Raw genomic sequence first — 57,671 nt, forward strand, 5'->3', positions numbered from 1 at the left:
CCTGCTGCCCTCCATAGGATTTCTCCCAAAGGATATCCTGGCAATAACTAAAAAATGGCAGTAAAATAAAAAGTAATATGTAAAGTTTTTTCATTAGCCTATTGGGAATTTACTATTTTGATGGATTTTTAGATTTGCTCGCAAATCTATGCTTCTAATCTGTTAAAACTTTACGGCTTTCCTCATTTTGGAATTTATTTTGTAAATTATTTTTATCATATATTAGCTATGCATTTTATTAACTGATCTAAAACCACTTACATATCAAAATCCCTAATCCATGTCCAAAAAAACTATAATCTTAATCGGATTTATTATTTTAAAATTTGTTTTACAATATATTTTATTAAGTCCCGAATACGATTTACAGCGCGATGAATACTTGCATCTCGATCAGGCGCATCATTTGGCTTGGGGTTATTTATCAGTTCCGCCTGTTACTTCCTGGTTTTCATTTCTGATATTTTTGCTTGGGAATTCTGTTTTTTGGGTTAAGTTTTTTCCAGCGCTTTTTGGTGCTTTAACATTGGTAATTGTTTGGAAAACTGTTGAAACACTCCAGGGAAATTTGTACGCATTAATTTTAGCCGCAACGTGCATTGTTTTTTCCTCATTGTTACGAATCAATATGCTCTATCAGCCTAATTCGCTGGATGTTTTATGTTGGACAGCTTTTTATTATATAATTATCCAATACATTAAAACCGAAGAAAAGAAATGGTTTTATATAGGCGCTATTATTTTTGCTTTTGGTTTTCTGAACAAATACAACATTCTTTTTCTGCTTATTGGCCTCTTGCCTGCTCTTTTGCTTTCTGATCAAAGGAAAATTTTAGCTGAAAAAAAACTTTATTTTGCCTTGGTTTTAGGGTTACTATTGATTCTTCCGAATCTGTTTTGGCAATTCAATAATCAATTTCCAATTGTTCATCATATGAAAGAATTGGCAGAAACACAATTGGTTAATGTAGATCGAATCGGGTTTTTAAAAGAACAATTATTCTTTTTTATTGGCTCCATTTTCGTTATTCTTGCCGCTTTATATGCTCTATTGTTTTACAAACCTTTCGGGAAATATAAATTTTTCTTTGCCACGCTAATTTTTACGCTGATTGTATTTTTATATTTTAAAGCAAAAGCTTATTACGCTATAGGACTATATCCTGTTTATATTGCATTCGGAGCTGTTTTTCTTGCGGAAATTTTTAAAGTAGGTTGGAAACGTTATTTACAACCTGTATTTATTATAATTCCATTATTGTTTTTTATTCCGATGTACAATCTGGCTTTCCCAAATAAAAGTCCACAATATATTGTAAACCATCCCGAAAAATATAAAAAACTCGGAATGCTTCGTTGGGAAGATGGAAAAGATCATCATTTACCACAAGATTTTGCAGACATGTTGGGATGGAAAGAACTTGCACGAAAAACAGATTCTATTTATGCACTAATTCCAAATAAGAAGGAAACGATTGTTTTATGTGATAATTACGGGCAAGCCGGAGCGATTAATTATTATACTAAAAAAAGAATCAAAGCCGTTTCTTTTAATGCTGATTATGTGAATTGGTTTAATCTGAATGCCCTCTATAAAAACCTGATCCGAATTAAAACATTTGAGGAAAATAGTAATGAGTTTAAAGAAACAAGTCCTTATTTTAAATCTTCGGGTATTGCTGGAGAAATAACCAATAAATATGCTCGTGAGTACAAAACGACTATTTTTGTTTTTACCGAAGCAAAAATGAATATTAATAAAAGAATAGAACAAGAGATTAAACAAGAAAAGAACTACAGCAAATAATGACTGATTTCAACAATATCGAATATTTAAAAAACGGAAACAAAAGACAAATTCATGCTTTTGAAGTCCTGACTCAAAATAAAATCTTATTGAATTTATCCGAATTTGAACCCATTTTAGTCGGCACGATTCCCATAAATATTGATATTGAAAACAGTGATCTTGATATTATTTGTTATTGGAAAGACAAAACCAATTTCATAGAAAAACTTAAAGCTATTTTTGAAAACCAAAGTGATTTTAGAATTAGAGAAACATTAATTGAAAATGAAGAAACAATTGTGGCAAACTTTAAAATTGATGATTTTGAAATTGAAGTGTTTGGACAAAATATTCCAACCAGAAATCAAAATGGTTACAAACATATGATTATCGAGCATCAAATTCTAAAAATAAAAGGCGAAAACTTCCGACTAGAAATCATCAAACTCAAACAAAAAGGTTACAAAACTGAGCCTGCTTTTGCTTTTTTATTGGGTTTAAAAGGGAATCCATATGTAGAATTATTAAATTATGATTGTAGTATTTAATCTTTTAAAAATCAAAACACTGAATATCTGTACTTTATAATCCAAAACAAAGCTTTCAAAAAAAATCAGTAATTTCTTTGCATAACCGTATTTACTCCGTATCTTTGCACCCGAAACATCGCGGGATAGAGCAGTAGGCAGCTCGTCGGGCTCATAACCCGAAGGTCACAGGTTCGAGTCCTGTTCCCGCTACTAGACCGGACAAATGAGAAGATGACTCATTTGTTCGGTTTTTTTTATGCAATAAAGCATTATTAATCAACAAAATACACCTTGCAATAACGTTCACTCTAGGGGTTCGATATGTGCTTCCATCAAAATACAGTTTTTCAGGGTATATCGAACTTATTACATATCTCTTGGTCTCTATATCGCCTTCTTTATAAACGGTTGATAGCCTTGAAAGGGTATTTAATGCATCATCAAGATTTTTCTTAATATTGTGGTTTTTTTGTTCAGACAGGTATGCAGAAAGTTCTTCCTCTAAGTTATCAATGTTTCTTTTACACTCTTCTTTGATTTCCCTGTAATCATCTGCATCCAATTTTTCAGCCAAAAGTAACTCTCTTGCCTTTGAAAGTTTTGTATTAAATTTCCCGATTTCCAACGCGATGGCCCTGCGTCTATTCTCAAACACAGATGTAAAACTTTTATAATTGGTCATCATTATATCATGTAAGAGCCCTTGAATGACAACCGGAAATTCATATTTTTCCAAATTATTCTGGAATATCTCATTTGCTTTGACTGCACTTTTTCTAAAACCGCATTTTGGAATACAATGATAGTAGTAGTAATACCCTCCCTTAGAACCCTTGGAAGCACTGCCGGTCAGATTCCTTTCGCAATCTGGACAAACTAAAAAACCTCTCAAAGGCAAGTTATCATCTGAACGAAGCTTTAACTGAGGTCGTACTTGGTGTTTGTTTCCATCAATTATATCCTGAACCTTATAAAACAAAGCTTCAGAAATTAAGGCATCATGCTGGCCTTGTACAGAATGTGCCTCCTCATCTTTATATTTTTGAATGAAGACCTTCCCACAATATACAACATTCCGCAAAGCCACATGAAAAGCACTTCTGCTGATATTCTTACCTCTTTTAACCATTGCCTGACGCACTTGATCTACCGCCAGCACACCTTTACCAACTTCATTAAATGCCCATTGTATATTACTTCCTTCCGGTTCTTTTATGGCAATATACTTTTGACCATCCTCTTTTGTTCGATTGATGTAACCATATGGAGCCATACCTAAAACCCTCCCTTCTTTTTTAGCACGACGCATACCGTAAAATGTATTTAAGGCACGCCTGTCATTTTCAACTTCAGGAGCAGCCAAATATATTGCGAGCATCATTTTATTTTCAGGAACAGAGAGGTCAAGTGGTTGCTCCACAGCCTGCGGTTCAATACCCAAACCATTAAGTATATTAATCATTTGGTAAGCGTCTCCGGCATTCCTGCTAAAGCGGTCCCACTTAGTAAACAGTACAAACTCTGGTCTCGCCTTACGTTTCTTTACTGCATCAAGTAGACGTATCCATTCTGGTCGCTTAAAGGTTTTTGCAGAATGGTCTTCAAAAATAACGTTATCGACGTGAATATTGTGATTAATACAATACCTGCGCAGGCGTTCATCTTGGTCACGTTGTGAATATCCTTTATCTGCCTGCTCATCTGTTGACACTCTGATATATAAAATTGCACTTTTCATAATATGATAGATTTTGTTAACACATTGAAGATATTGGGTTTAAGTATCACAAAATTAAACAAACTACGGAAGTTTAAAGTGTTTTCTAATAACAAGATATGTTAAATTATGCAAGAAATCCATTATTAAAACCGCATCTTCATACGGCACTTCCATTCCCGCATCTTTCATTCGTTGAAATGCTACTTCTATAGCTATCTTTTTTAATTCAAAATCATTCATCACTTCGCATAATTAATAGTCCAACATTGCGCAACTAAATTACTGCAATGCCATAGAAGCACTATTTGTACGGCATTCAAAGGATTTTTTTGGCAAAGGTTTGCCGTTTAGAGAATGTCGTATAATTACGAAAAAAAACTGGCTACAATTTGAACATATTGGAGTGCAATTAAAAAACTAATCAAACGATTTAACAAGCCTTGACTTCCTCTCTAAGGTTTTTGCGCGGGCTGGCAGCATTCGAATCTTTTGTCTTCCCAATTTTATTTTGGGACTCAATAACTTTATGCTGAAATATTATAGTAAAGAAAATCTTTGTTCAAGTATAAAGCAAAAAAAAAGTCTTCTCAAAAAAATGAAAAGACTTACGTCGTGGTGGCAGGATTACCTACCTATTCCTTAATTTGTTGATTTTATTGGTGTTTCAAGGTGTTCACTCCAAAAGGGGTAGGCAAATAGGTCTCATATTTAATGAATTACCTTGTAGCCACTTGTGTCCTCGATCAATTTAATCGCGTCAATGTACTATAATAAGCGTAAAGATATTAAAAATGCCAGTATAATACAACATTTAATAATCGTCCTCTAATTAAGGCTGTATATAATTATCATGGTCGTCCATGGCGGCGAAGAATATTTTTTATGGAAACGACTTGGCTAAGAAATTTTTTTACAAACATCTAATTAATATTAAACAATATAATGATTGACAATTTGAAAGCATTTTAAATGTAAAACAGTAAAAAAAAATTAACTTTACCAACAATTACATATGATTTATATTAGAGTTTAAATGGCAAAAAAAGAAGTATTAACAGATTTGTGGGTTTATGAATTGCTCAAAGAGGCAAATATTGACTTACATCCACAAGGAAGTAACATACGTGATATTGACAACGCTTTAAAATCAGCATCAAAAGCTGGAACCGGAAAAGTTGGCTTTCCGGAATATTGCGGAATAGTTAAAGATTTCGTTTTAATTATTGAAAATAAAGCGGATGTTTCACTACACCTAAAGCGAAATGAAAAAGAGGTGATTTGTAATGATATTGCTAGTGTAAAAAATTACGCAGTAAATGGTGCGTTATTTTATGGAAAGCACTTGGCTCAAAATACGCTATATAAAAAATTTATTGTATTTGGCGTTTCAGGGAACGAGAAAAGGCATAAAATAACGCCCATTTTTATTGATGAGCGCGGAGGTTATAAAGAACTTGACGATGTAGAAACATTTACACTCTTCAATGATAAAAATATTGAAGAATACTACACAAAAAACATACTCAAGGAGCAAACGCCTGAAGACAAAACAACTGAGGAAATTTTAAGGGATGCCAAAAATCTACATGAGGATTTAAGAAATTACGGTAGTATTCAGGACAAAGATAAGCCTCTAATAGTTTCAGGTATTCTTTTGGCGTTAAGAGAAATGGAGCACAAAGGATTCAGTATTGATAGCCTAATAGGTGACGAAACAACTACCGACGGCGAAAAAATTTATGAAGCCATAGAAAAAAACTTGAAAAGAGCAAACGTCTCTCCTCAAGTTAAGAAGGATAAATTACTTAGTCAGTTCTTGGTGATTAAAGACACTAAAGCTATTAATGAAGAAAACAGTTATTTAAAGAAAACGCCTCTAAAGCATTTTACCGAATTTTTATACGAGAACATATATAAAAATATAAAGTATATACAATCTGCCGAGGACTATTTGGGTAGATTTTATGGTGAATTTATGTCATACTCCGGTGGTGACGGCCAATCTCTTGGTATTGTACTGACACCAAAGCATGTTACAGAGTTATTCTGTGACTTAGTAGAACTAAAACCGACAGATTCAGTTCTAGATCCTTGCTGTGGAACAGCGGGTTTTTTAATATCCGCTATGCATAGTATGCTTCAAAAAACTGATAATCCTGAACAGCAACGGAATATCAGAAAAAATCAATTACATGGCTTAGAGCTGCAGCCTTATATGTTTACAATTGCTACCACAAATATGATTTTGCGAGGCGATGGGAAAAGTAACCTTGAACAAGAAGATTTTTTAAAATATAATCCTTCTGTATTGCAAGAGAAAGGGTGCACGGTCGGAATGATGAACCCTCCCTATTCAATGGGTAGTAAAAATAATACCAGTTTATATGAAATTAATTTCACAGAACATTTACTCAACTCTGTAGTACAAGATGGTAAAGTAATTGTTATTGTGCCACAATCATCAATGACAGGTAAAACAAAAGAGGAACAATCTATCAAAACCAATATTTTAAAATCCCACACCTTAGAAGGTGTTATTTCTTTAAACAAAAATTCATTTTATGGAGTAGGAACAAATCCATGCATTGCAATATTTACAGTGGGTGTTCCACATTACAAAGACAAAAAAGTAAAGTTTATCAATTTTGAAAAAGATGGATTTGAAGTCCAAAAGCATAAAGGACTGGTTGAAACAATCGAAGCAAAGGATAAAAAACAACACTTGCTTGACGTGTGGTTCGACCGTATAGAATCTGAAACAAAATTCTGTGTAAAAACAACTATCGAAGCAGAAGATGAATGGCTGCATTCTTTTTATTATTTTAATGATGAAATCCCGATTGGAGAAGATTTTCAAAAAACCATTGCCGATTATCTTACTTTCGAATTTAGTATGATCATGCAAGGCAAGGAAAACTTATTTGAGGATCAATAACCTTATAAATATGGATTTAAACAGTATTCAATGGCGCGAGTTTGACCTAAATGAAATTTTTCCAAATATTCAAAGGGGAAAACGATTAAAAAAAGATGACCACATTATTGGTGCCAAGCCATATATTTCTTCTACCGCCTTAAATAACGGAGTTGATGGATTTATAGACAATACAGAGAAAGTCAGGATTTTTAATACCTGCTTAACTATAGCAAATAGCGGTAGCGTTGGTGCAACTTTTTTTCAGCCATTTTCATTTGTTGCAAGTGACCATGTTACAAAGCTTGAAAACTCAAAGTTTAACAAATATGTCTATCTCTTCATTTCGAGCATATCTAAGCGACTTAGTGAAAAATATAGTTTCAATAGAGAAATAAATGATAAAAGAATACAGAGAGAAAAAATAATTCTTCCAACAAATTTAAAGGGTGAGCCTGATTACGCCTTTATGGAAGTGTTTGCCCGTCAAATAGAAAAAAAGAAAATAATAAGTTTTCGAAGATACATTGCCAGTAGAATTGAAGAAGTTAAAGACTTCAAAGTAGTTGAATCGGTCGACAAAAAAAATTGGAAGGAATTTAAAATAGTCGATTTATTTGATTTTGAAAAAGGAGATCAAAATAATATGGCAAACATTAAAAAAGGTTTCATCCCTCTGGTATCAGCAAAGAAGGGGGAAAATGGATACAAGGACTTTGCAGCGCAAGCAAATAAAAAACTTTACTCCAAAAATAGCTTGACTTTAAATAATGACGGTGATGGCGGAGCCGGTATTTCATTTTACCAGCCTATCGATTATTTATTAGATAGCCACGTTACAGCGTTGTTTCCGAAAAATAAACTAAGTAGGCATGTCCTACTATTTATATCAAGGTGTATAACTAACCAGAGAGATAAATTTGGACATGGTTATTCACTAACAAATAGTAGATTAAAAGCTTTACTAATAATGTTGCCAACTAATAAAAAAGGCGAACCTGACTATGAGTATATGGAAAACTATATAAAAAAATTAGAGTACGACAGACTTATAAAATACAATATGATAAAAGCTATACAGGAGATTTAGCATTGAATATTCTGACTCACTTTTAGAATTTATAGGCAAGTAAATATGTTTTATAATTTTCCTTGTTTTAATGTTTAGTATTTTTTTTACTAATATTTCAAAAGTTTTACGCATGGCCTATGAAGAACATTAATCTTCGTTTGCTAAGATATATGTTTAAAAAATAATCGTAAAATCCCTATATGGGATGTATTATATCACCGAACCATTTTTGCAAGCCCAAAATTGCATTAGCTGATAATTCTTGTGTGAATAAAAGACTTAGACGATGCTTAGGTCGCGAGCACGCAACGTAGAAAAGATTTCTATTTCTCTCATAAGCTTCACGATTGGCTACTGGTACATTACCAGTGTTGACATACTCAAGCATTTGGTTCCAGTTATAGTGATTCCAACCCCTGCCAAAAACAACTATTACGTTTTCAAATTGAGCACCTTTAACACCGTGTTTAGTGGAATAAATGGTTTTATCGTCTATATATTTTGATAAATTTCCAATTTCAGGATAAGGTATTGCTCGAACACCATCATATTTCGCTACAAATTTTTTATCCTCCTCACTACGTTCCGCTTCGGGCTGAAGTCGAACCCCCGCTAAGCGGTTTTCACGCTCATCGATTTTCTTTGGCAGCCTTGGTTTTGATGTCACTTTAAGTAAATCTATTACGCTGCCAATTGTACCATTGCTACGCGCATCATTTAGCTGTGTCATTGCTTCATGCCATACCTGCTTATCGGAATGTCTTCTAATTCGATTGGTATTTATTCTAAATGCCTCTATCATTAAGCCATAACGCTTTTCTATAAATGCCTCAGCACCGATTTCTACCGTGTCGGTCAAAAAAGAAATATATTCATTGTTCTTTTTCAGGTAATCATCTGAATCAGAAAATGCAGTGGAAAGAGTTTGATATCCTTGTTCAGAAGCAAGAACATTGTTAGTGAGCATTAATATTTTTGTTGTTTCAGGAGAGATATTCCATCCTGACACTCGCAAGTGTTCTTTGAGTGTTTCCAACCGCTCGTGAGCTACATCTTCGGGTAAATCACCATTCCAGTGTGCCCCAGTGCGTCGCATGCCTGTAAAATTATTAGTATGGTAAACACTGATTTCGCCCGCAGAATTTGGATCATGTTCGTGCTGAGGCAATTCAGGCCGCATATTGTTTAATACATCAACAATGCTTTTATCCGATCTAAAATTAGCCTGTTTTCCAATTGAAAGTAATTTATCATCTGAAGCTTGTATCAGACCGCAAGAACTTGAACCATAGATTTTTTGCCAGTGGTCTCCAAAAAAACCAATCAATGGTCCTTCTTCGGTTTCAATAAAATGGTTGACCAAAGCATTTGCTAACGACAAGTTAGTATCTTGATATTCGTCGATCAACAGCACAGGATATTTGTTTGCAAATATCTTTCTAAATTTTACGTCGCCTAATAGTGACGTAAAGAGTTTAATCACATCGTCATGATGCAAGAAAATCTCCGTTTCAGTAATTTTGGGATATCCCAAATTATAAATAACTTTTTGGTCAGTAATACCACCAACTTCTTCAATTCTTGCAACCCATTTATCTCCTAAAGCAGATATCCCATCTCGTAATGGTTTTTGAAAAACCTGCATAACTTGCCAAGCAAAAGCATGAATTGTATCGGCAATTATGACTGGATGATTATCAGTACGAGATTTAATTTCATCTTTTGCAACATTAGTATAAGTGATACAAGCAATTTTCTTATTTGCTCTTTCAAACTCTACTGAATATTTAGCTATTAAATGTTTTAGTGCTTTAATGAGGGTATAGGTTTTTCCTGCACCTGCACCTGCTTCAACAAGAAAATTTTGATGCTCATCAATCGCCTTCAGCACTTGCATTAAACATTCTTGCGATGCTTTTTCTGCCGGACTGGTTTGTTCTTCTTCTGCCATCTTTTTATTGTACAAGTTCAACAATTGCTCCTTCAACATCTTCTGCTGGCTGGTTGGGCTTGAGTGCAAGCCACTGCAGGCCTTCAACAATATACTTTGGAGCATTCCAATCCGTTTTTTCCAATCCATACTCTAGAGCAAATGCTGACTTATTCTTATTGTCCGGTGCATTATCGTCAGCAAATTTTTCAATCTCGGCGACAGAGGCGCCTGTTACAGCAAATAAGTCCCGATTGGCTAAGATCAGAGCTTCTTCAAAGCTCCTTCCGCATCCATCAAGCCCATCCTCTGGGATTTGATAAGCGATTCGTCGAGATCCTGAAACTTTTTCATTATTTGTTTTAGCTATGCAATCTACTATTGTATAATGGCCTACTGTACCTGGGGCGAACCAATTTTTTATTCCTGCATTTGAACTATGCGATCCTTCACATACCAGCGATCCTGGATATGTAGTTTTATTATCCTTTACTGTGGAAACAACCGCATCAATATCTGTGATGACCAGGCACCTAAGTTCTAAAAAGTCTAAAAATTTATAAAAATGGTGTGCATAGGCACCGCCAACTTCGATTACGCTGATGTATTGTGTACCTAATGTTGGGAAGTCTTCTGTATGGAGAGTGTCTTCAGGGATCGCAATGTCACCGCCCAGTTCTCCCGTAGAAATAGGAACCACCGGTGTTGAGCTTGACATGGGATTATCTATATTGTTTGCAGTTTCTTCCTGTGTATCTGGGGGCGGAGAATGTTCTTCTGTTAGAATCGCGACACCAAGATCCCTTTCGACAGCAACAACAGCTGTTACAGTATTTGCAGCCACTTTCGCTTGCATCGTTAAAGCGTCACTTTTGCTAATTAATAACGGCATCATTAGCCTCTCTGCTATACCTTCAATCAAAATGGCCTTATCAGCAAAGTAAAGATCACATTTTGTAAGAGTTAAATATTTATGTAAAAATTCTTTGTCGGCCTGCAACTCGTCAGCACGAAATTCTTTTCGCAGGTCTTTTATTGTTGTTTCTCTTTGTTCATTATTAGATGTTAGAAAATATCTTATAGCTTCAAATTCCGCTTCGTTTGCAATATGAGTTGAGTGTGTAGTCACAACAAATTGGACAGGCCAACGTTTCCCTTCATTTAAAACATTTGAAAATTCTTCCGCAATTTCGTAAAGTTTCTTGATAAATATCTGCTGCATCTGCGGATGTAAATGTGCTTCAGGCTCTTCAATAAAGATTATATCTAGACTATTGCTAACAGGTCTACTTTGGTATTGACGAAAAAATTCAAATAGCTGAAACAAAATATATATAAGGTTTCTAGAACCAAGACCGTTATATGTCTCTGGCAAGAATAGGTTGTCGCCCTGATTATACCTTATTTTGGTGTGGCTATCTAAGATGTTTGACACATCAAGACGAGTTTCTGTGCTTAAGTTTGGATCGGCCAAACCTGGATAGCCAAATAATGCTAACGCAGGAAGTAGTTTGTCAAGTTTACCGTTAAAATCGGTATCAACTTTTTCTTGAATTTCATCTATAATTACTTGCAGTGCTTCTGACTTTTCTTTCATGTCTTCAGGCGCCGAATCCGATTTTGATGTTTTAAAAAGTTGCGACAGAACTTTGCCAAGCACATCCTTTTCTGAATGCGTCACATCATCAAGGCCACGCTGTGCATTGATGAAACCTGCTCCAATTACGGCTTTAAATTTGGTATGATCCATCATCGCAACATTAGTTTCATCATTTGGATCTTGTGCAAATATTTTAGCTTCAAAAAGATTCGGAATTTTTTCTCGTAATGACTTAATAAATGTCGCAATGCTTTGCGCACTCTCGTCATTAGTTCCTTCAAATAAATTATCTAATTTGCCATCTTTCAAAGTGTATTGAACCAAAATAACGGCAGTATTACTTGCAACGTTGAGGTCGATAATGAAATCACTTAGAGCGCCCAAGTCTTCAGCGTCAATAGGATATTCAATGGTGATTTTAATTTCAATTGAGGGAATCTCAGCTCGAATTTCTTTATCTTTTGCGCCGCTCAGCTTTTTCTGCAATGCTGATTTAAAACCTTCAATGGAAGAAATACTGAAATCAAAAAGTGAAAAAGTTGGATGTTTGTCTCCTATCAGCCTTCGGAAGATCTCGGTTAATGAGGTTTTTCCAGAATTGTTTCTACCTACCACGACAGTAGTGTAATCTTCTAAGCTAAGAATAACCTTCTTTAATAGCCTAAAATTTCTAATTTCTATTGTTTTGATCTTCATTACGTAAACTTTCTTAAATCAGGTCCCTAATTAGTCAAAGATACCTAAAATTTCAACTAAAAGATGTGCTAAAGTAACCTTTCATGATCTCAATAAACATTAATTTTCAATATGTTACCCTACATACGCAGGCTATTAAAGACTTCAGTGGACAACCACACAACAGTATATCCGCGAAAAGCTAATTAATAAAGCCAAAGAAAAACTTTCTACAACACCAGTCCGTAAGTGAAATCCCTTATGCTGTGGGGTTTGAGCATTCTCAATCTTTCAGCGAATTATTTAAAACTAAAACTGATATCGCCTTTGGAATTCGGGAAGTCGTTTAATTCCAATATTATTTTAAGTGTTCTTAATTTCAGTTAAGTTTTATTCCTGTGAATGAATGTTTCTGAAATTATCTACAGGACCTTTCATTAAAATTTTGTAAAGTATAATAAACGTTCAATTTACCAACTGTAATTTGGCACATCTTGTATATCTTTTCTATATCAATTGTAAAAAGAAAATCAGCTCAATTTTAGTTGAATTGATTTTCATTTAGTTGAGAACAGCCCGCATATATTAATTGAGTTTAAAGCCCTGCTCATCAACTTCATTAGCTATCTCAATAACTTTATGAATTAAGAAGGCCTCAACCAAAGAAAGTGCGTAGTCCCGATCGATGGGCAACATATCTGGCCTTATAACTTCTTCAACATATTGTTCAGGGTTCCATAATTTACGTACTAATTCAGGATGTGCATGTTCAATACTTTGCAGTGTATTCTCGAATTTCCTGTTTGCTGTGTCAATGAATTCCTTGTGATCTTTTCCGGCCAATGGCAGGGTGTTAATTTTAACTGTAGATTTCTTTTCCATGTGGTTAATTTTTTGATTTTCAATTGAGGGTTTCTCTCTTTTAGCTAGACGGTAGTCGTAACCATCACTTTGGTGGCCATCTACATCAGCAAAAACTGTTTTAAAAATGTCCAGTTTGTCCTCGTCATCTAATGTTACATTATTTTCATTTTCCACATCCATGATATAATAGCCCCACTCTTCATTTCTGATTTTGTGCATATTGTCAAACCGTAGTTTGGCTAATTCTAATGCCGGCGGAGAAGCTTTCAGCATTTCTGTCCATTTTTCAAATCCCACCAATTTAGCAATGATATGCTGCGCATTCATTAGTGTGAAATGGTTTTCATGGATCTCGAAGTCTGTGACCAGAGCGTCAACATCGAAAAATTTTGGCGAATACTCGAAGAGTTTGTCGCCTAATGAAGAATCGAAATAAGGTTTTTGTGTTTTAAAATCTTTGTGAAGATTTTTTGCCTGAAGTTTGAAGTACTCAATAGTTTCCATAATACATTCCTTTAGTACCAACTTAATTATCCCGAATATTTGCGTTCGTAATCTTTATTTGGATAATAAGCAGGTAGGTTAGCATTATTAAACTATTGGCTGATGAAATCTTTGCACGAACGAGCAAGCTTGCCAACAAGCATATACAATATTAGCAATAAAAATTTAATTTACCAAACTTATTCCATTGACTTATAACCACATGACTATTAACTAAATATTTATATTTCACTATTCTATTTAGTTGGATTACACATCAACAGCATAAAAATTGAGGGATTTCGGGTTTTAAGGATAGCCAGATTAAATTCAAAGAAGGTATAAATATTATTGACGATAATAATGGTGGAACAACAATTCTCTTGAAAGTATTGTCACTGAATATTGGAAAATAAAACTTCAGAAAAAATTGAAATTGATTATTTTGATAAAAACACCCAATTTCTAATTTACGTGCACTCATGAAAGTGAAACATTTAAATCCATCGCAGACCTGCCGAAGAATATAGAAAAACCTAAATTTTTATTTATTATCTAAGCTAAATTTCTTCAGTATTTCATCAAAATCTGACAGCGCTTTATAATGTTCTCTCATTTCCGTTACAGTACTTAAAGTCTTTATGCTCGGAGCATAAATATCCTTCATTTTTATGTACAGCTCCGCTGCTGTGTGTGATTGCAGAATCTGCACATCACAACCAGTATCAACAACTATCTTTATTAGCGTGTTGTTGATGCTTCGTATTGTGAAATAACAGAGTATGAGATACATATAGCGCATTGCTAAAGATAAAAATTATTATAATATGTTGCAAACCAGATATCATAACTAATTTTTCATGTATTAATAAAGCAAATATCTTGCAGAAAATGATAATCCTTTTCAAGTCTCAAGAAGAGCATTGTTCTGATCATATTGAGCTCCTTTTCCAAATTGAATACTCCATTGCTTCCACTTCATTTTTAAATTCAATAACCAGTTTGCTTTTGTCTCATTTCAGCAGCAAAGGTATTTCCGTGTTCTTAACGCAATAGCAAGGCCAGGCCCTTCAGGTTTGATAAAAAATCTCCACCCCTCCGGGTAGTATTTTTTGTCAAAACCTTGCTATTGCTAAACACTAACCTTTTTTTGCTCCCGAAACGAAACAAAAGCATACTCCTGCTCTTTAGACGAATAAAAAAAATGTCAGCAATGAATAGTAAAATATTAAAAATGGATTTGATGAAACAAAACAGCACCTCCTCTCATTGCCGAATAAAATTTCAAAAAAAAATTAATCACTAAAAATCGTAGGAATTATGAACATCACAGGAAGACTGACAACAGATGCACAGGTACGCAACGTGTCAAACAGCAAAACAGTAGTGAACTTTTCAGTAGTCATCAACGACAGCTACAAAAACAAAGCGGGCGAACGCATAGAGCAGACAACGTACTTCGACTGCGCTTACTGGATAAGTCCCAATGTTGCGAAGATACTCAAAAAAGGTGCGGTTGTAGAACTGACAGGCAAAGTGAGCGCAAGAGCGTGGACAGGAAGTGACGGACAACCACACGCAGGACTGAACTTCAACACCTCACAAATCAAACTGCACGGGAGCGGTAAAAAAGCAGAAACGGCAAAAGCTCCAACAGGAAACAGCAACGACGACGAAAAAGACGACCTCCCATTTTAACAACGAGTATTCAAACAATTTTTAAACTTTTTAAATTATTTATCATGGCACATAATATCAATTTTAACGAGCAAACAGGAAGTTATTCATTTTTCAGCGTGAAAGAAAAAGCATGGCACGGATTGGGGCAGATTGTAGAGCAATATCCGACTAGCGAAGAAGCTATCAAATTTGCAGGATTAGACTACGAAGTCGCTAAAACACCACTATACACCAAAGGAACAGGCATCATCGAAACGGCGAACGGCATTGAGATAGGCAGTAGCGAACTACATGTTCCCAATTATTTCGCCAATATACGTACCGATAATAATGCTGTATTGGGCGTGGTTGGTAAAGACTATCATATCGTACAAAACCGTGAAGCGTTCAACTTTTTTGACGCTATTGTAGGTGGCGGTGACGGTATATTATATGAAACCGCTGGAGCTTTGGGCAAAGGGGAACGGATATTTATCACAGCGAAACTGCCCGATTATATTCGTGTAGGCAATGGTGACGATGTAACGGAGAAGTATATCTTTCTGACCACTTCGCACGATGGTAGCGGAAGTATTACAGCCGCTTTTACACCTATTCGTATCGTCTGCCAAAATACCCTGAATGCTTCACTTCGTTCAATGACCAATGTAGTGCGTATCAAACACACTTCGGGAGCAAAACAGCGTGTTGAAAATGCGCACAAAATAATGGGATTGGCGGACACTCTAAGTACACAATTAGAGGGAATTTTCAATGAATGGGCGAAAGTAAAGGTTACAGACAGAGAAATAAAAAAATTAATTCAGTTGGCACTCTGCCCAAACAAGGAAACTTTGGATTTGCTTAAAAAAGGTGCGGAAGATGAAGTTTCAACTGTATTCAAAAATATCGTTGAAGATGCCTTTGCGTATGCTATGACAAGTGACACACAACAAATGGACACCACAAAAGGCACTTTGTTCGGGGCATACAATGCTGTGACGGGCTACTACCAAAATGTACGCAATTACAAAGATAGTGAAGCCAAATTACAGAGTATTGTAATGGGCGGTACGGCACAGCTAAAATCCCAAAAGGCTTTCGAACTATGTACCTCGTTTGCAACGGACGGAGCGGAAATCCTAAATCTCAATTAAACAATCACAGGCTACCGCCATAAGCGGTGGTAGCCTTTAAAAACAACTACTATGAATATCGGAATTATAACATACAAGGAATACGAAGTAAAAAACATAGGGCTTAATTGGAATTTCAATTTATCAGATCTGCTCCGCATTATGTTGAATAACAAAGATTTTGTCCGCTTTGAAATCTTTGATCCAAATAATAACCTCCTATTGTCAACATACTATCCTAATGTAGAACAAAAGGTGGTATATATCGAAGTTGTAAAGATTAAAAAAGAAACTGAAATTACTGGAATTACCTATGATGTATTCAGAACACCGTCCACTATCCGCAGGATAAAGGTGCGTTGGAACGTAAACGGCAGAAGATTCCGAACAAAGAAAAGAGCCCTTGAGTATGTATATTGGGAAAACAGAAAGGCAACCTTGAAAATTGAGTCATTCGTTGACCGCAGATAGTCCCAAAATGAACGATTTAACAACCATTAAAATTTTACAATGATGAGCACAAATTTTTTCAATCAGATAGCACAGTTGGGAGTTGCAGGGGATTTGCACCTGACAATAGCAAAGGGAGCAGAAAACAACCTTATCGTATCGGTGATGCTTCAAAATGAACAATGCGGAGATACTGCAAAGAATATCATACCACCTCTTACTCTTAGGGGAACAGCCGAAGAACTCGACAATGGTTTTTTTGAGAATATTACCACGCCAATACAAACTGCTTCGGGCTTAATGATAGATATGGAAGCATTTATGAAACAACTTGAAGAAGCCAAAAAGAAATCCGCAATGGAGAAAGAAAAAGGCGACAAGCAGAAGATTGAAAAGGACGCCAAAGACAAAAAGTTTAAAGACGGTATGGCAAAGGCAGACGAATTGGAAAAAGAGGGCAAGTACCGTGAAGCATGGATGAAAGTACCCGAAATAACCGACTATCCCGAAAAGGCTGACGAGATACGCAAACGCAAAACCGAACTATCCGACAAGTTTTCTGCCCCAAGCCTTTTTGGAGCAGAGCAGAATGTATAACCGTAAAATTCAAAAACCATGTTATTAGCAACGCATTTGGAACGAGTATTTATACTTAAAGATAAGGGACAGGACATAAAACTGACCGACCCTGAACCACGTTGGAGCGTAGAAGCAGTACTTAATTTTTATGCCAACACCTACCCCATCCTGACCACCGCTAAAATATCTGCACCAGCTATAAAAGACGATGCAGTAGAATACCGATTTGAAAGCGTAATGGGTACTAAAGGTTAAACCAAAATTTTAAAACGATGAACCATGCACAAACATATCATATCGGGAACAATCAAATCACCCGAACAAAAAAGTCAAAGGCAGTTGCACCAACAACTGGGCGAGTTCGCCCTTTGGATGCAAAGACCCAAGGATGCAAACGAAGTTCAGAAAGACAAACGCAAATCAGTACCTGTGGAAATGTTGCCAATGGTTTTCTAAAAACATCTTTCCTGCCTAAACTACAAGAAAACAAAACGTTACAGGCTTGTCAAAAAACAGCAAAAACGGAAAAGGGTTTTTATAAATCCCTTTGTGAGCTTGCTGAACATTACAAGATAGAACCGATGCAGACCAATCAATTTGAATATCCGTATAATATGGCGTTGGCAATATGGGATATAGAAGAGAAACTAAAGCATTGTGTTTTAAATTGGCAAGAAATACGGTTGTTGCAAGACAGTAAGAAAACTTATTTTATCAGCGAGGAAAAATATAACACAGGCACAACCCTGTATTATATTCCGATTGAACCGCTTTATCAAATGTTACACGACCCTATGCGCAAAAGAAATGCGCAATTGCTAGTTTCTGTTTGCTCTTACCTGTACCATATTGCGGATATTCCTTATTTCAGACAGGAAGATACTTATCTGTATTGGATGTATGAAATGCATAAAGACTGGGTAGAACAGGACGATGAAACAGAGGAAACTGAAATGTACCAATCAGAGTTCAATAAAGTGGAACTGATTGGGGATTGTATCGAAAAAAAGCTTTTTAACCGCATCAATTTGCAGGTATTCGAAAAGCGTTTAAATTCTTTTAAAAGCTGTGACACATTCGACAACGACTGTTGGCAGATAGCCTGTAATGCCTTTGCCTTATATACCCAGTACCCACATACAAGTATTTTCCGAAATGCACCAATAAAAAATGACCCTGAAAGCGAAGCAGAAGAATATGAAGTAATTGGCATGGAAAAGTATATTTCCTTTATATCACACACAACAGGGTGGTTATATGAGAGCATTACGGACACCATTAACAATGAGTTTAACGAATATGGTTTGATGGAAGAACCGACCATTTGCAAATGCTTTGACGGTAAAAACATAACAAATACCAATCTTGATTTTGAGAATAGACTATTTCCCTTATTGGACGATATGTGTAGCCTATTATATAACTATGAAACGACACGAAAATGAAAAATATAAATGACATAACCGCAAGTTTTGGGACATTATACCATCCCAAATCTGCGTTGGTTTTCTATGAAAGCAAAACAGTGGATAAAGATGTATATGTAGAACATTTTGATATGGATAAACAAGGTAATCCTATTAATGCCCATCCGCTCACAGAGCGGGAAGCAAAATCATTGGCAACGGCGTTACAGACTGAAAAAGACAAGGATAAAGCTTTTTTAAAATCCAACGGGATTCTGCCAACAAACATTCTGCATATCAATCCGAATACCGATAAAGGTGCAGTATTATGGTACACTAAAGCAAAAAAACGGCAACTGTATTTTGTGAGCGGTTTGGACATTCCAAGCGGAATTGTGTATGTTCCCCCAATGGTTTGGTATGCCAATAAAAACAGTCTTTGGGTATTTGCACTTGCAAGCGACCGAAGACCAATAGAGAAAACACCTTTGTACTGTGCGCCTTTTTTCAATATATATGAAGATGGCAGGGTATGTATGGGTTCAGTTACCATTAATATCAAAAACTCCGCTTCAGTAGAGGAATTTGTTAGCGCTTGGGAAGACTATTTTTTCAATAGCTATTTTAGTCATTTACTCGGAAACAACAGCCCGATAAAAGGCAATTGTGTAAACCTTTGGAAAGAACTAATTCAAACAGGGAAGCCTTTTCCCAAAGAAGTATTGAAAAAGAATAATAAAACCCTTAAAAACTTACTGTGATGAATACCGAAAAACCAAAAATACATTTTACGGACAATTACTTGATAAGTCCGACTAATCCCATTACCGTAAACGTAATCGGTGCTGGCGGTACAGGCTCAAAAGTACTGACTGCCCTGATGGAAATCAACCATAGTTTAATTGAACTAGGACACGCAGGATTATCCGTTCGCCTTTGGGATGATGATATTGTAACGAGCGCCAATTTAGGAAGACAGCGTTTCGCCCAGTGTGAAGTCGGATTGTACAAATCCGTTGCACTCGTAAACCGTACAAATCGTTTTTCGGGAACGAATTGGAAAGCGGAAACTATGAAATTTGAGAAAGACCGTTTGGGAAAATTGCCCAATAATGCAGTAGCAAACATTTTTATTTCCTGTGTGGATAGTGTAAAATCCCGCTTTGATATTGCCGATATTTTGAGTGTGCAAAAGAATCGGAGACACCATAGGGACGACCCAAAATATTGGCTGGACTTTGGGAACAGCCAATATACAGGACAAGTGATATTATCCACTATCGGAGAGATAAAACAGCCCAATTCTGAAAAGTATGAAACGGTAGACAACCTGCCTTTTGTTACCGAAGAATTTGGAGAATTATTAAAACAGTCCGAAAAGCACGACGACACGCCAAGTTGCTCGTTAGCGGAAGCATTGGAGAAACAGGAATTGTTCATCAATTCGTCTTTGGTGCAAATGGGATGCTCGTTGTTATGGAGCTTGTTTCGTAATGGATTGACCCCATACAGGGGATTTTTTCATAACCTGAAAGATTTTAGCACCCATCCCTTAAAAGTTGGCTGACCCGAAAAATCGGGCGGCAAAAAGACACTCCCTTCCGCTGGTCGGGACAGTCTTTTTGCATTAAATCGGTACAACCATTTTGCCAAAATGCTTCCGCATGCTACGCCTCTCCTTACATTTTATCAAACAGGTTAATTTTTTTTAGATAGGATATGATGTATCCTAATTTTTTATTTTTGAGGACTTCTTTTCTTTCCACATAAGCGTACAAAGAAAAGAAGCAAAAGAAGTCCGCATTACTTTAATTGAATTTACTGCTATTGTTAACTAATTGGCTGTGTTTTTCCAAACAGAAAGATTATCAAAAGATGCTCGATATTTTCAAATTCAATAATTGCAGGCTTTTAATTCTTTCAATGTTATCTGGCTTAATTCCATCATTTTACCATTGTTAGAGTGTTGTATATAAAATTTCAACAAATCCATCCTGATAAATAAAATATCTAGACGATTGCATCAAAATAGTTTATATTTTTTTTATCTTTTTTTTAATAATTTGATTCAAATTTTCAATAAAAAAAATCACGAAATAGTTGCTTTTTAACAAACTAAAGCAATACATTCCTATTAATAATTTCTTAATAGTGTTTCATACATAAGAGTTGAGAAAATTTAAAAATAGGCACAAAAGATTTTCCAATTTCATAAAAGTACAAGTAGACAGTTTAGTACGATTTATGTAAAAACTGCAACTCACTATTTTAATAGTTAATGAAATATCTTCAATTTTTTAGTCTGGTTGCATGGGAAGTGTTTTAATTTTATTGATCAATTATTATTTGAAAAGTGAAGTATACATAATAAAAAATTTGTAGAAGCAAGAAATGTGATATTGAATATAAAAAAGTAGACCTTGATCGAATAAAAGACCTCTAGATATATAGGAAATAAATAAGTATTAAATTATAACTCTATTTAATCTAAATTACTTATTCATAATTTTGATAAAAAACCAGTCGCATAAAGTTATTATTCTATATTTGTAAGTAGTTATTTACTGTAACTAACTCTCTTTATCAACCATTAAATTAATACTTATTTTGGAAATCTCTGAAAAGTCATATGATGAAGTAAAGCATCTAATTCCTGACATCAATTTACTTTTAATAACAGCGAATGATATTGAAACATTTCACGTGCGACAAGCATTATTACCTTTAGAAGACAATGCAGATGTACTAAAAGTGCCACATGGACAGCATACCTATTTCATAGGCATATTTGGCGAATATCTTGCAGTACATGTGCAACTAGGAAAGATGGGTTCCATTAGCTACAATGGTGCAATATTAACGTCATACGATGCAATTGAAGCTTGGCACCCTAAAGCAGTTGTTATGGTTGGAGTTGCAATGGGAACTGACGAAAGCAAACAAAAAATTGGCGATGTATTAATTTCTGAAGCAATAATATCTTATGAAAGTCAAAGATTAGGAAGTGAGGAAATTGTACAACGTGGGCCTATAGTTGACCCTGGTGTGGTATTATTCAATAGGTTCAAAAATTCAACAGGTTGGTCATCTCCAATTGAAAATGGTTTATTCGCTAAAAAACGAATTGGACACATTTTATCAGGCGAAAAACTTATCGATAACCTAGCTGAGAGAAATATTATTCTAAGCAGATATCCTAATGCAATTGGGGCAGAAATGGAAGGGGCAGGTATTTATGCCGCTTGTAAAACAAAAAATGTTAATGAGTGGATCTTAGTTAAAGGAATTTGCGACTATGGTGATGGAAATAAAGGTGTAGATAAAGAAAAAAGGCAAAATCTAGCGTCACAATGTGCGACATCCTTAACTTTAAAAGTTTTTATGTCACGAGTTGGATTTGTTACTATCGGTTTGGAACCGGTAATTAGGAAAACCATTACAAAGGAAGATGATGTAACTTTATTAGCTGAAAAATTTGAAGGTGAGATTGTGGCAATAATTGAATTAAACAATAGAAAAGAAGATATGCATTCCGCAGTTCAAACAACAGTAGCAGCATTTCTAGACTTGAGTTCTTATCAAAAAGCTAATGTTATTGATGATATTGATCTTCCCTTATCAAATTTTATAGAATTAAGTGGTCACGAGATGGATAAAGAAATTTTTCGTTTAGTTAAGGAAAGAAATCTTTTACCAAATTTATGGGATGCTATTAATAAAATAAAACCCTTCACTAACAATAAAAATCCATTCGTATGAGCCAAAATTACACTAGTAAAGAGTACTTCCCAACATGGTATAAAGCAATTGATTTAACCGTTACGCAGGATCTTGTTGACAACAGGATCGCCGTAATAAATGACATAATTAAAGAGGAGAACATTACTCTTTGGCTTGACATAGTAAGGTTGGCTTACGATATTAAGCTTGAAAGCACAGAAAGTAAAACTCTTTTTGAGACTAAATTTCGAGAAAAAGACATTACATTTCCCATAGTTTCGAATGACAATATTATTAAAGTCTTAGCAGAAATATCTCTTTGTTTTTTATTTGAAACTAAGAACAGGTTATCACATTTAATCAGTTTAGCAGTAATTAATGCAAATTTTTTTGAAAAATATACTTCAAGTCAAGTTCCTTTTTATGAATTTGCAAATAACGTAGATGCAAATAAAGAGTCAGCGAGTGATATTGATATAGATGAGATAGAAGACAACTTACTTGAAAAAGCTAACACATTTGAAGAAGACGTAGACGATGAAGAAGCCCTAGATAGCACTGATTCTTTAAATTTGATAAAGGCGGTCACTTATTTAAGTCATGAAAATAAAAAATTAAAAGAAGAAACAAATATCCTGTGGTGGTTATTTGGTCAGCACAGCAAATCTAATAATGCTTATTTTTCAGAAATTGGTTTGTCAAAAATGGTAATTGCATCCGCACAGGAATTATTTGAATTAAGCAGTAATAGTGGATACAGATCATCGGCTAAACATATTTTATACAAAGTTTTACTACTAAGTAATGATAATAAACCTAAATTAAAGATATTATCATTATCGGACTCTATTACTGAAGCAACTGCACAATCAAAAGAAAAATTATTGCATTTCGGTAATGAGACAGAATTAACACCTTTTATATATGCACTTGATCTTGAAAAAAAGTTTATGGATATGGCTGTTTGGAAGGCTGCTTTTAATAAAACAGTTGGTGCAGGAGTTGCTGATAAAAAATATAAGCCAGAAGAACTAGCTTTCCAATTTTATAGAGAAATTATCTTTCTTCAATCCTTACAAATGTTGAAAAATGATTGAAGTAAAAGCTTGTTCACAACCTGATTGTGCAATTAGAAAAGACGGCAAGTGTTTGGAGGGTTTGGAGCACGAGGAATGCCCACACTTTTACTGGGATGATAGTAATGAAGACGAAGAATACATAGAAAATGAAACTCCGTCCATTCTCAACAAAGCATCTAACAAAATAGATGTATTTAGTGGTTCAGAATTAAAGCTAACAGAAATAACCTCAATTACTAAAAGATACGCATGTGACTTAGTGGTTATACTAGGTGATTTAGATTGTGGTAAAACAACTCTACTAGCGACAATTTTTGATCTTTTTCAAATTGGTCAATTTAAAAAGTATCTATTTGCTGGGTCTTTAACTCAAAAAGGATTTGAGATAAGAAGCCATTTGTCTCGGATGGTTTCCGGTTCTACTAGAGCAGATACTGAAAGGACTAAAGCGCTTGATTTTCGAATATTGCATATAGCAATTAAGGATATTGAAACCCCTCTAAAAAAACATTTTTTACTATCTGATATATCAGGTGAAACTATACAATTAGCCAGAAGTTCAGGATCTGCTATGAAAGAGCACCTGGGGGTGGTTAAACTAGCTAATCATGTAATATATATTATTGATGGAGAAAAGATTGCTGGATCTGAAAAAGCTGCTACTTTACTTGATGCTCAAGTATTTATTCAGTCCGCATTAGATAATAAAATATTTACTATCGATACCATACTTAATATTCTGATATCAAAATGGGATCTTTTAGAAAAGTTAAATAATTTTAATTTGGACGAAACTGTCATTAATAAAATCAATAGTCGCTTTTTAAGTAGATTGAAAGGAATAAATTATAAAAAAATTGCTTCCAGACCAGATTTAGAAACACCTACAACAATAGAACTTGGATTTGGATTAGAAGATTTAATTGAAAATTTTATGATAAATCCGGTTGCGCAAAAAAAACTACCTTTACAAGAAAAGGTTTCTGAACGATTTATTGATAATTATAGAATAAAATATAATGAGTGATAAAGGAATATTATTTTCGGGTCTTCCAGAATCAGGTAAAACTACGTTTTTAGCAGCTTTGTGGTATTTTATATTCAACAATGTTGAACAAGGCGAATACATGCATGATAGCCTTGAAGACAGCGAACTAGAATATCTAAATCTGATCAGTCGGAATTGGGCTAGTTGCCGTGATGTAATTAGAACAAATCAAAATAAAATTGAATTTGTGGATATCAAAATTATTCATAAAGATTCCGGAGAATCTATGATTTTAAACGTGCCCGATATTTCGGGGGAAACTTTTAAAACACATTTCGCGGATAGAGAATGGGATGAGGAATTCGATTATATATTAGATAACGTTGAAGGCATATTACTATTCATTGATCCAAGGGATGTGAAAAATAAACCACGTTTTATTTATCATGAAAGTCAAAATTATATTTATTTTGGTGAATCAATGATTAATACAAATTTAGAACAGAGTTGGACAGAAGAGTTAGTTCCTAGTCAAGTTAAATTAGTTGACTTCCTGCAGATGATTGATTTCAACAAACCAAATATTTTAAGAAAAGTATCTGTTATAATTTCCTGTTGGGATGTAGTAAAACAAGATCATACACCAGAAATGTGGTGTAAAAATGAACTGCCGCTTTTACATCAATATTTGACTTCAAATGAAGAAATTTTTAAAGTTAGATATTTTGGAGTAAGTTCTCAGGGAGGATCATATGAAAAAGAAACAACAAAAGAGGCTCTACTTGCAATTGACCCACTTGACCGAATTAAAGTTACCGATGGCACCTGCATTTCTAACAATATTTTAAGTCCAATACTTTGGATAACAAATGAAAATAAAGATTGATCAAACTCTACATGGTTATCAAAATGGCCATCAACTGTTAATGTCATCTTCGCAACTTTCTGGTGATGCGAAGAAAATTTTATTGGTTCAATCCGATTTGTCCGGTTCGAACATTGATGAAGGATTTAAAATTTACATAAGTGGATATCCTTTAGCAACTCATTATGCCTTTAGCAAAACATGGTACGCGGACGAAATGAAGCGACCAGGTTGTGTATGGACACACACTTTGCTTATACAGTTTTCAGATTTGGGTAAAATACCAGATCTAGATCAACTCTTACTTTATTTTAAAAGGCCAATCAAAGATAAATATGAGGACTATTCTACACCAATATCAATTGAAAAAGATGACTTATTAAATTCAGATTCAATTTTTGATGACTTTACAAAGGCTATACCAGTATTAGATGCTGTTTATAATTATCCTGAAAAAACTATTATTTATCCTGCATATACTTCTTTGGAATTTGAAAGATTAATAATTCAAGTGTGGAGCAATCAATGGCCAAGATTAAGGAGAAATTTTTCATTTTGCACAGGAGCATTAAATTTAAAAGTTGTAGATGGAGTGGAATTTGATCTCCAAATAGTACCTATCAGAACTACTGGCTCAATTGAAAAGCAAAGTTCAAACAGTTTTATAATAGGAGATCAAATTATAGAAAATGAAAATTGGATTTCTCTTTTCAATACCTCTTCAAAAAATCATTTACGTAAATTTCTTTGGTTTTATGGTTCTGATATAAAGGGAATAAGAAGAAATTATAAACCTCTAATTGAGTTGTATGAATTTTCTACTCTTAAAAGTTCATCATTCACATTAATTAACAATTTGGTATCAAATCGATTTGAAGATAATGAGGGTAAACTTATAAAAAATGAAATTTACAATGAGGGAATACTATATGAATTCAATGAAAAGGAGGTATTGGATTACTTTATTTTAAATGACAATAGTAATATTGATAAAAAATATATAAACCAAAGACTTATTAATGCTTTAAAATCAAATAAAATTAACGTTAATGAGTTCGTAGATTTTTACATAAATGCAAAACAAGATCTAATAAGCAGTGATGTTTGGGAGAATATTTCGATTTTGCCATCAGATATAATAAATTTATTTGATCGTGATTCTCGATTAATTCCCATATTTTTGAAGGAGATACCTCGAATAGCTATTTTAGTCGATACTTGGAAGTTACCTATTGAAACACAATTGAAACTTATAGAAATTTTAGAAAATTCCTTACATGTAAATTGGGAGTTAACTATTTCATCTATATTAGAATCTAAAAGTTCTGTTATATATCAATTTTTAAGAAATAATGATCAAAGAGCCTATTATATAATTAAGATATTTAATAATATTGGATTTCCCGATTCACCAAATATTGTTTCATCAATCTTTGCGAATAGAACAATTTTGAAAGATTTTATCAGGAAGAATATTTCAGTACTCAGTGTGCAATTTTGCTGTAAGATATTTCAATACCTGAATTATCCGGAGTTAAATTCTTTAGGGTTGGATTCAAGTTATTGGAAAGTTATCTATAAAAAAGTAGATGACGAACAAACAAGGATATTTGCCTCATGTGTCTTATTGTCGTTTGGTTTTAATAGAAAGGTCTCTAATCCGGCATTAATAGTGGCAGAATGTTTTCATGATGTATACTACTATGCTAAAAAATCAAAAATCCAATACAATAATTGGCAATTTATTCCAATTGATGCCACGGAACAGGATGAAGAAGATTCTCTATTTTTATTTTTTAGTTATTTATTCTCTCCAAAAAAAGCTGATGTGCCAAGTTGGGACTATTGTGAGTTACTTATTCGTACTTTAGTTAATAAATTTATTAAATTTCATTGGTCTCAGCAATATTTTTTAGATAGTCTTAAAATATTTGATACAACAAAGAGTGCTTTGAGTTATGCTATTGGTTTTAAAAAAGGCAGAAAATTTATGGATGAAATATTATTTAATATCGATAAAAGAAAAATCCAAATTAACGATCATCAGGTTCAACTTATCACTTCTTTAAGAAGAGAATTAAGGCATTAATAGTTTCTTTAATTGATAAAAAAAACCGACTTATAATGATCTAATATACAAGTCGGTTTTGTTTATTTAACCGCATCTTATTCTTTAATCGCTGCTGCTGTTAAACTCAAAACTCAGTTGCTTTTCATTACCGAAATTATCGGAAATCCATACTTCAAAGGATTGGGAAACGACGGAATGTGATGTATAATACAACCTGAATTGTTCTTCTGGCAACGAATATGAGTCATTGGGCTTATAAGGAATTTCATTTGAGTACCTCAACGTTCCCTTACCATCGAACTGAAAGTAACGAATAAAATATTGCGTGCCGGTATAGTTACCTGTCGGCTGTATTGTTCCCCTTATCTCCACTGTATCGCCATTGGAAATTTCTTTGGGTACAGGCATGACTTTTACTTCAAAAGGAAAATCATTCTGTATTTCCAGTTCGTCTTTACTGCAAGATATCAAAGTAAAAGAACTTAGAAGGACTGCCATGAGTACGGGCAGTAATCCTATTGTGAATTTATTGAAAAATGCTTTCATCGTTTTACGTTTTAAAAGTTAAACCTTATTCCCACACCTGCTGAGGGTCGGAACTGTTTCATATCGGTACCCCACAAAATTTTTGTACGCCCCTGAAGGAGCAGTACAAAATGGTCAGAGAGGTACGTTTCGAGGGACAGCCTTGCACCGGCACCATAGATGAAGTTGTCGTCACTTACTATTTTCGCCCCGTCATATAGCAGCTGTTCACCACCGTTGACACTTTCATAACCCAGTACACCAGTTATCGCTGCATTGAGTGTAATGTTCTTGTAGGCATCGCCTAAGAGAAAGAAACCGCAACCGCCTTCTGCGGTATACGTCTCCTGTGGTATACTTAGATTCTTATAATTGTGATATTGATGGGTGTATTCCAAAGCCCAAAGCTGGTAGTTACCGTTTTTTCCGTTTATAGTCATTGCTAGATTAATGTAGTAATCATTGCCAATTCTATCATTGGATAATATCCCTGCATTTACTTCCCATCCTTTTTGTTTAGGCAACATGCGCTGTCCTTGTGCCACTACGATCCCCATTAAAATGAGCATCATGGTATAGATATACTTTTTCATTTTCTATTGTTGTTTTAATGGATACTAAAATTTAAGGTGCATGTCGCTTATCAATCGGGCTTTTATCAAATTCGAATTTTCCACCTTTAGAGTTTGATGCCTCCCTCCGTTCTTCTCGAAAATCTCAATAAGCAACACCTTGTCATCGTCAATGGTAAACTGGTCTAGCAGGAATACATTCTGGTCAGTTGCATTGCCGTCAATGGCATCAAGGGGCTTATAGGTACGCAGTGGAATTATTGTTCTTTCCTGTAATACGGTTCGCCTGGCTAACTTTTTATCCACAATCTTAAAATTGATAAAATCAATCTGGAAAGGAACATTGGTGCGGTTTGCGAGTTCCGTATGGAAATAGTACTTTCCATTATGGATGTACATTCCCTTCAGGATAAACTGTATGCCGAAACTTTTAGCCCCGATATGTTTTACAAAACGTTTATCGTTTTTATAGATGGTTTCCAGTATCAAACCTGCCAGAGATGGTGAATTGTTTCCCAACTCTTCAAAAAGCACATCGTTTCCATTGTTTTTATCCACTGCTTTTTGCATTGTCAACAGGTCATAGCTCAACGTCTGTGGACTGGAATTATATTGCACATCGAAATTGTAAAAACGGCCGTCATTAGTAATCACCGAAAAGTTAGTTTCGGCTTCAAATTCTTTTGCCGAGGCTTTTACACGAAGTACATTCTCAGCATCTTCCGCTTTTTCGGCGATCAGATACGCGCTTCCAAGATCGACATATCGTATAGCAGTTGGAAAAATCAAATGCGAAGTCTTGTCGTAAGTAACTTCCATTCGGTACGGTTCTATCTTGCCCAATGCAAGCTGGGTTTTCTCGCTTTCCTGAGCAAAAGATGTTACGACACTGCCGATCAATAGGGCAAGTGCCCAAAAGGTTTTAAAATATTTTTTCATTGTTTACTTTATTAGGTTTACTATTATTTTTTTGAGACAAGCAGCAGTTGATGCCCAGCCTTTATTGTGACTTTCGGCGTCCTTACTTTTTTGGAGAAGTAACCTGAAATTCCCTGAACCACACCACGGCTTAAATCAGCTGCCATCTGCTGTCCTGCCGATTGGGTAAGCATCAGGCTTGTTCCTGAAGTCTGGCTCATATTACCTGCCATCTCGGAAAGAGCGTTCATTTCAGGAGAATACGGCACGAACAAACCTTGCTGACCATCAAGGTCATAAATGGTTATATCTACAGGAATAATATTCCCGCCAATTTCTATTAATGTAACTTTTAACTGTAAACGCCCTCCCTGAAGCTTTGCATTTGCAGTTAAGATTGTTCCCTGCGGAATGGTACGGTTAGCTGTTTGGGCGGGTTCTAATAAACGAAGACGTACTGCGCTTTCGCCGATAATCGTCTGCGTTTCCTGTACACAGGCTTTAACACTATTCTTTGGTTGTACCACCTGCTGGACTGAACCTGCTGTATAAAAACTATGTTTTTTGGTTTCGCTCCAGTCCGCTAAAAAGGTACTGTCGGCAGGCTCCCGATATAATGCTGATACCGTACTTTTCCTTTCTGGGGTGAATGCTGCGAAATATTCTTTTTGAGTCGTGACAGATGAAGCTGGAACAGCATTGTTTTTGTTTGCAGCTTCTCCGGAATTTGTTCCCGAAGGAAGATACTTTGCCGCCATTTGATACGATTTTTCCATGAGTGCCATCTGGTCATTTACCGTTACACCGGCAGGAACATCTTTTTCAGCAAGCTTTTCTTTTAACTCTTCCAATTGTCGTCGGAGTTCCTGTGTTTCGCCATTACCATCCTGATAGAAAGACCCTAATGTACTTTGTGCGTTTCGATAGCTATTGAGTGCCGGATTTCCAGATTTTCCTGACCTGCTGGTATTCTCATCGCTTTGGTCTTGTTCACCGGAAAGTAACTCTTCGCCCTCATTAGACGTCCTGTCTTCGTTCCAGTAATCGGACAGTGTGGTAAGGGCACTACGTTTTTCCTGGTCTTTCTGTTCCAGCATTTCCTGTTCATAGGCCTTGCTTTTATCAGTTGGCATTCCTGCGCCCGTCGCCTGTGGTACGGCATCGTTCAGTCCGATGTTTTCAATTTCCTTTTTGTCCTCCGACGGTTTAAATATCAGGTACATACAACCTACGAACACAATCCCCATTAAACCAAATATGAGCGGTTTTTTGAGCTTCTCGGCTTTGTTCTGAGTACCGTCTTGCAGTACATCAGAGGTCGCTGCCGGGTTTCCTTCTGTCACCCGAACAACTGACTTTTTGTTCTCATTTTCTTTCATAAATCTTATTTTTTAGAATTGTTGATAATGTGTCCTGTAAGGATGCAGGACTTTCATTCTTTTTCAGGACAGGATTTTCGATATGCCCGATAACCATACTGTCATCGTACGTTGCGATATCATAGCAAACTTTAAAAATGACTCCTGCGGTAAGCAGCAGGTAGGCCATAAAAAAGTAAAGTGTGTATTTATGCTGTTTCCGTAAAGGCAATGCCTGCCAACGTTCGTCCAGTTTGTTAAAATACCTGACCATATTTTCCCTTAATTTTTTCATATCCATACAATTTCTCTTGTTATAGCTTGAAACGCTTAGGGCTTTGACCTGCCGTTTGCTTTTGTTCATCATTGACCAAAGCAACTGCATCCACCGCTTTAGGAGCGGTTTCAGTAGACAGGTTTGTCAGTTCCACTCTTTTCAGCAGTTGCCCAAAACGGTCTTTTTTTTCAATTTCCATTCTGTTAAGTGAGAATTTGCCGTGCAGGTATTTTACCCACATACTGCATTTAACACCTGGCTTCTCTTCTCCCGACCATTGCAGGTAGCTCGTCAATAACAAATCCTTTTTAGGCAAACTATCGGTACCTTTTTGGCAGTTTTCAAGATACTCCCCAATACTTTCTTTCAACTTTCCGGCATACGCTGCCTGCGTATGGAAATAGCCGTCATATCCTTTATTGGTAAGGATTTCTGCAAACGTGCTCAAATCTGATAATACTTCCATAAGATTGTTTTTTAGCGTTCAATAACTTCTATATCCCGGTTTTCTACTACCGCAAACTTTTCAATATTAAAACCCTGCGGGTTATTGTCCGAACGGACAGAGTTCACTAGAAAACAGGATGTAACTAAATTTCGTTTTGTCACATTACTGGAGCGGATAATGAACTGTTTGGCATAGCTGCGTACTGAATAAGGATAGTTCTCGAAATTGCAGACTACACTGTCCAGTTCGATACGCTGCTGTACATTGCCCGATATGATTCGGTTGTAATACCCTTTTTCAGAGAGGTCTTTGTAATAATCAAAGGCGCTTTTATCAGCAAGATTAAATGCCCGTTTCATATTGCTTTCAATCGCGTTTTTGTCGGGAGCCAGAGTAAAGAAAAGTTCGTGAAAGCGTCTTACATGTTCTCTTGCTTCCACAGGACGGTTTATAGATGCATCCTGCGCAAGTGCTAGCATCAGCGATTTTCCATTGTCCAGTACATAGATTTTCTGTCGTTGCTGCTCCGCAAAACGGTAGGATTGCCAAATAGCATATCCTGTCACTCCTGTGCAGAGCAAGGCAAACACGATGGCATACAATCTTATCTGCTTGAAACTGTTTTCAATATTTCTTAGTGTTTTAAATTCCATTTTTTTAAAGGATTAATTGTTTACTTGTTTATTAGCCTGCCGCCGATATTTCCTACTGTTGAACCAGCTCCTGCTCCTGCAATATTTCCGGATTTCATGGCTGTCTGGTTTACATTACGGGTAAAGTTTCCTGCTCCGCCAGCCTGAATAATCCAGCCTGTTACGGTCGGAATAGTGAAGTACCCCACAATGCCGATAATCATAAATATGATGTACACGGTGTTCGAGGTATCAGGAATGAATGTCGGATCAGCAAGCATTTCAATATCCCTTTCAATAATCAGGGACTGGATCTTGGCGAGCATGGAGCTGAAAAGATCTGCTACCGGAAGCCATAAATACACACTGACATATCGGGTGAGCCACTGCGTGAGCGTCGATTGAAAGCCATCCCAAACGGAAATAGCAAAAGCTATTGGACCTAAAATAGATAGTACAATCAAAAAGAAAGTCCGAATGGTATCGATGACAAGTGCCGCCGCCTGAAAAAGTATTTCCAGCAAATTGCGGAACCATTCTTTTATCGCTTTTTCAATCTTGTATTCCTGTCTGTCCATATACATTCCTGCCATTGTTCCAATGTCGGAAGGTGACCAGCCAAGCTCGTCCAATTTCTTGTCGAACTCTTCATCAGATACCATATAAGCAGTTTCGGGATTGCGGATCATCGCCTCTCGTTCCAGCAGGTCTTTTTTAGCCTGTAGATCGTTCAGGTCAAGTACCTGATTTTCCAGAATACTATGTGTACCCTGTACAATTGGACTTAATACGGAATTCATTGTTCCGAGTACCATTGTCGGGAAAAACATGATGCACAGTCCGAGTGCAAAAGGACGCAGCAAAGGGTACACATCGATAGGTTCCGCCCGGCTCAGTGCCTGCCATACTTTCATGGCTACAAAGAAAAGTGCTCCCAATCCCGCCAGACCTTTGGATACTGCCGCCATATCTGCGGACAGCGGGAGCATTTCATCATACAGGGAGCGCAGGACTTCATGAAGATTATTAAATTCCATGTCTTACCAGTATTTTTGATTAGGAGTTCCATAGAGGTCAAGTACTCTTTTGGTGTTGTTCTGCTTCTTTGCCCTTAGAATGCTTACCGAGATATTCTTGTTGGTATAATAGCGTACCAGACTGTGGTATTCTTTCACCTCTTTATATACACGGTCAATAATATCCATTCGTTCTTTATCATTTAGTGATAATGTTGATGAGCTTACAATCTGTTTGAGTTCTTTCAGCAGTTCTGTACTCTCACTCAAGAGTGCTGAATAGCCATTTGCAATTGCTGCCAGTTCCTGCGCAGAAAAGTTGGGATCATTCATCATCCTGCCAAAATTCTGTACATACATTTGAGATACATCACCTACCAATAACACTGTTTGCTGTACCTTGCGAGCATCTTTCACCAAATTGTTAATAGCCTGTAGTTTGTCGTAATACTCCTTTCCCTGTTTGTATACCTTTTCTACTTCCTTGAAATTTTTTACAACATTCGATACAGTGTTAGAAGTCTGTACAATTTCATTGGCACTGTTGAGAATCCCTGAAGCCAGGTTTGCAGGATCGGTAACTACAAATTGGGCTTTTGCTGAAGGTGCTACGGCAAGTATCAGTGCTGTACACACCATGAATAGTGTTTTTTTCATTGTTTATAGATTTTAAGTTATTGTTGATTATTGATTTTCAATATCACGCCGCCCAATTGCGATGTGCTTAATGGCGAGTTCTACATTACCATCTAGTTCTGCGGCAAGCTGCATCACTTCCATTTTTTCGGTTTCTTCAGTGGTATACGCCAAATATTCCTCCGCCGACACTTCTGTGGCATATACCGCAGAATGGGTGCCACCGAGTCCTATCCAAACTTCTTTGTAAAGTCTTGAGGGATCGTTGTTCATGTTGATAGAAAGTACCTGCGCCTTTTCCTTGTCAGTGAGGCCGAGCATCGCCTGGATGTCGTCAAACTTGTTCATGTATTTGCGCTGGTCGAGCAGAATTTTACAGTCCGAATTGTTGATGATACTTTCCTTGACAATGGGCGACTGAATGATGTCCTCTACCTCCTGCGTTACTACGATTGCTTCACCAAAAAATTTTCTAACAGTTTTAAAAAGGTACTTCAGATATTCCGCCATTCCCTCTTTGGCAATGGCTTTCCACGCCTCTTCAATCAGGATAAGTTTACGGATACCTTTTAGCCTACGCATCTTGTTAATGAACACCTCCATAATAATGATAGTCACTATAGGAAAGAGGATTTTGTGATCTTTGATGGCATCAATTTCAAATACAATAAAGCGTTTAGAAAGCAGGTCTAACTGCTTGTCGGAATTGAGCAGATAATCATATTCACCGCCTTTGTAATAAGGCTCCAGTACATTAAGGAAATTGGCAATGTCAAAGTCTTTTTCTCTTACTTGTTTATTCTCCAATACATTACGATAATCACCCTGCACATATTCATAGAAACCATTAAAAGAGGCAAATACTTCATCCTGTTTGATACGTTCGATATATCCGCTTACGGCATTGGAAAGTGCGACTTCTTCGGATCGCGTTGGCGGCTCGTCATCACGCTTCCACAAGGTCAATATCAGGGTTTTGATGCTTTCTCTCTTTTCAATGTCGAATACTCCGTCATCTGTATAGAAAGGGTTAAAAGCAATGGGATTATCTTCGGTATAAGTAAAATACAGCCCGTCTTCTCCTTTGGTCTTGCCTTTAATAAGTTCACATAACCCCTGATAAGAGTTGCCGGTATCCACCAATAATACATGTGCTCCTTGCTCATAATATTGGCGTACCATATGATTGGTAAAAAAAGACTTACCGCTTCCCGAAGGTCCAAGTATAAACTTGTTGCGGTTGGTGATAATACCGCGCTTCATAGGAAGATCAGAAATGTCCAGATGAATGGGTTTTCCGGTGAGCCTGTCTGCCATCTTGATACCAAAGGGTGATGGCGAATTATGGTAATTCGTTTCTTCAGTGAAAAAGCATAAGGCAGGTTTAATGAATGTGTAGAAGCTTTCTTCACTTGGAAAATCACCGGCATTGCCCGGCATTCCCGCCCAATACAGGGTAGCAACATCCGTAGTGTTATGGCGGGGTTTGCATTCCATCAGCGCGAGTGCACTACCGCTATCATTCTTTAATTGCTTGAGTTCACCGGGATCTTCTGACCATGCCATGACGTTGAAGTGTGCTCTGATAGAGGACAGTCCGAAAGAATGTGCTTCATTCAGGTATTTTTCTATCCATTCTTTGTTGATCTGATTGGCACGGCTGTAACGGGCTAGTGAGTGCATGTTCCTTGCAGACTTCTCAAACTTTTGCATGTTGTTTTCGCTGTTATCCAAAAACAAATATTGATTGTAGATATGATTACAGTTCAGTAGCAATCCCACAGGTGCAGCAAACGACAAACGGCAGTCACTGCGGTCCGTTGACAATTTTTCATAACGGGTGTCCGCCGATACCGTAACGGGCAGATCGTCTGTGTCAGACAAGGTGTGCAGGCACAATCTTTTGTTACCGATCCGTACCTCTTCTCCTCCAAGTGCGATATCCTGCATTGGCGTTTCGGCTTCCCTGGAAAGCGTCAGATACTGCTCCAATAATCCCTGTTTTCCTTCTGCTCCTATGATGTCTTCTTCGCTAAGGCGTTTAACCTTAACAAATCCGCTATCATTAACAATACGTTCGAACTGTGCCACCGCTTCCATAAATCTGTGTATCGTTTCCTTATCCCTGATTTCTTTTGGTATCAGGGATCCTTTGCAAAGCGAAGAGAAATTGCTCTGCATCCGCATTCGCTCCTTGGTAGTCTTAGTAAGAAACAAGTAGCAATAATGGTTCAAAAACGGACGTTCATTAAAATGACGCTGATAGGATTTCGCTAAAAAGCTCTGGTCTTCTTTTGCCATATCAGGCGCATAGCTTTCCTTGACATACCAATCCTGTTTATGAACGACCGTAAAGTCGGGTAAGGTCTTGATAGCCTTGTGCCATGCCGAATGAATAGCTTCGTATTCAGCCGAAGCAACCGTGAAAAGTTCGGGTAATTGCACTTCAAAGCAGGCAGTAATATCTGCATCCTTTGAGAGGATGCAATTATTCTCTACTGCCAGCAGTGGAAACTTGCTTTCCAATGTTGTAGTCTTTGCTGTATTTCTCATAAAGCATCGGGTTTTACAGTAAACCTTAAGTAGCGGTGTACAGCCTTACGGCAGATAATGTAGCGGGGATGTCTTTTTTTCGCACTGACTTTCATCAATCCGTGTTCTCCATATTTCTTGTTCAGCGAGAAAGTCTGCCACACAATTAGCGAAGCTCCACCGGCTCCGAGAAAAAGACAGATATAGGAATTGACCCCAGCCATGTAAAGTATCATGACCAGGATAAGTGTCCCAAGCAGTCCACCAGCGAAGATGAACAGATACTGAGCTTTCAGCCCCTTAAATTCAACTGTTCTTCCAATTCCCTTGTTGATGTTGTAAGTATTCATAACGCTTGGAATTACAGGAAGAATGAACGTAGTATGGTAGCAGCTACTATTAGGAAAATACATGCACCAAACCAGCTTGCCGCAGTTTTACTGGTGTCGGAATCTCCACTGCTGAATTTATTGTACACCTTAACACCTCCAATCAGGCCGACCACCGCTCCTATGGCATAAATGAGTTGTGTCGCGGGATCGAAATAAGAGGTTACCATTTGGGTCGCCTCGTTGATACCCGCTGTGCCGTTTCCTTGTGCAATTAAGTTTAAGGATGACAGCAATAAGATTGCTGCCGACAGAATTTTTTTTCTTTGTTTTTCCATAATTAAAACACTTTAATTGTTACTATTTTCCCGCTTTATGCGGGCTTTAGCAACAAAGGTGTTCTGGAAACTTGCGCGTTAGAACAAAGTGGCGTTCAGTGAAGTTTCTTGGCTTTAGGTGGCATTCTCAAGGCATAAAAAACATAAAAAAAGTGCCCGGATTTTTAAGGTCTGGCACTTGAGATTGTTATTTTCTAGAGATTCTTTTTATTTACATTTTTCGCCCTTTTGGCATAATTTGCTGTGGTTGATCTGGTTGATGCTTTTCTGCAGTTTCTTTTCTGTTCTTTTCTAATCTGCGGTTGATTTTAATCAAATCAGAAAGAAATGTCTCATTCCAGGGAATATTCTTTGCTGCAAACTGTAATTTTAAATTTTGCTTTACCAGTCCATGCCTGATGTCAAATCCGTACTTTCGATTCCAGCCTATCCTATCTAATAATCTTTCAGACGGAAATTCAATAGCGATCAAATCCTTTGGAAATTCTGTTATGATATTATAATCAGGCTCCTGAAATTGGTGTGTTTTTGGATTATAGGGAATCATATAAGTTCTTTTATCATCATCATAATATGTACTCACATCCGAGAAAACAATTCCATTGGAAAGAAAATCATCTTTGGGCCTCAACTTATCCATCCGTAAATCTACATAGAAGATATGTCCAGCAATCTTTATAGTGGGCAACAGTCCTTTAGCTGTACGCAAATCAAAAGCTTTCTGATCGACCATGATTTCAAAGTCGGTCTTTTGATGGATATCATTAAGTGAGCAGTTATACTTCCTACACATACCCAATGGATCCATATCTGCAATTCGGGGTATCTTGACAGTAGTAAAGGTTTGTCTTTCCATATCAATTGCATCTATTCCATCGGCAGTCTTTGATTGGTCAGGATTTCTGGAGTACTTATCATATACAAATTCATAATGTGTACGGCAATCTTTCATATCCTCCAGCAACAATTTCCTTTCAGGTCTGTCTTTTTCGAGCAAAGCTATTTGGTCGATGTCAAACATGTATTGCTTTCCCATAATTTCAATTTCGGGCAATTCTCTTTCCATAATTCCTTCTTTTATAAAAAGACAAAGGGAAGTTTATAGAAACTCCCCAATATCAAAATCACTAAAATCATTCTTCCGCAAAATGGAAGAACCGGAATTAGTTTGAGAAGAAAGGCTCCCGTCCAATAGCTCGGCTATCTTACGGGAAGCACTTTCCATGGAATTTTCCAGTAGGCTGAATAATTCGGTTCCTTGTATTTTCTGAACGAATGCAACCGCTGTTTCCTTTTGAGATGGCTTCAATTTTTCTTTTTGCAGCAGCATCGCCACGGAGCTAAGTTCTTCGAAGGTCACCCCTTGGGCAAAACCGTCATTCGCGCTGGATATTCCATAACTGTTCCATTCTTCTTCCTCTTCCTCAAAATCAGGCATATTTCTGAAAACATCGTCCAGTTCTTCCTGCGGAATTTGTATACCGACTTCATCTTCGTCGATTTCAATATCAAAATTATCCTTTTCCTTTTCCTGCTCTTTCTTTTGGCTTTCGTTGACATTATTTGGAACTAAAAGGCTTCTTATTTGTTTGGGTTGCCCCATAATATCAGGAAGATTTGAGTTAATTTTTTCCTGTGTCGGCTTTTGCCCTTTCCTTTTATGAATAACAATTTTATCCTCTACCAGCAGAGTAATAACAATAAGTAGGCAAATCACGATTAGTATTTCCATAGTTTATAAAATGGGTTTATTGTTCCTGTTGTAATCTTCAATAATTTTTTCGGAATACAGCTCAAAGTGGTTGTGTAAGATATTGTCCAGATACGCATATAGCGGAATTTCCCCCGCAGCGATAATTTTCACTATTCGGGTAAGTTTCTCGTGATATTCGGGGCGTACATAAATGGATTTATCGCCTCTGCCTTGTAGTGTATTCCTTTTTAGGAACTTAGAAGAATAGGTCTTTCCTATCTTCGTTATACCGATTGTTTTATTATTCTTTTCCATAACTGTTATTATAAAATGGGTTTGTATTTATCATTAAAACTCTTAGTAATCTGCTCGCCAAATTCCTGAAAATGGTAATCAAGCAAATTGTCTAAATAACTGTAAATCGTTATCTTGTCTTCGCCTATCACTTGTACGATCCGTGACATTTTTTCATGGAAATCAGGTCGGATATAAACTGTCTTCCCGTCGCGTGCATTGGTATCTGGTTTTTTGAAAAAGATACTTTCGTAATCTGCTTCATTTGTCCTTTTAGGCCTACTCTTTTCCTTAACTGCAGGTTTCTGTTGTGGTAGTTTTTTAGGTTTAAGATTTTCGTTTTCGGCTACTATGGTAATAGGTTCCGGCGGAAGTTGTAAACCGTCCTTTTTCACTCCATCCACCATCAGGTTCATCATCAGCTCCTCGTTAATATCGGGCGTAGCTTTTTTTTTGTTTTCTTCTCTCTCCATAAGGCTATAATTGAATGATTTTTAAAAATTCGTTCATGAACAGGTCTAACTGGCAGGCTTTCATCAAGCGTTCGTCGGGTGGCATTAAAGTAGAACGGAAAAAGGTTTTGCTGTCCACTTCGCTTTCTTTGCGAAAACGTGTACTGTTCTTGATGTGGCTCTGCATAAGACTTAATCCCAATTGTTCAATAAGCTGCTTATAAATGTTATATAATGGTGTGCTTTCCCTGCCATCGACTTGGTTCCAGAACAGGTTAATAGTTTCTATTGAAGTTTCCCCTTTTTTCATAATCACCTCCTGCAAAAGCTGTGTAAAAATGAGCGTGCTCTCCATTACTAGTCGGTCTGCCGTAATAGGCGTAAAAATGTGGTGCATTCCTGCCAATGCTTTCAGGATGCCGGGTGTGTTGACAGTGCCGGGCAAGTCAAAGAATATGACATCAACCGGAACTATAGAAGTACTTAAAAATTCGTGAGCTGCTTCCAATACGATATCTGCTTTGTGATGTATGATCGGATACGCTTTCTTGTTGATGGTTGTAAATTGTTTGTATGCCAGCTTTTTCAAAGCCTCATTTTCCATCACCATTGCCAAATCACGGGCCTTCATTTTCATAAGGCTGTACTGCGGAAAATCCGCATCAAATACCACTACATTGTAGCCCAAACGATAGTGCATCGTACTGGCAACAAGCGTAGTAAATGTGCTTTTACCGACGCCGCCTTTTTGAGAAGAAAAGGCGATAAATACTGTTTTGTGTTTTGCATTCATATTTCAACTGTTTTTAATTACTTATATATCTATTTACTTATGTCCGTATAGTAGTAGGTATCTGCTTATGCAATACAGTAAATATGTCTATTGCTGTGTACATATTTATATTGTTAATTATGTAATCATACACCAGACTGTCTATGCACCTGAATACAGGTTTATAGCTGTATGCAAATAGATACGCTTGTTCCAATAGACCTACTTACTTATGTGTCTACCAGGCTACATAGCCAGGCATTTGAATAGTTACTTTTCTATATCTGCACAGTAATACATTACTACATAACTGATTGCGTACTTATGTTGTTACCTGCATAGCTAACTATGTCCTTATATGTGTTTGTAGGTACAAAGAAATGCAGATATATAGGTGCTTTTATCAACTTGGCACACCTTGGCACTCAAAGCCAGTGTTTGGCACTGCGTCGTATTGTAATACTCTCTTAAAGAAGATTTTACTTTGTAAAGTGATTTTTTATTAACGGACTTATGCAAAAGCAAGATGACATAACTGGTAAAAAAGGGAACAGCCCGAAGCTGTTTTTCCCTGCTACATTTAATCCGACCGCAGGGAGGATTTTTGTGTTCACCAGAACACGGCAAGTTGTGTTTTGAGGCACTCGAAACCGAGTTCGTGCCTCAAAACAACTTGCCCTGCCGGGAGCTGGAAAGCCCTTCCGAAGTCAGGGCTTTTTTGCAGTAATTAAAAATGAATATGTAATGGACAAAAGCGATAACAAAAAACGAAATAAGGGCGGTCGGACACCAAAGACTGACCCGAGCATCCACCGCCACGTTTTTCGCCTGACTGACGAAGAAAATGCTAAACTATTAACTCTTTTTGAAGCATCGGGAATGCCTAATAAGGCAAAATTTATCATTTCCGTACTCTTTGGAAAGGAGATTAAAACGATTATAATAGACAAAGCTATGTTGGATTTCTATATGAGGCTCACCTCTTTTCATAGCCAGTTCCGATCAATTGGTGTGAATTACAATCAAGTTGTGAAGTTATTATACCGCAATTTTTCGGAGAAAAAAGCAGCAGCCTACCTCTACAAATTGGAAAAACAAACGGCTGAAATGGCTGTATTATGTCAAAAAATCATACATCTAGCAGAAGAATTTCAAACAAAACATTTGAAAAAATAGTATTAAGATGATAGCTAAAATCGGAAGGGGGAGCAATTTATACGGAGCATTGGCATACAATCAGCTCAAAATAGATAAGGAAAACGGACAGATTTTGTTTACAAATAAAATAATTGAAACGCCAAACGGGCATTATTCCGTTACACAATTAGCTCAATCTTTTGAACCTTACATGATTGCCAACCGTAATTCTGAAAAGCCAGCCTTGCATATTTCACTCAATCCCGATCCGAAAGATAATGTTAGTGATGAAAAGTTCAGGGAAATGGCAGAAGAATATATGCAGGAAATGGGTTATGGAGAACAGCCTTTTATAGTATTCAAACACACGGATATTGATCGTACACATATCCATATTGTATCAGTATGTATAGATGAAGATGGCAAAAAAATCTCCGACAAGTTTGAGAAAAGACGGTCTATGAATCTCTGCAGAGAGATGGAAAGTAAGTATGGACTGATACCTGCGACGGAAAGAGAGCGTCAGCAAAATGACAAAATTTTCCGCCCGGTAGATTATCAAAAAGATGATATAAAAAGCCAGATCGCATCAGTAATCCGTCACCTGCCTAAACATTACAAATTCCAGACTTTGGGCGAATACAATGCTTTGCTTTCCCTGTTCAATATTACTACTGAAAAAGTGGAGGGCGAACTACATGGAAAAATGCATCGGGGATTATTATACATTTCTTTAAAGGAGAACGGAGAAAGGGCCGGACATCCTTTCAAGGCATCTTTATTTGGTAAAAGTGCAGGACTAGCGGATATGGATTTGCATTTTTTAAAATGTAAGGAAACCTTAAAAGATAACGCAGCAAAAGCCACTCTCAAAGCCACCATTAGTATCGCTATGCAAACAACAAATAATGAAGTGGACTTTAAAAAACAGTTAGCGGAAAACGGTATCAACACAGTAGTCCGCAGAAGTGAGACAGGGCGTGTTTATGGTATCACTTTTATTGACCATAGTTCCAAAACAGTTTGGAACGGCTCTCGTTTAGGAAAAGAATTTACCGCCAATACCTTTAATGATGACTGGAACAATAAAATGAAATTCGAAACTAAAGAACCTCTCCAGCAACAACCTATTTTACCAAAATTAAATGATATGGAAGATTTACCAAACGAAAAACCTCATCCATTATTCGACTTCGTATATAGCGATAAACAAGAGGACATAATAATTGAAGCTTTGGGAGGATTACTGCCAGAGGCACAAGGTGAAGATTACGAAGAACAGGATTTTGCCAATAAGATTAAAAAGAAAAGGAAACCTAAGAGAGATCAATAGGTTTTGTTATTTATTATGAACTCCCAATTATGAAGAAAGTCTTAACCCCCAAGTATAACTCCAATGCAAAATTTTAGGTGCAGTTGCTGAATTAAATTGGTAAATGCTATAGGTGTATAATAAACAAAATATAAATGCTCCCCAACTCAATACAATGCACAATATACCTTGCCGTTCCGTTAGGCTGAACATACTTACAACTACTGATTTTACTACAAATGCAGGCACAATACAGCATAAAAGTACGCAGATTCCCCACGGTAATATCCAAAACTTCTTATTCTTTGACCGCAATCCGATAATAATTCCTTTAATGAAATAAATAATGCAGAAAATTACATAGGTAAATAAGAGGGCCAAACCCAAACTTTTAAACTTGCTTGTTTCGTCTCCCCAAAATTTCTGAGACAGTAAAAATCCGCCATAAAAAAACATCCCGAAAATAGTACCCATTTTTAGGATGAAAATAAAAAACGCAAAGACTGCAAACAATATTCCTGTGGCAGATTGACTTTCTTGGCTTTTTCTCGCTTCATATTCATCTTCACTTTCTCCCGGGTTAGCATCAATATTATTCCAATTCATATTATACCTCCTTTCATCTTAATTATTTAAACAAACAACATAACTATCTGATTTATAGAACCATAAATTTAATAAAAAAAAGCAATATAAAATCTGTAGTTGATAAAAACCATTTAACGCCATACCCTCTTGTATACCGCCAATCTCTGCCTCCTTTTTACAGCCACACTATACAGCATTTAAATTCATACTTCAATATTAAATGTTTTATAATGCAGGGAGAAGATGATTTAAGAGGGCTTGCCAAGATTATGGCATTTATGAGAGCCGTAAGTATCCTGATAGTGCTGATGCACCTATACTGGTACTGTTACGGCTTTTTTCTTGAAAGAGGATGGACGCTGAAAGTTCTCAATACCATATTGGGTAATTTCCAACGGACGGCTGGTCTGTTTTCGCATACATTATATACTAAGGTATTTGCTACAGTGCTGCTGGCTCTAAGTTGTCTTGGAAGCAAAGGTGTGAAGAATGAAAAAATAACCTGGTCTAAAATTTACGGGGTTTTGGGAATTGGTTTCGTGTTCTTCTTTCTGAACACGCCACTTTTAAAATTATCACCTATCATTGGGACGTTCTTTTATATTCTCACACTTGCGATAGGTTTCATCGCTTTACTGTTGGCCGGCACATGGATGCAGCGTCTGTTAAATAATAATCTGATGGACGATGTTTTTAATATGGAAAACGAAAGCTTCCAGCAGGAAACACAGCTTATGCACAATGAATATTCGGTTAATTTGCCAACCAAATTTTATTACAAAGGAAAATGGAACGACGGCTGGATCAATGTAGTCAATCCCTTCAGAGCGACAATTGTGTTAGGTACACCCGGATCAGGTAAAAGCTATGCCATTGTAAACAACTACATCAAGCAACATATTGAAAAAGGTTTCTCAATGTATATATATGATTTCAAGTTTGATGACCTTTCCACAATCGCCTACAACCATTTATTACAGCATGCAGGCAAATATAAAGTAGAGCCTAAATTCTATGTCATCAATTTTGACGACCCAAGAAAGAGCCACCGCTGCAATCCTCTCAATCCCGATTTCATGAGCGACATCTCGGATGCTTACGAAGCAGCTTATACCATTATGCTGAACCTGAACCGAAGCTGGATTCAAAAGCAGGGAGATTTTTTTGTAGAAAGCCCAATTATACTTTTAGCAGCTATTATATGGTTTCTCAAAATCTATGACAACGGTAAGTATTGCACATTTCCACACGCCATTGAACTATTGAATAAAAAATATTCGGACGTATTTACCATCCTTACATCTTATCCTGAATTGGAAAATTATTTATCTCCGTTTATGGATGCGTGGCAAGGCGGTGCACAGGACCAATTACAAGGTCAGATAGCATCAGCCAAAATACCATTGTCCCGTATGATTTCTCCTCAACTTTATTGGGTAATGACGGGTGATGATTTTTCATTGGATATCAATAATCCAAAAGAACCTAAAATACTATGTGTAGGTAATAATCCTGACCGTCAGAATATCTATTCCGCTGCCTTGGGATTATACAATTCTCGTATCGTAAAATTGATTAATAAAAAAGGACAACTGAAAAGTTCCGTTATTATAGATGAGTTGCCCACAATCTATTTTAGAGGACTGGACAATCTCATTGCTACTGCCAGAAGCAATAAGGTAGCAGTATGTTTGGGCTTTCAGGATTACTCACAGTTAACACGAGATTACGGAGATAAAGAGAGCAAAGTAATTCAGAATACAGTGGGTAATATTTTCAGCGGACAAGTTGTCGGCGAAACTGCAAAAAGCCTTTCAGAGCGCTTCGGCAAAGTATTACAGAAAAGACAAAGTATGAGCATCAACCGCAACGATACCTCTACCTCAATTTCTACTCAATTAGACAGTCTGATACCTGCTTCAAAGATTTCTACCTTAACACAGGGTCTGTTTGTGGGAGCAGTATCAGACAATTTTGATGAACGAATAGAGCAGAAGATTTTCCACGCCGAAATTGTTGTCGATAATAAAAAAGTAGCTGCTGAAACTAAAACCTATCATAAGCTGCCTGAGATTCGATCATTTGTAGATAAAAATGGAGTAGATAATATGAAACAGGAAATTGATGCCAATTACAGACAGATAAAACTTGATATTGTTCATATTGTTGCAACAGAATTGGAACGCATCAAAAATGACCCTAATTTACAGCATTTGGTTCAAAAGGAGAAGCCCAAAAACAATACATAGTACTATTATATCATTAGTTTACAATCCTGTGAGGTAAAATTTCACTTATTCAGATACCTTATTGATAATTTAAAAAGATTACATTTACCAGTGAAGTGGGTCCCCAGAATTACAGCGAAAACTCTAACGTTGTTTAATTGTATTGCTTACATTTTGTGAAGTGGATATGCAAATTATTGTCAACTGAATGAGCAACGGGACTAAATAAATGAACTATGGCAAGACTAATTCGGCTTTCAAATACATCTTGGAAGCAACCATTTAAAGACAGAAAGAAAGAACTACATCTTTGGAATACTCAAACTGAAGTGGCTTTTTACTGCAGCTTAAAAAATGAAACGAAAAGATTATTAAATATAAAGTTTGAAGATCGATTCAATATAAACATAACTCAAGAATTCCAAATAACAAGTTTAACGCAGATATATTTTCCTAAAGATTTACAAGATAAAATACAAGATATTATTTTTAATAATCCCGAATCTTATTTTACTGTTACCGTACTTGATACTTCTGAAACTTTATATACACCTTCAGACATTAAATGGTTTAAAAGTGTTACGAATGAAGAATTGGGAGAAGCATATTTAGATTTTGATGAAAATAATTTTATTTTGAGTTTTCCTAACAAGCATAGAACTAATGCTCAAACTCCTAATGTAGATGACATCATCCTTATTTATCAAAAAGTAAATGGTTTTCCCGCATTCACCCATTTAGTTACACCTGTTACTGATGAACTTATTGATAGTGAAAGAATTAATTATAGATATGGTAGACGAGTAAAAATTATTGCAAAGGCAAATAGAAATAATTACATCAATGTTTCTTCAACACTTTGGAGGAAAGTCAAACTTTCTGGAGTTACGCAAGGAAATGTTTGCAGGATTGAAAATATTGGAAGCGCAGACAATATTGATGAGTTACAATTAAATATTTGGGAATGGTTTAAAAATCATTTTGTTCCTGGTGAAAGACAATCTGAAGCCATTACTTCATCGATTATTAAAGAGCTCGAAATTACAAATCCAGATCTCACTGTTAAAGAAGGGGAATTGAAACTTATAACTCATATCGTAAAAGAAAGAAACCGAACAATTGTTATTGAAAAAAAAAGACAGGCAATTGAAAATGATAGTCTAAAGTGTGAGGTTTGCTCATTCTCATTTCCTGAAGTTTATCAAAGCATTTTTATTGAATGTCACCATATTACTCCAATTTCACAATCTGAGGGGGTAATTGAAACAACATTAGAAGATCTTGCATTAGTATGTGCCAATTGTCACCGCATGTTGCATACAAAGTTCGATGGATTATATTTATCAATCAAAGAATTACAAATTAGAATACAAAATATAGTAAACCAGTAATAATTACTAGTTATCAGGTCGTCCTTACCCGCGCAGCAGGACTTTCCTGCGCCTGAATACTATCAATTTCATTTGTTTCTTCCTGAACTATATTTTCGGGAGCAATGGATAATTGAATTTTTCTATCAATGGCAGCCAATTCTGTTTTCAATTCATTAAGTCTGCTTTCCTTTGTCCATGTACTGTTGACCACTTCTTGAAGGACGGGCAGGTCTTTTCTTATTTCGGTAATTTTCTTTTGTTCCTGCTCAATATAGCCCGGCAGCTTTTCCAGTGCATTCAGGAAATTCATAGCCGCTGTTTGCGGATCTTTAGCTATGATGCCATTATTATACGTATACTTGATATTGCCTTCGCCCTGAACCAAAAATCGATTAATCTTTAGATCCACCCCCCCTTTTTCCGACATTTCAGTTTTGACCAATATTGTAAAACCGTATAAGCTACCAATCTCTTCATACTGACCGCCAGTGCGGGCTTTTTCCGCAATAAGCTTAAGATTGGTTCCAATCTGTTTCATATCTGCATTCGGTACTAAGCCGTCAAGTTTAACCGGATTTGCAATAGTACCATCCGAATGCTTTTGAAAGCGTTGCTGCAGGTTTTCCCGATCAAGGGTTATTCGCTCCAGACGCGATTTCGCAGATTCTAGTGTAGCGATTATTTCATGTAGCTTGTATTTTGAACTGTACTTGGAACGGTTGAACGACTGCTTTTCACTTTCCAATCCTGCTACCTGTTTTTCCAATTTTGCTTTTTCCAAAAGATCCGTATTTCCAGAAAGGATAGCTACATATTCAGAGAAGTTCATACCTGACTTTTCATCCATACTTCCTTCGTCAATGGTGCGTTTGCCCAGATTATTGTTCTTCAGCTGGTCAATAAAAAGCTGTTTATTGTAAAGCAGGTTGAATTTATAGCTGTCCAGTGATTTTTCTACTGCATAGATAATCACATCAACTTTGTTATCTGCAAAGAACTTGGCAATTTCGTTTCCCTTTCGTACTGCCCTTCCGTCACGTTGGGCAAGATCACTTGGTCGCCAAGGCGTATCCAGATGGTGAACTGCAACAGCTCTTTTTTGTGCATTTACACCTGTTCCCAACATATCGGTTGAGCCAAACAATACCCTGATTTTTCCTTCGTTCATACCATTGATAAGCTCTTTACGTTGCTTATCATTCTTGCCTTCCTGTATAAAGCGAACTTCATTTGCCGGAATACCATGATCTTCTACCAGCTTACGTTTTATTTCCGAATACACATTCCATTCTCCGGGTTTGTAGGTTCCTAAGTCTGAAAACACAAACTGCGTTCCTTTCTGTGCATTAAATCCATTATAGTATTTAGCAATATTGGCAGCACAATGAGAAGCTTTGTTATCAGGATGGTCATCATATATACCACTGACCATTCGCATATCGAGCGACATCTTACGGGCGTAATCCGTTGCAATCAACATTTTGGCTTTCTCTTCACTCTGCGACAATGGTGCCCTTCCCAACAATGTTCCGTTTCCTGATTTGGCAAACTCCATCAGTCTTTTGATAAAGTCTTCCTGATCCGGCGTAGGTGGTATATTGTACAGTACTTCATTCTTTTCAGGACGGTCAATCCCGATATCTTTAGCAGTCCGGTAATCTGTGATTTCCGAATAGAATTGTGCCAGTTCCGGCACTTTGATAAAGTAACGGAAGCGTTCTTTCTGTACGATATTATTGGCTACAGAAAATTCATAATCTGTCGTTTTCCTCGCATAGATAGCTGCCCAGGCGTCAAAACAATTGATACCCTGTTTTTCTAAAGCTTGTGGCCGAAGGTATTTGAACAAAAGATACAATTCAGTTAGTGAGTTGCTGATGGTCGTACCCGAAAGAAAGGTTGCGCCTAAATCTTTTCCGGTACGCTTCTGTATGGTACGGATGGCAAAAAGCAGGTTGATTGACTTTTGACTTCCCTGCATATTGCCCAATCCGGCAACCCGCTCATGACGTGTATTGAACATTAGGTTTTTAAAACGATGACTCTCATCTACCAGTAAATGGTCAATGCCCATCATCTTAAAGTCCACTATATCGTCTTTTCGATTTTCAATATCGTGCTCTAAGGTTTTGAGTTTGACTTCAAGATTCTGTTTTCTGATGATCACCCCCTTAAGCATTCCCCTGGAGATTTCATTTCCTTGTGCTTCCAAAGCCGCAAGGTTATCCTGCACATTATCGAGTTCCGTCTGCAAAATTTCTTTTTGCATTTCAGGAGACTGCGGGATCATACCGAACTGGTCGTGCGTGAGTATCACGCAATCCCAATCGTTGTTTTTAATATCACCGAAAATTCTTTGTCGCTTTTGTGGTGTAAAATCTTCTTTTCCGGGATATAAAATCTTGGCATGCGGATAGGCAGTCCTGTAGGTTTCTGCAATTTCATGGACATTGGCTTTCAAGCCCATAATCATAGGTTTATGTACCATTCCCAAACGCTTCATTTCCTGTGCGGCAATACACATAATGAGTGTTTTTCCTGCACCAACCTCGTGATCGCAGATGGCACCTCCATTGAGTTTTATCATCCAGACAGCATCTTTCTGACTGGAATAGAGGTCGTCAACACCCAGTGCTTTTCTGTCCAATCCAGGGAACTCTTGGTGACTTCCATCATACTGCGGACGTAAAAAGCAATTAAAGGTATCGTTGTACTGATTAGTAAGCCTATTTCTAAACTCATCGGTTTGGGCATGAAGCCAGTCGTTAAAGGCGGTACGAATCTCATCGATCTTGGTGTTTGCCATCTGTATGGCTTCCATATCCCGCACTCTTACCTCCTGGTCGCCAACAATGATCTTTTTAGTTATATCAGGAGTGGTATTAACCAGTGCGTGTTTGATAAGTGCAATACCGTCATAGGTACGGCTTTGTGATTTTACAGCATATTTATCCCATATATGCACATTCTTCTGGTCGCATTTTATGTTGAAATCATCACTACTCTCGGAATAGTGGATACGCACCTCAGTATCGAAAAGTTGCGAAGCGAAACGGGAATAAATACCTGTTGGTATCCAGCGCTCGCCCAGATTAAAATCCAGTTCTTCAAATTCAATACGTCTTGGCCGGGCCTCTTCCAAAGCAGCAAGGCTTACTTTCGCTTCCTCATCAGCAGGACTGTTTTCAAGGTAAGCTTTTACTTCCTGAGCTTTTTCGACCACGTTACCTGCTATCCATCGCTCTGATATTTCGTATTCCTTTTGAAGGGGATTGTAAAAAATTCTCCCGTGCAATGCTTGCTTCAAATCGTCGGTAGAAATACCGCTTATAACGGACATATAATCCAGATCGACATTACCAAATTTATTTAGTGATGCAGCTAGCGCTTCATCGGGATTATCCGTTGCGAATGTGGTGATGGAAAAGCTAACGGGACGATGGAATATATCCGCTTTGTGGATTACACCTCCAACAACGCGTTCCAGATAAGGGATTTCCCTGCCTGAACTGTCTGTTTTGATGAGTTTGATATTTTCTGCAGTGTTCAGGTTGCCATACTTTTTTACAAAGGCATCGTATAATCTATTGAGCTTGTCCCTTTCATCATTATGTTGGGTTTGTAGCTGGGCTTCTTTTTGGTAAAGATCAAGGTAGCTATCACGCACAGCAATATAAGCTTCGGCTCTTGCTTTCTGTAATGGAGATAACTGCAAGGGATGAAAAATTGCCTGCTGCTTATCACTTTCAAAATGTTTGAGATAGCCAACCCAGCCCATATCCATCACAAGGCAATCGGTGCGGTGAAAAGGTTTTATTTCTTTGAAGTAAATTGCAGGTTCCGGAACAGTGTTTCCTGCGATTGCCGTTTGAACCTGACCATTTTCAGTTACTGTAGAAAGAAGATCGCCAATTTCTTCCCGTTTTTTGACTGGTTTATTTTCATTTTTTGGAGCGTTAGAAGAAGTTCGTGCATATGTTTGTGGCGTCAGGGTACTAAACATGTCTAACTGCTTCCCCCCTACACTTCTATTTCTTTTAACTGCTTGCTTTTTAATCTTAACATCAACATCAACGGTCGCTGTTTCTCCCATTTCTTCAAACAGGTCATAAATACTTAATTGCTTATCCTTTTTTTCTGTAATCCCATTGCTTGTTACCGGTGCAGAGAATAGTTGTGTTTCCGCTTTACTGGTAATTGGTTCGGTGACAGGAGGTGCTGGTTGTTGCGCTATGGGAGTTTGCATATCAACTTCTATGTTCCTTTCGCCTTTGTATAATCCCATATCGAGCCGATTGGATAAATCTTCCATAAGTATCCGTTTCAAATCTTTAGCTATACCTTCTACACCGTCTTTGTGCATGTAGATATATGCTGGCTTCCCGTAAGCATCAGTCTTTAAAGCACTGTCCGTATGAACAATTCTTGCACTATTCTGAAACAAAGCATTATCCGGTGTATTGTGCGACGTCAATCTGCTTTGGCAAAACAATTCTTCAGCTTCGGTTAAACTTTGCTTTGCGATGTTTTTTTGAAGTATAATAAGGTCGCTGCCGACTTCCGTTCCGGCATACTCAATAAACAGGTTATTGGGTAAACGAACGGCCGAAACTAAATTGTTATCACGCATCAAAGCCCTGCGAATCGTTTCATTATTCGGGCTATTGAGCTCACCTTGTGAAGTGATAAAAACCAGTAAGCCGCCATCACGCAGCATATCGGTTCCTTTCAGAAAAAAATAATTGTGGATGCTTCGCGCGGCCTGTATTTTTGCAGTGTCCTTACTTCTGGAATAAGAAAGGTCAAATACGGAAGTATCTCCGAAAGGAATATTGCTGGCTACTATATCATAACTGTGTTGTTCTCTTTCTGGTATTTCTTCAAAACCATTAATGTGGATTGTATTGTCCGGATAGAGCTGTTTTAAAATATTACCGGTGAGCAGATCTTTTTCATAAGCAGTAACCTGTGTTACATTTTTTTCTGCAAAGGATTCGATAAAGGAGCCGATACCGGCAGAGGGTTCAAGTAATTTATGGAAGTTTATACCGCTTTCTTTCAAGGAAGTGGAAATGGCATTAATTATCGAAGGAGGGGTATAAAATGCTGTAAGTACGGAACTTCGCATACTGTCCACATAACTGCGGTATTGCTTTTCATCAGTAGTATTGTCTTTTAAAAGCTCGTGCAGTTCTTGTGTGAGTGGAAACAGGTCATGCTCGGTTTTTCGCCAATGGTTGATATCGATAGCGTTTTGGGCGGGGTTCAATATGAATTTAAGGCCGCCAAATCCGCTGTATTGCATCATTGGCAGCCTTTCGCCTGCGGAGGCTTTACGGTTCTCCTGTTCCAGTTTAAAAGCAATTCGTAAGGCATCAATATTCTTTTGGAGATGTTGACGCTTACTAAAGCCCATAATCTTCTATCCAAATAGCTATTGTTCCCGTGAGCTCAGTATAGAGCAGGTCAAACTCCACGGTGTCCGCAAAGTCATCAGTCAGCGTAAAATTGATAAAAACAGGCTGGCACACGCGAAGCATCTTCAATGCGAACGGGCGTAATTCTTCGTCTGCCATTCTTGTATCGAATTCGTTGCAGACCACTTGGAAAATGGTGTCAAACATGGAGAAATGCAAACCTTCAAAAAGAATGTATTCTGCAATGTGCTCGCATTGACCCTGTGAGTTACCTGCCAAAAAAGCACCTTCATAGCTATTTGCTGCCCAACTTGAACGCTGGTCAATAAATTTAACATCGTGCGCTTTTTCAGGAAAGCTGGTATTCAATAACTCTTGTAATCGCAACCTGAAATACGACAGGTTTTTGTTTGGTATATCCATATTATGTTTTGTTTAGAATTTGGCTAAATGGCTAAAATCTGGAGCATCCTTCCAACCTCAATATCCATTCTGGAAAAGGCAAACCATTTTTTGCCCAGATCTTTAATGATGCTCCAATATGATAGAGCTCTGTGTTATCTATAATTAGAAAACGATCGTGTGCATCGGAAAGGATTTCAATCTCAACCGGAGAATACTGACTGTTGTATCGCTGTAAGTCAAGCCGCAATTGGCTACTGATCGTTTTGGTGTAGATTGTCGCTGTTACGCTATCGTTGCGTTTGCCCAATAAAGTGAGTACCGTTTCATCCACATAATTATCAATGAGAATAATGGAACTTTGGGCATTACGGATAATACCCGATACAAGAGCATAGGCATCAAAAATTTGTCCTTTATAGAAAACACCTCTTTCGCTGTGCGGTTTGTCATTTTCCAGTGCCTTAAAAATCTCTTCAAATTTTTGGTCAGCTTCCAGTTGTTTAATTTCAATCTTATCCAGACGATGAAATAAAAAAGCATTGCTGATAAGCATCTTTCTCATTTCTACAAAGGCTTCCATAATTTCGATACTGACCTTAATGGCAATTTCCGAACGGAGTATGGCAGAGGCCATTGCAATTCCTTGTTCTGTAAAAACATAGGGAAAGTAACGTCTTCCACCGTAGCTTAAACTTGAGGTTCCACTTTGGAACCTCAAGTTTGCAACCTGCTCTACGGTCAGTTGAAAACAAAAAGAAGCAGGAAACCTTTCAATATTTCTTTTTACGGCTTTGTTGAGGTTCTTTGTTTCCACTTGATATAAAGAAGCGAGGTCACTATCCAGCATCACCTGCTTTCCACCTATGGAATAAATCAGCTTACGGATTTCTTCAGGATTAATGACGGGCTTATTCTCCATTACTTTTTACGGATTTTATTTTTTTCAAATTCAAAAGAGGTTGTACAATCCTCATTCAATACGATATAAGCGTCGAATTTCTTTCCTGCATTGCTTTTCATTCCTTTAATAAGGGAGGTTCTGCCTTTAGTGACAAGATTTTCAATATCATCTATGCTGACCAGCACTCCGCAAACATTTCGGAACTGTAACCAGTTGCATGTTTCGTCCGTGCATTTGATAATTTTATCCCTGATAATTAAGTGCTGTTTTTTACATTTCGGGCAGATAAGCGCAGCGAGATTGGTTTGTACAATCGAAGTTTGCAGCAGTTCATTGGTAATCGACTCTGCATATGTTTCTATCTCTTTTTGAAAAGCCCCGGAATCAGTTTCGTTATTTTCGATTTTCTGCAAAGCCAATTCCCACTGGGCGGTCATCGCTACATCGGCAATTTTCTTGTTCTTAACCAGTTCATACACCTGCAATCCTTTGTCTGTAGGTAGCAGGGATTTCAATTCCCTTTGGATATAATTACGGGCAAAAAGAGTTTCGATAATGGAAGCTCTAGTAGCTGGTGTACCGATACCTATGCTCTGTAATGCCTTGCGCTCTTCCTGGTTTTCTATTTCCTTTCCGGCACCTTCCATAGCCGATAAAAGTCCTGCTTCAGTATAAAGTATAGGTGGTTTGGTTTTCTTTTCCAGAACTGAGGCATCTTTTATTTTAAGTTCATCACCTTTTTTGAGTTCGGGCAATTCCTGCACAGCTTCAGTATCATTATCAGAAAAACTACCTTTGATGGAACGCCATCCTGGTTCAAGTATCCTACAGCCTTTCACGGCAAAATCGTAATGCAAAACCTGTAAAGTAATATCGGTTATTTCTTTTGTGCAGGTCTCAGAAATTGCTTCCAATAGTCGAAAGGCAATCAAGTTATAAACTGCATTTTCCTTTGCCGGTAATGCCGAAGGGATTTTCTCGGTAATCAACAGTCCATGATGATCGGTAACACGCAGGTCATTGACGATACGTTTATTGAAATGTCCCCATTTCACTTTGGCTACCGTATCCTTATAGTTTTCCATAACCTGCAAAACCCTGATAAGATTGGGAATTTCTGCCCACATGTCTTCAGGAATGTATTTACTTCCGGTACGTGGATAGGTAATAAATTTCTTTTCATACAGGCTTTGAGCAATGTTCAGGGTTTCTTCAGCGGACAGGTTCAGTTTTATATTGGCTTCTTTTTGCAATCCTGTAAGGTCAAACAACAAGGGCGGCTGTTCACTTACGGTTTTTATTTCGATGGAACTGACCAGAGCTGTATTCCCATTTCTTTCGATAGATTTTAAGATGTTTTCTGTTTGCTTTTTATCTTCCCATCGGTTTTTGGAAATGCTTTTAAAGTCTTTGAACTCCTTTGCGTGTGACAGTTGTATCTGCCAGTATTGCTGCACTAAAAAATTCTTATTTTCCAGATAACGCCTGCATATTAAAGCCAGCGTAGGTGTCTGTACTCTTCCGAGCGAATAAATACCATTGTCTGCGACAATGGAGAGTGCCTGTGAAGCATTGATTCCTACGACCCAGTCGGCACGACTCCTGGCTTGTGCAGCCTGATATAATGCGTCAAGATCACTTCCGGGTTTCAGGTTGTCAAAGCCTTGCCTGATTGCTTTTTCAGTAAGCGAACTGATCCATAAGCGTTCAAAGGGTTTGCTACATTTCAGGTATTGGTAGATATAACGGAATATCAATTCACCCTCACGGCCGGCATCGGTAGCTACAATAATCTTTTCACTTTTGTTAATGACCTGCTCAATTATTTTTAATTGTTTTAGCGCTCCGGTATCGGCTGTATACCCTTTGTCCTTTTTTACTTTTCTTACGGTCAGTAAAAAAGGATCGGGCAATATTGGCAGGGATGTTTTCTGAAATCCTGTAATGCCGTAATCTTCCGGCATTCCCAACCCTACTAAATGACCGAATGCCCAGGTAACAAAATAACCGTTACCGGTCAGATAGCCATCTTTTTTTTCGGTAGCCCCCAGCAGTCGGGCTATTTCCCTTGCTACACTGGGTTTTTCTGCAATAACTGTTTTCATAGCCCTTTATCTTTTAAGTCCTTTGGATTTAACAGGTGCTTCTTGTTGTTCCTGTTCATCCTGTTGTTTTTTGTTATCGGGATTTGTTTGTCCTGATTTCAAAGGCTCTTTGATATTCTTAGTCGCCTCATTGGTTGTGCCTTCAGAATTAACCGCTGTCTGCGTTTTATGAGCTTCTGTGGGTTTTGCCTGCTCCTTGATCTTATCCGGGTTTTGAAATGAGAAATCTGTTTTATTGGTTTCCTTGTTGAAAGTGATATAGCCATTATATTCTTTGCCTTTCTTGTCCACAAGTCCACTGACATAAATTGTCTGGCCGTCCTTGAACTTTTGATATTGGTCATTGTCCAGCTCCTTATCCCTAAAGATTTTTGGAGCTTCGTGCGATTGATTCTGTTGATTTCCTTGATCCTGTTTATTAGAGTTGCTCCTGTCAAAGAGAAACTCTACAAAACGTTTATCGGCATTGTACTGTACCGTCGCATCAAACGCAGCTCCTTTCTTGGATATCATTCCTTCTATGTAAAGTGGTTTGCCTTCAAGCAAAGTCCGCTTCTGGTCTTCATTTAGTTTTACTCCTTTTATTTCGTCAGGAATTTTTATAAATTCTGTTCGAATTGCTACCAGTTCATTGGTCAGCCTGTCTACACTGATTAGGGAGGGGATGATTTCGTTTTCTTTTTTGGGATTGGTAAGATTGACCACACGACCCATATTACCTGTTTTTAGTAGGTTTTCTTTATCTTCTTTACTAAACTCGTGACCGAAAAAAGCATAATTCAGGTTAGGTTCTTTGCGGATGCCATGAATGGCTACCACTACCTGCCCATCTTTTTCCTGAAGAGATAAACGTGCATCCATGCGGGTGACGGCAGTACCCAGATTAAGACTGACAGGTACAAGTTCATTGGTCTTGTAGCCTCTGAGTAGCGGATCAAGCAGGTTCATTTTTTCAAGTTTCTCTTTGCCGAGTCCAAGGTTGTTCATGGTTTCCCAATCGATCTGTTCCGGTTTGTAGCGATATTCACTTGTTTCCGGTGTTGTTTGTGTTGCTTCCATATTGTTTTTATTTTCTTGTTTATAATCCTGACCATCTGCCACTTTCACTTCGTGTTGCCTGATCAATTTTTCACTCTCCGGTGTTGGATGATTTACTTGTTTCTGTATTTCCTTTGCCGTATCAACTGCAAGAAGTTCTGGAACTTTGAAAAAGGAGAAGTTGGTAGGGTTCTTCAATTGACTGAAAAAATTGGAGAAGAAGTTGGAAAAAACATCACCCTGTTTATCTACTCGCATAAATTGGTTCTGATTCTTCTTTGTAGGTTCAACTGTTTCCAGCTTTCCATTTTCATCAATGCCCTTTACAGCCATTATTTTCATTTTCTCTTTATCCAGTACCAATATTATATCCGACAACTGTTCAGGTAGTTGTGGTTTATCTGCATTTTGCTCGCTCATAGTCTGAAATTTTTAAGTTCAGCCCCGAAAGTAAAATATGCGCTCATTATTCTATTTTAACTGGCATCCATTGGCATTACTAGTCACTCGTTGCCTTTTGCTTTTTAGGCATGGAAGACGTAAAGCTTTCCCTGACGAACTGATGTACATCTGAGAGCTTATAGTAAATTTTTCCACTGATTGTGTAATATGGAAGCTTCCCCGACGAACGGTAACGCTGCAGGGATCGTGCACTTATCTTTAGCATTTGCAAAATATCCTGATTATCCAGCAGCTCTTCTCCGTCAATTCCGGTATGTTGGTTTTTAGCTCCTCTCCCCAATTCCATAAGGATGTCGAACCTCTCCATGATTCGCTCCATCCAGGCCATAAATTCCATTCTGTCAATATTCATAATCTTTCTTTTAGGTTCAACACCACAAAAT

General features: G+C 37.1%; 48 protein-coding genes, 1 tRNA gene and 2 pseudogenes. 23 read left to right on the plus strand and 28 right to left on the minus strand.

All coding sequences use genetic code 11. The features are described from left to right. Positions 1–280 precede the first annotated feature (280 nt). From GKZ86_RS00005 to GKZ86_RS00015, 3 genes are all read left to right on the plus strand, one after another. The gene (locus GKZ86_RS00005) at positions 281–1,807 is read left to right on the plus strand and encodes a glycosyltransferase family 39 protein (RefSeq protein ID WP_154781098.1); all 1,527 of its coding nucleotides are present in this window, start codon (positions 281–283) and stop codon (positions 1,805–1,807) included. Beyond that, positions 1,807–2,337 carry a DUF4269 domain-containing protein gene (locus GKZ86_RS00010; protein ID WP_154781099.1) on the plus strand — a complete coding sequence of 177 codons (531 nt, stop codon included), beginning with the start codon at positions 1,807–1,809 and terminating at the stop codon, positions 2,335–2,337. Before GKZ86_RS00005 ends, GKZ86_RS00010 begins: the two co-directional genes overlap by 1 nt. A 119-nt stretch (positions 2,338–2,456) precedes the next feature. After that, positions 2,457–2,529: transfer RNA gene (locus GKZ86_RS00015), tRNA-Met, on the plus strand. Here GKZ86_RS00015 and GKZ86_RS00020 read toward each other — a convergent pair. After that, positions 2,489–4,057, minus strand: coding sequence for a recombinase family protein (locus tag GKZ86_RS00020; RefSeq protein WP_154781738.1), 1,569 nt, complete (start codon positions 4,055–4,057; stop codon positions 2,489–2,491). The genes GKZ86_RS00015 and GKZ86_RS00020 overlap by 41 nt on opposite strands. Before the next feature lie 1,015 nt (positions 4,058–5,072). Between GKZ86_RS00020 and GKZ86_RS00025 the strand changes: the two genes are divergently transcribed. Both GKZ86_RS00025 and GKZ86_RS25205 read left to right on the plus strand, forming a co-directional pair. Then, the gene (locus tag GKZ86_RS00025; RefSeq protein ID WP_154781100.1) at positions 5,073–6,974 is read left to right on the plus strand and encodes a class I SAM-dependent DNA methyltransferase; all 1,902 of its coding nucleotides are present in this window, start codon (positions 5,073–5,075) and stop codon (positions 6,972–6,974) included. A gap of 10 nt (positions 6,975–6,984) precedes the next feature. Then, positions 6,985–8,043, plus strand: a complete 1,059-nt coding sequence (locus GKZ86_RS25205; RefSeq protein WP_195936659.1) for a restriction endonuclease subunit S — start codon at positions 6,985–6,987, stop codon at positions 8,041–8,043. Between the two features lie 178 nt (positions 8,044–8,221). Here the strand turns inward: GKZ86_RS25205 and GKZ86_RS00035 are convergent, their stop codons facing one another. Then, entirely contained in the window at positions 8,222–9,976 is a 1,755-nt protein-coding gene (locus tag GKZ86_RS00035; RefSeq protein WP_154781101.1) for a UvrD-helicase domain-containing protein, read from the minus strand. Positions 9,977–9,980: 4 nt separating this feature from the next. Then, complete coding sequence (locus GKZ86_RS25385; protein ID WP_230328229.1) at positions 9,981–12,251, minus strand: ATP-dependent endonuclease; 2,271 nt, start codon at positions 12,249–12,251, stop codon at positions 9,981–9,983. A gap of 154 nt (positions 12,252–12,405) precedes the next feature. On the opposite strand from GKZ86_RS25385, the pseudogene GKZ86_RS25390 reads away from it, so the two are divergent. Further along, positions 12,406–12,617 (plus strand): annotated as a pseudogene (locus GKZ86_RS25390) (helix-turn-helix domain-containing protein); the annotation flags it as partial. A gap of 198 nt (positions 12,618–12,815) precedes the next feature. On the opposite strand, the gene GKZ86_RS00045 reads toward GKZ86_RS25390, so the two are convergent. After that, positions 12,816–13,598 (minus strand): hypothetical protein, encoded by a 783-nt coding sequence (locus tag GKZ86_RS00045; protein ID WP_154781102.1) that lies wholly within the window; start codon positions 13,596–13,598, stop codon positions 12,816–12,818. Between the two features lie 1,299 nt (positions 13,599–14,897). Here GKZ86_RS00045 and GKZ86_RS00050 point away from each other — a divergent pair. From GKZ86_RS00050 to GKZ86_RS00110, 13 genes are all read left to right on the plus strand, one after another. Then, complete coding sequence (locus tag GKZ86_RS00050; RefSeq protein ID WP_154781103.1) at positions 14,898–15,275, plus strand: single-stranded DNA-binding protein; 378 nt, start codon at positions 14,898–14,900, stop codon at positions 15,273–15,275. 44 nt (positions 15,276–15,319) lie between these two features. After that, positions 15,320–16,393, plus strand: a complete 1,074-nt coding sequence (locus GKZ86_RS00055; protein ID WP_154781104.1) for a DUF932 domain-containing protein — start codon at positions 15,320–15,322, stop codon at positions 16,391–16,393. Between the two features lie 51 nt (positions 16,394–16,444). Beyond that, positions 16,445–16,843, plus strand: a complete 399-nt coding sequence (locus tag GKZ86_RS00060) for a hypothetical protein (protein ID WP_154781105.1) — start codon at positions 16,445–16,447, stop codon at positions 16,841–16,843. A gap of 42 nt (positions 16,844–16,885) precedes the next feature. Then, on the plus strand, positions 16,886–17,419 hold the full coding sequence (locus GKZ86_RS00065; protein ID WP_154781106.1) for a PRTRC system protein E: 534 nt from the start codon (positions 16,886–16,888) through the stop codon (positions 17,417–17,419). Positions 17,420–17,437: 18 nt separating this feature from the next. After that, positions 17,438–17,656 (plus strand): PRTRC system protein C, encoded by a 219-nt coding sequence (locus tag GKZ86_RS00070; RefSeq protein WP_154781107.1) that lies wholly within the window; start codon positions 17,438–17,440, stop codon positions 17,654–17,656. Between the two features lie 17 nt (positions 17,657–17,673). Next, entirely contained in the window at positions 17,674–18,846 is a 1,173-nt protein-coding gene (locus GKZ86_RS00075; protein WP_154781108.1) for a hypothetical protein, read from the plus strand. Next, on the plus strand, positions 18,843–19,568 hold the full coding sequence (locus tag GKZ86_RS00080; protein ID WP_154781109.1) for a PRTRC system protein B: 726 nt from the start codon (positions 18,843–18,845) through the stop codon (positions 19,566–19,568). The genes GKZ86_RS00075 and GKZ86_RS00080 overlap by 4 nt, the downstream gene beginning before the upstream one ends. Then, entirely contained in the window at positions 19,568–20,374 is an 807-nt protein-coding gene (locus GKZ86_RS00085; protein WP_154781110.1) for a PRTRC system ThiF family protein, read from the plus strand. The genes GKZ86_RS00080 and GKZ86_RS00085 overlap by 1 nt, the downstream gene beginning before the upstream one ends. A gap of 1,040 nt (positions 20,375–21,414) precedes the next feature. Continuing rightward, positions 21,415–22,566, plus strand: coding sequence for a hypothetical protein (locus GKZ86_RS00090; RefSeq protein ID WP_154781111.1), 1,152 nt, complete (start codon positions 21,415–21,417; stop codon positions 22,564–22,566). Beyond that, the gene (locus GKZ86_RS00095; protein ID WP_154781112.1) at positions 22,563–23,624 is read left to right on the plus strand and encodes a GTPase-associated system all-helical protein GASH; all 1,062 of its coding nucleotides are present in this window, start codon (positions 22,563–22,565) and stop codon (positions 23,622–23,624) included. Before GKZ86_RS00090 ends, GKZ86_RS00095 begins: the two co-directional genes overlap by 4 nt. Next, positions 23,617–24,633 (plus strand): hypothetical protein, encoded by a 1,017-nt coding sequence (locus GKZ86_RS00100; RefSeq protein ID WP_154781113.1) that lies wholly within the window; start codon positions 23,617–23,619, stop codon positions 24,631–24,633. The genes GKZ86_RS00095 and GKZ86_RS00100 overlap by 8 nt, the downstream gene beginning before the upstream one ends. Next, on the plus strand, positions 24,626–25,480 hold the full coding sequence (locus tag GKZ86_RS00105; RefSeq protein ID WP_154781114.1) for a hypothetical protein: 855 nt from the start codon (positions 24,626–24,628) through the stop codon (positions 25,478–25,480). The genes GKZ86_RS00100 and GKZ86_RS00105 overlap by 8 nt, the downstream gene beginning before the upstream one ends. Then, positions 25,464–27,548 carry a hypothetical protein gene (locus tag GKZ86_RS00110; RefSeq protein ID WP_154781115.1) on the plus strand — a complete coding sequence of 695 codons (2,085 nt, stop codon included), beginning with the start codon at positions 25,464–25,466 and terminating at the stop codon, positions 27,546–27,548. Before GKZ86_RS00105 ends, GKZ86_RS00110 begins: the two co-directional genes overlap by 17 nt. Positions 27,549–27,632: 84 nt before the next feature. On the opposite strand, the gene GKZ86_RS00115 is transcribed toward GKZ86_RS00110, so the two are convergent. From GKZ86_RS00115 to GKZ86_RS00195, 17 genes are all read right to left on the minus strand, one after another. Then, positions 27,633–28,076 carry a DUF3872 domain-containing protein gene (locus GKZ86_RS00115; RefSeq protein WP_154781116.1) on the minus strand — a complete coding sequence of 148 codons (444 nt, stop codon included), beginning with the start codon at positions 28,074–28,076 and terminating at the stop codon, positions 27,633–27,635. A gap of 11 nt (positions 28,077–28,087) precedes the next feature. After that, complete coding sequence (locus tag GKZ86_RS00120; RefSeq protein WP_154781117.1) at positions 28,088–28,648, minus strand: conjugal transfer protein TraO; 561 nt, start codon at positions 28,646–28,648, stop codon at positions 28,088–28,090. A 24-nt stretch (positions 28,649–28,672) separates the two neighbouring features. Next, a complete protein-coding gene (gene traN, locus GKZ86_RS00125) occupies positions 28,673–29,566 on the minus strand; it encodes a conjugative transposon protein TraN (RefSeq protein ID WP_154781118.1) in 894 nt (297 codons plus the stop codon). A 23-nt stretch (positions 29,567–29,589) separates the two neighbouring features. Next, entirely contained in the window at positions 29,590–30,924 is a 1,335-nt protein-coding gene (gene traM, locus GKZ86_RS00130; protein WP_154781119.1) for a conjugative transposon protein TraM, read from the minus strand. After that, complete coding sequence (locus tag GKZ86_RS00135; protein ID WP_154781120.1) at positions 30,911–31,198, minus strand: nitrogen regulatory IIA protein; 288 nt, start codon at positions 31,196–31,198, stop codon at positions 30,911–30,913. The genes traM and GKZ86_RS00135 overlap by 14 nt, the downstream gene beginning before the upstream one ends. A gap of 19 nt (positions 31,199–31,217) precedes the next feature. After that, positions 31,218–31,646, minus strand: coding sequence for a hypothetical protein (locus tag GKZ86_RS00140; protein ID WP_154781121.1), 429 nt, complete (start codon positions 31,644–31,646; stop codon positions 31,218–31,220). 11 nt (positions 31,647–31,657) lie between these two features. Then, on the minus strand, positions 31,658–32,281 hold the full coding sequence (traK, locus tag GKZ86_RS00145; protein ID WP_154781122.1) for a conjugative transposon protein TraK: 624 nt from the start codon (positions 32,279–32,281) through the stop codon (positions 31,658–31,660). A 20-nt stretch (positions 32,282–32,301) separates the two neighbouring features. After that, a complete protein-coding gene (traJ, locus tag GKZ86_RS00150) occupies positions 32,302–33,297 on the minus strand; it encodes a conjugative transposon protein TraJ (protein WP_154781123.1) in 996 nt (331 codons plus the stop codon). 3 nt (positions 33,298–33,300) lie between these two features. Continuing rightward, positions 33,301–33,933, minus strand: a complete 633-nt coding sequence (locus GKZ86_RS00155; RefSeq protein WP_154781124.1) for a DUF4141 domain-containing protein — start codon at positions 33,931–33,933, stop codon at positions 33,301–33,303. 27 nt (positions 33,934–33,960) lie between these two features. Beyond that, positions 33,961–36,465, minus strand: coding sequence for a TraG family conjugative transposon ATPase (locus GKZ86_RS00160; protein WP_154781125.1), 2,505 nt, complete (start codon positions 36,463–36,465; stop codon positions 33,961–33,963). Further along, complete coding sequence (locus GKZ86_RS00165; protein WP_154781126.1) at positions 36,462–36,794, minus strand: DUF4133 domain-containing protein; 333 nt, start codon at positions 36,792–36,794, stop codon at positions 36,462–36,464. The genes GKZ86_RS00160 and GKZ86_RS00165 overlap by 4 nt, the downstream gene beginning before the upstream one ends. An 11-nt stretch (positions 36,795–36,805) precedes the next feature. Then, positions 36,806–37,111 carry a DUF4134 domain-containing protein gene (locus tag GKZ86_RS00170; protein WP_154781127.1) on the minus strand — a complete coding sequence of 102 codons (306 nt, stop codon included), beginning with the start codon at positions 37,109–37,111 and terminating at the stop codon, positions 36,806–36,808. A gap of 211 nt (positions 37,112–37,322) precedes the next feature. Continuing rightward, a complete protein-coding gene (locus GKZ86_RS00175) occupies positions 37,323–38,177 on the minus strand; it encodes a hypothetical protein (protein WP_154781128.1) in 855 nt (284 codons plus the stop codon). A 33-nt stretch (positions 38,178–38,210) separates the two neighbouring features. After that, positions 38,211–38,843, minus strand: coding sequence for a conjugal transfer protein TraD (locus GKZ86_RS00180; RefSeq protein ID WP_154781129.1), 633 nt, complete (start codon positions 38,841–38,843; stop codon positions 38,211–38,213). A 3-nt stretch (positions 38,844–38,846) separates the two neighbouring features. Next, entirely contained in the window at positions 38,847–39,119 is a 273-nt protein-coding gene (locus GKZ86_RS00185) for a DUF3408 domain-containing protein (RefSeq protein WP_154781130.1), read from the minus strand. A gap of 8 nt (positions 39,120–39,127) precedes the next feature. Beyond that, entirely contained in the window at positions 39,128–39,571 is a 444-nt protein-coding gene (locus GKZ86_RS00190; protein ID WP_154781131.1) for a DUF3408 domain-containing protein, read from the minus strand. Between the two features lie 4 nt (positions 39,572–39,575). Further along, positions 39,576–40,343, minus strand: coding sequence for a ParA family protein (locus GKZ86_RS00195; RefSeq protein ID WP_154781132.1), 768 nt, complete (start codon positions 40,341–40,343; stop codon positions 39,576–39,578). Between the two features lie 723 nt (positions 40,344–41,066). On the opposite strand from GKZ86_RS00195, the gene mobA reads away from it, so the two are divergent. Together mobA and mobB are read left to right on the plus strand one after the other, a co-directional pair. After that, on the plus strand, positions 41,067–41,498 hold the full coding sequence (mobA, locus tag GKZ86_RS00200; protein ID WP_154781133.1) for a conjugal transfer protein MobA: 432 nt from the start codon (positions 41,067–41,069) through the stop codon (positions 41,496–41,498). Positions 41,499–41,505: 7 nt separating this feature from the next. After that, positions 41,506–42,792 carry a conjugal transfer protein MobB gene (gene mobB / locus GKZ86_RS00205; RefSeq protein WP_154781134.1) on the plus strand — a complete coding sequence of 429 codons (1,287 nt, stop codon included), beginning with the start codon at positions 41,506–41,508 and terminating at the stop codon, positions 42,790–42,792. Positions 42,793–42,819: 27 nt separating this feature from the next. On the opposite strand, the gene GKZ86_RS00210 is transcribed toward mobB, so the two are convergent. After that, the gene (locus tag GKZ86_RS00210) at positions 42,820–43,377 is read right to left on the minus strand and encodes a hypothetical protein (RefSeq protein WP_154781135.1); all 558 of its coding nucleotides are present in this window, start codon (positions 43,375–43,377) and stop codon (positions 42,820–42,822) included. Between the two features lie 212 nt (positions 43,378–43,589). On the opposite strand from GKZ86_RS00210, the gene mobC reads away from it, so the two are divergent. Both mobC and GKZ86_RS00220 read left to right on the plus strand, forming a co-directional pair. After that, complete coding sequence (gene mobC / locus GKZ86_RS00215; RefSeq protein ID WP_154781136.1) at positions 43,590–45,608, plus strand: conjugal transfer protein MobC; 2,019 nt, start codon at positions 43,590–43,592, stop codon at positions 45,606–45,608. A 215-nt stretch (positions 45,609–45,823) separates the two neighbouring features. Continuing rightward, positions 45,824–46,978: an HNH endonuclease gene (locus tag GKZ86_RS00220; protein ID WP_154781137.1), complete on the plus strand. Its 1,155-nt coding sequence runs from the start codon at positions 45,824–45,826 to the stop codon at positions 46,976–46,978. Positions 46,979–46,991: 13 nt separating this feature from the next. Here the strand turns inward: GKZ86_RS00220 and GKZ86_RS00225 are convergent, their stop codons facing one another. The 6 genes and pseudogenes from GKZ86_RS00225 to GKZ86_RS00250 all read right to left on the minus strand — a co-directional run bounded on the left by GKZ86_RS00225 (position 46,992) and on the right by GKZ86_RS00250 (position 57,640). Beyond that, entirely contained in the window at positions 46,992–52,376 is a 5,385-nt protein-coding gene (locus GKZ86_RS00225) for an N-6 DNA methylase (protein WP_154781138.1), read from the minus strand. Continuing rightward, complete coding sequence (locus GKZ86_RS00230) at positions 52,366–52,800, minus strand: DUF1896 domain-containing protein (protein WP_154781139.1); 435 nt, start codon at positions 52,798–52,800, stop codon at positions 52,366–52,368. Before GKZ86_RS00230 ends, GKZ86_RS00225 begins: the two co-directional genes overlap by 11 nt. 23 nt (positions 52,801–52,823) lie before the next feature. Beyond that, positions 52,824–53,701: pseudogene (locus tag GKZ86_RS00235) on the minus strand (ORF6N domain-containing protein). Next, positions 53,701–55,788: a type IA DNA topoisomerase gene (locus GKZ86_RS00240; RefSeq protein WP_154781140.1), complete on the minus strand. Its 2,088-nt coding sequence runs from the start codon at positions 55,786–55,788 to the stop codon at positions 53,701–53,703. The pseudogene GKZ86_RS00235 and the gene GKZ86_RS00240 overlap by 1 nt, the downstream one beginning before the upstream one ends. A 6-nt stretch (positions 55,789–55,794) precedes the next feature. Then, positions 55,795–57,246, minus strand: a complete 1,452-nt coding sequence (locus GKZ86_RS00245; RefSeq protein WP_154781141.1) for a DUF3945 domain-containing protein — start codon at positions 57,244–57,246, stop codon at positions 55,795–55,797. 79 nt (positions 57,247–57,325) lie between these two features. Further along, positions 57,326–57,640 carry a helix-turn-helix domain-containing protein gene (locus GKZ86_RS00250; protein WP_154781142.1) on the minus strand — a complete coding sequence of 105 codons (315 nt, stop codon included), beginning with the start codon at positions 57,638–57,640 and terminating at the stop codon, positions 57,326–57,328. Positions 57,641–57,671 lie beyond the last annotated feature (31 nt).

Source organism: Flavobacterium sp. LC2016-13 (assembly GCF_009707955.1).
In the GTDB taxonomy this organism is placed as follows: Bacteria; Bacteroidota; Bacteroidia; order Flavobacteriales; family Flavobacteriaceae; genus Flavobacterium.

Excerpts from the sequence above, each read along its gene's own strand:
- GKZ86_RS00005 (WP_154781098.1), top strand. The coding sequence starts at position 281 with ATGTCCAAAAAAACTATAATCTTAATCGGATTTATTATTTTAAAATTT.
- GKZ86_RS00095 (WP_154781112.1), top strand. The coding sequence starts at position 22,563 with ATGAGCCAAAATTACACTAGTAAAGAGTACTTCCCAACATGGTATAAA.
- GKZ86_RS00250 (WP_154781142.1), bottom strand. The coding sequence starts at position 57,640 with ATGAATATTGACAGAATGGAATTTATGGCCTGGATGGAGCGAATCATG.
- mobA (WP_154781133.1), top strand. The coding sequence starts at position 41,067 with ATGGACAAAAGCGATAACAAAAAACGAAATAAGGGCGGTCGGACACCA.
- GKZ86_RS00155 (WP_154781124.1), bottom strand. The coding sequence starts at position 33,933 with ATGAAAAAAACACTATTCATGGTGTGTACAGCACTGATACTTGCCGTA.
- mobC (WP_154781136.1), top strand. The coding sequence starts at position 43,590 with ATGCAGGGAGAAGATGATTTAAGAGGGCTTGCCAAGATTATGGCATTT.
- GKZ86_RS25205 (WP_195936659.1), top strand. The coding sequence starts at position 6,985 with ATGGATTTAAACAGTATTCAATGGCGCGAGTTTGACCTAAATGAAATT.
- traM (WP_154781119.1), bottom strand. The coding sequence starts at position 30,924 with ATGAAAGAAAATGAGAACAAAAAGTCAGTTGTTCGGGTGACAGAAGGA.
- traN (WP_154781118.1), bottom strand. The coding sequence starts at position 29,566 with ATGAAAAAATATTTTAAAACCTTTTGGGCACTTGCCCTATTGATCGGC.
- GKZ86_RS00160 (WP_154781125.1), bottom strand. The coding sequence starts at position 36,465 with ATGAGAAATACAGCAAAGACTACAACATTGGAAAGCAAGTTTCCACTG.
- GKZ86_RS00055 (WP_154781104.1), top strand. The coding sequence starts at position 15,320 with ATGGCACATAATATCAATTTTAACGAGCAAACAGGAAGTTATTCATTT.
- GKZ86_RS00080 (WP_154781109.1), top strand. The coding sequence starts at position 18,843 with ATGAAAAATATAAATGACATAACCGCAAGTTTTGGGACATTATACCAT.
- GKZ86_RS00240 (WP_154781140.1), bottom strand. The coding sequence starts at position 55,788 with ATGAAAACAGTTATTGCAGAAAAACCCAGTGTAGCAAGGGAAATAGCC.
- GKZ86_RS00075 (WP_154781108.1), top strand. The coding sequence starts at position 17,674 with ATGAACCATGCACAAACATATCATATCGGGAACAATCAAATCACCCGA.
- GKZ86_RS00020 (WP_154781738.1), bottom strand. The coding sequence starts at position 4,057 with ATGAAAAGTGCAATTTTATATATCAGAGTGTCAACAGATGAGCAGGCA.
- GKZ86_RS25385 (WP_230328229.1), bottom strand. The coding sequence starts at position 12,251 with ATGAAGATCAAAACAATAGAAATTAGAAATTTTAGGCTATTAAAGAAG.
- GKZ86_RS00025 (WP_154781100.1), top strand. The coding sequence starts at position 5,073 with ATGGCAAAAAAAGAAGTATTAACAGATTTGTGGGTTTATGAATTGCTC.
- traK (WP_154781122.1), bottom strand. The coding sequence starts at position 32,281 with ATGGAATTTAAAACACTAAGAAATATTGAAAACAGTTTCAAGCAGATA.
- GKZ86_RS00195 (WP_154781132.1), bottom strand. The coding sequence starts at position 40,343 with ATGAATGCAAAACACAAAACAGTATTTATCGCCTTTTCTTCTCAAAAA.
- GKZ86_RS00060 (WP_154781105.1), top strand. The coding sequence starts at position 16,445 with ATGAATATCGGAATTATAACATACAAGGAATACGAAGTAAAAAACATA.
- GKZ86_RS00185 (WP_154781130.1), bottom strand. The coding sequence starts at position 39,119 with ATGGAAAAGAATAATAAAACAATCGGTATAACGAAGATAGGAAAGACC.
- GKZ86_RS00115 (WP_154781116.1), bottom strand. The coding sequence starts at position 28,076 with ATGAAAGCATTTTTCAATAAATTCACAATAGGATTACTGCCCGTACTC.
- GKZ86_RS00225 (WP_154781138.1), bottom strand. The coding sequence starts at position 52,376 with ATGGGCTTTAGTAAGCGTCAACATCTCCAAAAGAATATTGATGCCTTA.
- GKZ86_RS00120 (WP_154781117.1), bottom strand. The coding sequence starts at position 28,648 with ATGAAAAAGTATATCTATACCATGATGCTCATTTTAATGGGGATCGTA.
- traJ (WP_154781123.1), bottom strand. The coding sequence starts at position 33,297 with ATGGAATTTAATAATCTTCATGAAGTCCTGCGCTCCCTGTATGATGAA.
- GKZ86_RS00070 (WP_154781107.1), top strand. The coding sequence starts at position 17,438 with ATGTTATTAGCAACGCATTTGGAACGAGTATTTATACTTAAAGATAAG.
- GKZ86_RS00085 (WP_154781110.1), top strand. The coding sequence starts at position 19,568 with ATGAATACCGAAAAACCAAAAATACATTTTACGGACAATTACTTGATA.
- GKZ86_RS00100 (WP_154781113.1), top strand. The coding sequence starts at position 23,617 with ATGATTGAAGTAAAAGCTTGTTCACAACCTGATTGTGCAATTAGAAAA.
- GKZ86_RS00180 (WP_154781129.1), bottom strand. The coding sequence starts at position 38,843 with ATGGAAATACTAATCGTGATTTGCCTACTTATTGTTATTACTCTGCTG.
- GKZ86_RS00190 (WP_154781131.1), bottom strand. The coding sequence starts at position 39,571 with ATGGAGAGAGAAGAAAACAAAAAAAAAGCTACGCCCGATATTAACGAG.
- GKZ86_RS00210 (WP_154781135.1), bottom strand. The coding sequence starts at position 43,377 with ATGAATTGGAATAATATTGATGCTAACCCGGGAGAAAGTGAAGATGAA.
- GKZ86_RS00245 (WP_154781141.1), bottom strand. The coding sequence starts at position 57,246 with ATGAGCGAGCAAAATGCAGATAAACCACAACTACCTGAACAGTTGTCG.
- GKZ86_RS00170 (WP_154781127.1), bottom strand. The coding sequence starts at position 37,111 with ATGGAAAAACAAAGAAAAAAAATTCTGTCGGCAGCAATCTTATTGCTG.
- GKZ86_RS00065 (WP_154781106.1), top strand. The coding sequence starts at position 16,886 with ATGAGCACAAATTTTTTCAATCAGATAGCACAGTTGGGAGTTGCAGGG.
- GKZ86_RS00175 (WP_154781128.1), bottom strand. The coding sequence starts at position 38,177 with ATGGAAAGAGAATTGCCCGAAATTGAAATTATGGGAAAGCAATACATG.
- GKZ86_RS00165 (WP_154781126.1), bottom strand. The coding sequence starts at position 36,794 with ATGAATACTTACAACATCAACAAGGGAATTGGAAGAACAGTTGAATTT.
- GKZ86_RS00045 (WP_154781102.1), bottom strand. The coding sequence starts at position 13,598 with ATGGAAACTATTGAGTACTTCAAACTTCAGGCAAAAAATCTTCACAAA.
- GKZ86_RS00110 (WP_154781115.1), top strand. The coding sequence starts at position 25,464 with ATGAAAATAAAGATTGATCAAACTCTACATGGTTATCAAAATGGCCAT.
- mobB (WP_154781134.1), top strand. The coding sequence starts at position 41,506 with ATGATAGCTAAAATCGGAAGGGGGAGCAATTTATACGGAGCATTGGCA.
- GKZ86_RS00105 (WP_154781114.1), top strand. The coding sequence starts at position 24,626 with ATGAGTGATAAAGGAATATTATTTTCGGGTCTTCCAGAATCAGGTAAA.
- GKZ86_RS00140 (WP_154781121.1), bottom strand. The coding sequence starts at position 31,646 with ATGGAAGTATTATCAGATTTGAGCACGTTTGCAGAAATCCTTACCAAT.
- GKZ86_RS00135 (WP_154781120.1), bottom strand. The coding sequence starts at position 31,198 with ATGAAAAAATTAAGGGAAAATATGGTCAGGTATTTTAACAAACTGGAC.
- GKZ86_RS00035 (WP_154781101.1), bottom strand. The coding sequence starts at position 9,976 with ATGGCAGAAGAAGAACAAACCAGTCCGGCAGAAAAAGCATCGCAAGAA.
- GKZ86_RS00230 (WP_154781139.1), bottom strand. The coding sequence starts at position 52,800 with ATGGATATACCAAACAAAAACCTGTCGTATTTCAGGTTGCGATTACAA.
- GKZ86_RS00050 (WP_154781103.1), top strand. The coding sequence starts at position 14,898 with ATGAACATCACAGGAAGACTGACAACAGATGCACAGGTACGCAACGTG.
- GKZ86_RS00220 (WP_154781137.1), top strand. The coding sequence starts at position 45,824 with ATGGCAAGACTAATTCGGCTTTCAAATACATCTTGGAAGCAACCATTT.
- GKZ86_RS00010 (WP_154781099.1), top strand. The coding sequence starts at position 1,807 with ATGACTGATTTCAACAATATCGAATATTTAAAAAACGGAAACAAAAGA.